Here is a 41,835-nt window from a genome sequence, read left to right on the forward strand (position 1 = left end):
TCGGCCACAAGATCGACCGTGCCGGTGCTGAACTGGTGCGACGGACCATGCGCAGGCTCGGACGCAAAATGCGATCCGGACGAAACCCAGGCGCCCGCAATCAGGTGCTTGCCGTGAGGGGTGAATGCTTTGTGATCCAGCATCGGGGAAAGTCCTTTCTTGCGGATTGGACAACCTGCCGGACGCTCCGGCAGGTCTGGCAGGGATCAGCGACCCGTGCGGGCGCGCCAATCGTCGTATTTCTTCTGGTTCTCGTCCTTGGTGCAGGGATAAAGGCCGATGATGGCCGCACCGCCCTGAACCTGTTCCAGCACGAAATCCTCAAAGGATTCCATGCCGGTGCATTCGTCGGCGATCTCATCGGCCAGATGCGCGGGAATGACCATCACGCCATCCTTGTCGCCCACCATGATGTCGCCGGGAAAGACCGCCGCATCGCCGCAGCTGATCGGCACGTCGATATCCAGTGCCTCGTGCAGGGTCAGGTTCGTCGGCGCGCTGGATTTCGCGAAATAGGCCGGCATGTCCAGCTTGCCGATGCCGTCGGCGTCGCGCATCCCGGCATCGGTCACCACCCCCGCCGCACCGCGCAACGCCAGCCGCGTGATCAGGATCGACCCCGCGGTGGCCGCGCGGGCATCCTTGCGGCCGTCCATGACCAGCACATGACCGGGCGGACAGGTTTCCACCGCCACCCGCTGCGGGTGGTCGGCATTGCGAAAGACGGTGATCGGATTGCGGTCCTCGCGCGCAGGGATATAGCGCAGGGTAAAGGCCGGCCCGACCATGTTTTCATCCTTGGGCGCGACCGGAACCACGCCCTGAATGAACTGGTTGCGCAGGCCGCGCTTGAACAGCGCCGTCGCGATCGAGGCGGTCGAGACCTTTTTCAGCTTGGCGCGGGTGTCATCGGAAAGCATCTGCCTGCCCTTTTCAGTTGATCACGGGCTCGTCCACCGGACGGCCGTATTCGGTTTTCAGGAAATCGAAATCGCAGCCCTTGTCGGCCTGTTCGATATGCTTGCTGAAGATATAGCCGTAACCGCGTTCGTATTTCGGCGGCGGAGCCTGCCATGCCGCGCGGCGTTCGGCCAGTTCGGCATCCGGCACCAGCATGTTCAGGCTGCGGGCCGGGATATCCAGTTCCACCATATCGCCGGTTTTCAGCAGCGCCAGCGGACCGCCGACAAAGGCCTCGGGCGAGGCATGCAGCACGCAGGCGCCAAAGCTGGTGCCCGACATCCGCGCATCGGAAATGCGCACCATGTCGCGCAGCCCCAGCTTCAGCAGCGCCTTGGGCATCGGGATCATGCCCCATTCCGGCATCCCCGGCCCGCCTTGCGGCCCGGCATTGCGCAGCACCAGCACGGTCTCGGGCGTCAGCGGGTAATCCGGATCGTCGATGATCTTCTTCAATTCGGGATAGCTGTCGGCCACCAGCGCCGGGCCGGTATGGCGATGGAATTTCGGATCGCAGGCGGCGGGCTTGATGACCGCGCCATCGGGGCAAAGATTGCCCTTCAGCACCGCCAAGGACCCTTCGTGATAGACCGGGTTAGACAGCGGACGGATCACGTCCTCATTCCAGATCTTCACGTCCTCAAGCCCGGCGGTCAGCGACGCGCCCGTGACCGTGATGGCCGAGGCGTCCAGCTTGTCGCCCAACTGCTTCATCAGCGCGCGGATCCCGCCCGCATAGAAGAAATCCTCCATCAGATAGGTCGTCCCCGAGGGGCGGATATTGGCGATCACCGGCGTCGTGCGTCCGATGCGGTCCAGATCGTCCAGTTCCAGCGGCACACCCGCGCGCCGCGCCATCGCGATGACATGGATGATGGCGTTGGTGGAACAGCCCGTCGCCATCGCCACCGTCACCGCGTTCTTGACGGATACCGGGGTGATGATCTTGTCGGGCGTCAGATCCTCCCAGACCATATCGACGATGCGCCGCCCGCAGGCCGCCGACATGCGCTGATGGTTGGCATCCGCCGCCGGGATCGAGGAGGCGCCGGGCAGCGTCAGCCCCATGCCCTCGGCAATCGCGGTCATGGTCGAGGCCGTGCCCATCGTCATGCAATGGCCGTAAGAGCGGGCGATCCCGCCCTCGATCCCCTGCCATTCCTCCTTAGAAATCGTGCCGGCGCGGCGTTCGTCCCAGTATTTGAAGCCGTCCGTGCCCGATCCCAGATATTTCCCGGCATAATTGCCGCGCAGCATCGGACCTGCGGGCAGAAAGATGAACGGCAGCCCCATGCTGACCGCGCCCATGACCAGACCGGGCGTCGTCTTGTCGCAACCGCCCATCAGCACCGCCCCGTCGATCGGGTGCGAGCGCAGCAGCTCTTCGGTCTCCATCGCCAGCATGTTGCGATAGAGCATCGTGGTGGGCTTGACGAAGTTTTCCGACAGCGACAGCCCGGGCAGTTCCATGGGAAAGCCGCCCGCCTGCAGGATGCCGCGCTTCACCCACTCCACGCGGTCCTTGAAATGCATGTGGCAGGGCTGGGCTTCGGACCACGTGTTGATGATCGCGATGATCGGCTTGCCCTGCCAGTCTTCCGGCGCATAGCCCATCTGCATGGTCCGCGAGCGGTGGCCAAAGCTGCGTTGGTCGTCAGGTAGCATCCAGCGAGCCGAGCGAAGCTGCTCATAGGTTTTCTTAGCTGCCATTTTTCCTCCTCTCCGCGCCAGAATCGGCTTTGGCGCGGCCCTCATTCATACTAATATTTTAGTGTATCATGTATATCAACTATTATATTTGTGTCGTTGTGGACCAAAGCGCCGCGAATTATGATCGGGGGAACAAGGAAATGGTGATGAACAGCTCGCTTGCATCGTCTTTCGGCCTGACCGAACCCGTCAACTCGAACTCCAGCGGCGCGACGGTGCAGCGGGTCTATGACGATTTGCGCAGACGCATCATCTCGATGCAGTTGCCGCCAGACACCACGTTGTCGCGGGCCGAACTGACCGACACCTATCAGGTCAGCCAGACCCCCATCCGCGAGGCGATGCAGCTTCTGAAACAGGAAGGGCTGGTGCGGATCTATCCGCAGTCGAAAACCGTGGTGACACGCATCGACGTGCCGCAGATCCACGAGGCGCATTTCCTGCGCGTCGCCCTGGAAACCGAGGTCGTGCGCAGGCTGGCCGTTCTGGACAATGCCCAGCTTGTCACCCGCGCGCGGTCGATCATCCGCATGCAGGAAGCCGTGGCCGAAGACCCCGACCAGCTTGCGGTATTTCAGGAGCTGGACGAGCTGTTTCACCAGACGCTGTTTGCGGGCGTCAGCCGCAGCGGGCTGCATCTGCTGGTGCGCGAACGCTCGGGACATCTGGACCGCATCCGCCGTCTGCATCTGCCCGAAAAGGGCAAGGCGCAGGGCACGCTTGCGGGCCATGTCGCCATTGTCGACGCGCTGGCTGCGGGGTCCGAGGACGGCGCGGTCAAGGCGATGCGCGACCACCTCAGCCGCACCATCGCCAAGATCGAGGATCTGCGCGGGATCTATCCCGATTACTTCGCCTGAAATGCCGGGCCTGACCGACTGGGCCTGCCCGACAGGGCCTGAATGACTGGGCCTGAATAAGCGGACCAGCGCCACGCAGCCTGGTCAGTTCACCGGGCTCAGCAGCGGCCTGCCGGCAAAGAACGCCTCCAGATTGTCCAGTGCCAGTTGCGCCATGCGGTCGCGGGTTTCCTCGGTGCCGCTGGCATGATGCGGGTAAAACACCGCATTCGGCAGGCAGGTCAGCGCCGGATCGGGGTTCGGCTCATTCAGATAGACATCCAGCCCCGCCGAGCCCAGCCGTCCGTCCCGCAGTGCCGCGATCAGCGCCGCCTCATCGGTGACGGATCCGCGCGCCACGCTGACCAGCGTGCCCTTGGGCCCCAGCGCGTCGATCACCGCGGCAGAGACCAACCCTTCGGTTTCCGGCCCGCCGGGGGTGGCGACGATCAGGATATCGGCCCATGCGGCCATCGCCACCAGATCGTCAAAGAATGCATAATCCACCGGCTTCCGGCTGCGCCCGAAATAGCCGATCTGATGGCCCAGCGCCGCGCAGCGCGTGGCGATGGCCCGGCCGATATTGCCCAGACCCACGATCCCCGTGCGCTTGGCCACGGTCGAGGCAGTCAGCGGAAACATCCCCTGCCGCCCCCAGTCGCCCGACCGCACATAGGCATCGGCCTGCACGAATTGCCGCCGCGCCGCCAAGGCCAGCAGCACCGCCATATTCGCCACATCCTCGACCAGCGCGTCCGAGGTATTGGTCAGTTTGATGCCGCGCCGGGTCATTTCGGGTAGGTCCATCGGCTCGTATCCGGCGCTGGAACAGGCGACCAGTTCCAGCGCGGGCAGACGGTCCAGCAGCAGCTTTTCCAGATGGTAATGCCCGTTCACCACCATCGCCCGACAGACCGGCCCCGCCTGCGCCAGCAGCGCGTCGGGATCTGAGGCAAGGTCAAGGCGGTGCAGGGTATAGTTTTGCTCAAGCACCTGCATCTGCGCATCGCGCAGCGGAACGGCGACCAGAATGTCGGGCTTCATGCGGGCATCAGTCCTTCCTGTCGGGCGTGGCGGCGGGCGGCCTGAACCGCCGGATCGGGGTCAAGGCTGGCCGCCAGCAGATTGCGCGTATAGGTCTCGCGCGGGGCTTCAAAGATCTGCCGCACCGGGCCTTCCTCGACGATCTGGCCGGATTTCATGACGATGACACGATCGGCGAAATCGCGCACCACCGGCAGGTCATGGGCGATGAACAGATAGGACAGGCCCAATTCACGCCTGAGCCCGTCCAGAAGCGCGATCACCTGCGCCTGAATGGACACATCCAGCGCCGACACCGCCTCGTCGCAGACAATCAGCTTCGGCTCCATCGCCAGCGCGCGGGCAATCGCGATCCGCTGCCGTTGCCCGCCTGAAAACTGGTGCGGATAGCGCCCCGCCATATCGGCCTTCAGCCCGACCTTGACCAGCAATTCGGCGACCCGCGCCTTCCACTGGCTTTTCGGCAGGATGCCGGGATGGATGACCCACGCCTCGGATATCAGCTGATAGACGGTCATGCGCGGGTTCAGCGATAGCGTGGGATCCTGAAACACCATCTGCAAATCGCGGCGGCAGTCGAACAGCTCGCGCGGGGTCATGGCCATCAGGTCGCGCCCGTTATAAAGCACGCGCCCGCCATCGGGATCGTCCAGCCGCAGCACGGCGCGGGCCAGCGTGGATTTGCCGCTGCCGCTTTCGCCCACCACCGCGACGGTTTCGCCCGGCATGATCGTCAGGTTCACGCCCTTCAACGCCTGAAACGCGCCATAGCTTTTCTGCAACGCCTGCGCCTGCAACAAGGGCTGCCCCGAGCGGTCGCGTTCATCCGGCATCGCGCCCTTGCCGGGCGCCGCGTCGATCAGCTTGCGCGTATAGGGATGCTGCGGGTGGTGATAGACCTGCGCGGCGTCGCCGGTTTCCACGATGCGGCCGCCATTCATCACCACCACACGGTCGGCGATTTCGGCGACCACGCCCAGATCATGGGTGATCAGCAACAGCCCCATGCCGGTTTCCTGCTGCAATTCCTGCAACAGCTCCAGCACCTGTGCCTGCACGGTGACATCCAGCGCCGTCGTCGGCTCATCGGCGATCAGGATGTCGGGCTTGCAGGCCAAGGCCATGGCGATCATCAGCCGCTGCCGCTGCCCGCCCGAGAATTGATGCGGATATTTCCCCATCGCCTCTTGCGGATCGGGAATGCCCACGCGGTCCAGCAGTTCCAGCGCGCGGGCATTGGCCTTGTCTCTGGCTCCGCCATGGGTCGTCACCATCTCGGCGATCTGCCAGCCGACGGTATAGACCGGGTTCAGGTGTGCCAGCGGATCCTGAAAGATCATCGCGATCTTGGCGCCGTTGACGCGGCGGCGTTCCTCGGCCGTCATGCTCAGCATGTCGCGGCCATTCAGCAGGATCGTCCCCGAGGTGATCTTGCCCGGCGGCATGTCGATCAGGTTCATCACCGCCGAGGCCGATACCGACTTGCCCGAACCGGATTCGCCAAGGATCGCCAATGTCTCGCCCCGGTCCAGATGCCAGCTGACATCCTGAACCGCCTTCACCGTTCCCATGACGGTATGGAATTCCACCGACAGGTCGCGCACTTCCAGCAGATGCTCAGCCATTCTTGCGTCCTCCCATTTCTAGGCGCCAGCGTTGCGTCGGGTCCAGCGCGATGCGCAGCCAGTTCGACAGCAGGTTCAGCGACAGCGTGGTCAGGATGATCGCCAGACCCGGCCAGAAGGACAGCCACCACGCATTCGTCAGATAGGGCCTGCCCTGCGCCACCATCAGACCCCAGGTGATTTCCGGGGCCTGAATGCCGATGCCAAGGAAGGACAGCGACGATTCCGCCAGCATCACGAAGGCGAAATCCAGCGTGGCGATGGTCACCAGCGTCGGCACGACCACCGGCAGGATATGGCGGAACACGATGCGCTTATGCGATGCGCCCATCACCTTGGCGGCCTGCACGAACATCCGCTCGCGGATCTCCAGCGTCTCGGCGCGGGTGGTGCGCAGATAGATCGGGATGCGCGTGATCGCCAGCACCAGCACGATATTCGCGATCGAGGGCTCCAGCATGTAAAGCACGATCACCGCCAGCAGCAGCGAGGGAAAGGACATGATGACATCCCCCAGCCGCATGATCCATTGCGCGGCGCGCTTGCGGGAATAGCCCGCAATCAGCCCCAGCCCGCAGCCGATCAGCGCCGAGAAGAACACCGCCCCGGCAGCGACCATCACGGTGTTCTGGGTCGCCACGATGATGCGCGCCAGCAAGGGCCGCCCCAGCGCATCCGCGCCCAGAAAGAACATCCAGCCACGGTCCAGATCGAAGGGCGGCGCATTGCGCCCGCGCAGGTTCGGGCGTGTGGTGACATCGCCCAGCAGCATCGGCCCAAAGATCGCGCACAGCACGACCAGCACCAGAAACAACGCGGCGAAAAAGGCGAATTTGTCGGCCCACAGCATGGCCAGCCATTGCGCGGCACGGCTTTTCGGCTTGGGCTCATGGATGGTTTGCGTGTCTGTCATGCTCATCGCTCAATACCGGATGCGGGGATCGAGGATCGCATAGGCGATGTCGATCAGCAGGTTCATGATGAAGATCGCCAGCGCCGAGACCATGATCGCCGCCAGCACCACCGCGAAATCGCGCAGCAGGATGCTGTCGATCATCAGCTTGCCGATGCCGGGAAAGCCGAAGATGGTCTCGACCACCACAGCGCCGTTCAGGATCGCGGCGGCCTGATCGCCGATCACGGTGATGACCGGCAGCATGGCATTGCGCAGCCCGTGAACAAAGATGATGGGCCGCGACCGCACGCCCTTGGCCTTGGCCGTCTTCACATAGGCCGAGCCCAGCACGTTGATCATCGACCCGCGCACGACCTGCAGGATCAGGCCGAACGGCCGGATGAACAGCACCGACACCGGCAGGATCCAGTGCCAGACGCTGCCCGTGCCCGATGTCGGCAGCCAGTGCAGGTTCACGGCAAAGACCACGATGGCGACGATGGCGATCCAGAAATCCGGGGCCGAGGCGCCGACCAGCGAAAAGAATGTGGCGATGCGGTCGAAGATGCCGCCCACCTTGAAAGCCGCCAGCGACCCGATGACGATGGCTGCGACCGTCACCAGCGACATGGTGATGACCGCCAGCCACAGCGTCCAGCCAAAGGCCTGCAGCACGACCTCCATCGCCGGGCGGGCCTGACGGATGGACTGGCCGAAATCGCCGCGCAGCAGATCGCCGACATAGCGCCCGAATTGCACGATCAGCGGATCGTTGAAGCCGTGCAGTTCCCGGAACTGGTCGCGCATCTCGATCGTGGCATCCAGCGGCAGGTAAAGATCCGTCGGATCGCCGGTCAGCCGCGACAGGAAAAAGACCAGGATCACCAGCCCGACCAGCGAAATGCCGCTGGCCATCGCCCGCTTTCCGATGAATGAGTTCATAAGCCCACCCCCCTCCCTTGGGTTCTGGACAAGGCGATGCCTGCCCTGGGTTCTGTACCTTGGGGGTCCGGCAGTCTCCTCAGGCCTGACGGACATCGGGCGAATCAACGCCCGCAGAATTGATATATTAGTATGTCTAGGATTTTTGTGAACCGCTAATCGTCATGCCCTCGGCTGCGGCTCTGCCGCCAGCGCCCATTGCCCGCCACCAGCAGGACCGAGGCAAAGATCACCGCGCCGCCGATCCATGTGCTGGCCAGCGCGATTTCGCCAAAGAACAGATAGGCCAGAATGGCCACGACCGGCAGGCGCAGGAAATCCAGCGGCGCAAGGAATGAGGCATCGGCCATGGCGAATGCCCGCGTGATCAGCGTCATGTTCACGGCCCCCAGCACGCCTTGCAGCGCCAGCAGCGCGATCTGATCCGGCGTCGGCGTGACCCAGACCGGCAGCGCCGCCAAAAGGCCCAGCGGCACCATGCTGAGCAGGTTCCACGCCACCAGCCTGTCCGTCGTGTCGCGCTGCGCCATGCGTCGCAGGATCAACTGGATGGCCGCCGTCAGGACCGCCCCGGCCAAGGCAAACAGCAGCCACGGATCAAACCCGCTGGCGCCCGGCCGGATGATGATGGCGATGCCCGCGAAGCCCACCAGAACCGCCAGCACCCTGCCCGCCAGAACCGGCTCGCGCAGAAAGATCCACGCGCCCAGCGTCAGAAAGATCGGCATGGTGAAATTCAACGCCGTCGCATCGGCCAGCGGCGCATGGGCATAGGCCACGAACAGCGCCACAAGCGAGGCAAGCTTCAGCCCCGCGCGCAGCACATGCATCCCGCGATAGGGCGAGGCGCGCAGATCGACCCGCAGAACCATCCATGGCAGCACGGCGATCAGCCCGAACACCGCGCGGAAAAACCCGATCATCAGCGGATGCACCTGCCCCGCCAGACTGCGCACGATGACCGCATCCAGCCCCGCAAGCACGGTTGCAACAGCCATCAGCAGGACGGCCAGCCCCTTTTTGTCTGCGGACATGTCGGCCCCTCCCTCGGCATGTCGTCACCGGGGGTTATGTGCGCTCAGCGGCAAAAGATCCACAACTGAAATACAAGAACATCAGGCTGGCGATGTCTGCGGGCCAACATACGGTGGCGTGGCGCAGGTCAATCCGGCTGCGGCATACTGGCGATGAATTGCGTGGCCAGCGCATCGCAGAACATCCTGGCGCAGATGCCCGCCAGATCCTCGGAGGCGGCGTCCTGTTCCGGGATCTGCCCCATCTGATCCAGCAGCCCGATCACCAGCCGCGCCTGATGGGTCGCGGGAATATCGGTGCGCAGGATGCCGGACCGCTGTTCCTGCATCATGTTCGACACGATCCAGCCCAGAAATTGCTGGCGTGTCACCTGAGATGCGGGAACCTGATAAAAGCCGATCTTGGTCAGATCGCGGTCGCGGCCCAGCAGGTTCAGCGCAAGTTCAAAACTGGCCCGGACCTTGCCATACAGCGCCTCGGGGGCGGTGTCGGGCATCAGCAGGCATTGCTGCGTCGCCTCGCGCAGCGCGGTGCGGAACTCCCGGACCAGCGCCTCATAGGCGGCTTCCTTGCTGGCGAAATAGATATAGAAGGCGGGCTGGCTGACCCCTGCCTCGGCCACGATGTCGCTGACCTTGGTGTCGTGAAAGCCCTTGAGCGCGAAAACCCGGATCGAGGCGCGGCGAAGCCGTTCCTTGGTTGCCTGCCCGCGCGGTCCGCACTGGGATGTCGCCTGTTCCATGACGCCTTCGCAACTGGTCACCGCTGGCATTAGAGGCTTGCCCGCCATCTGGCAAGCTTGGGCTGCTGCGATGTCAGGTGTCGCGCGAAAACTGCAACTCCATCAGGAATTCTGCCGTTTCTCCGGGCGGCAGGATCGCGTGATGGTTGCGCTGTTCGATCGCCGGTCCCTGATCGGGAAAGGGCGCCATGCCGCGCCATGGCTCAAGACACAGGTATCCCGCACCGGGTTTCTGCCACAGCGCGAATTGCGGCAGGTTGCGGCTGCGCATCCGGACATGCGTGGTCGCGCTGCCAAAGCGGACCGCATCGCCCGCGCCTTCGGGAAAGACCATCGCGCCGTCCTGAAACAGCGCCTGATCCAGCACCAGCGCGCCCTTGTCGAAGGGAGTTGGGTAGGGCGTGGGCGCGATCAGCCCATCCGCATTGGGGCGCATCATGACGGGCGCCCCGCCGTTCTCCAGTTCGACCCCATGCGGCTGGCCCGCCATACCCGGCAAAGGCCAGACAAAGGCCGGATGAAAGCCGAACTGAAAGGGCATCGGCGCGCTGTCCAGATTGCTGACGGCCGCGCGGCAGATCAGCGTCCGGTCCTGCACGCGATAGCCGATGCGCAACTGGAAATCGAAGGGATAGGCCGCATGGGTGGCCTCATCCGCCTCAAGCAGAAGTTCGGCCATATCGCCGCCGATCTGCTCCAGCCGGAAATGGCTGTGCCGCGCAAACCCGTGCGAGCCCATGGGAAAGGACCGCCCGCCGATGGTCACGGCGTCATCCGGACTGCGGCCGATCACGGGAAACAGCAACGGAGACCGCCCGGCCCACCAGCGCGCATCCCCTTGCCACAGCCATTCGGCCCCGTCGGCGCGGGTGCGGATGGATTGCAGCTCGGCCCCCAGCCCGGCGATTTCGACCCGCAGGGCGTCGTTCTGGATTACCGTCATGCAGTCCCCTTCTGCGCAGGCCGCTGAGCCTTCATCGCCTTAGTTCAGGCGGCGGTCCAGATGCAGATAGCCTCCGTCGACATGCAGCCACTGCCCTGTGATATGACTGGCACGGTCCGACAGCAGAAAGGCGCAGGTATCGGCGATTTCGCGGGCAGTCGTCATGCGCTTGCCCAAGGGGATGCGGGCGGTGATGGCCTCCAGCTCGGCCTGCGGGTCGGGCATGCTGTCCAGCCAGCGGCGATACAGCGGCGTCATCACCTCGGCCACGACGATGGCATTGACGCGGACCTGATCGGGCAGAAACTCGACCGCCCATTCGCGCGTCAGCCCCAGCTGCGCCGCCTTGGCCGCGACATAGGCCGATGTGCCGCCCTGCCCGGTCAGCGCGGTCTTGGAACTGATATTCACCACCGCACCCCGCTGCGCGCGCAGATCATCCGCGACCGCGCGCAGCATGGTGAAGTAATGCACAAGGTTCTGGTCCAGACTTTTGCGGAACGCGTCGGGCGTGCGGTCCAGCCCCACGCCGTCATTCGCGCCCGCATTGTTCACAAGCCCATGGATCGGGCCGTGGCGTTCGCGGGCCTGCGCGACCGCAACCGCGCAGGCGGCATCGTCGGAAAGCTCGGCCCGGATGAAATCCGCGCCCGTGCGCGCCAGCCAGTCCGCATCCGGCGCGCTGCGCGAGATGATGACGGGGCGCGCGCCTTCCTCGGCCAGCACTTCGGTGATGCCCGCCCCGATCCCCGAGCCGCCGCCGGTCACGATCACCACCCGGCCTTGCAGGTGCAGATCCATCACGCCCCCCGGAAGCGATAGGTTTCAAGGCTGGCCTCGTGCATCTGGATCGAAAATCCCGGCGCCTCGGGCGGCATATAGGCGGCGTCGCGGATGATGCAGGGATCCAGAAAATGTTCGTGCAGATGGTCCACGAATTCGATCACCCGGCCTTCGCGCGTGCCCGCGATGCACAGATAGTCGATCATCGACATGTGCTGGACATATTCGCACAAGCCCACCCCCCCGGCATGAGGGCAGACCTTCAGCCCGTGCTTTGCCGCCATCAGCATCACGGCCAGCACCTCGTTCAGACCGCCCAGACGGCAGGCGTCGATCTGCACCACGTCGATCGCGCCTTCCATGATGAACTGCTTGAACATGATGCGGTTCTGGCACATCTCGCCGGTGGCGACCTGAACCGGCGCCACGCCCGCGCGGATCTTGCGATGGCCCGCGATGTCGTCGGGGCTGGTCGGTTCCTCGATGAACCACGGCTGGGCAAAGGCCAGCTTGCCCACCCAGTCGATGGCCTGATCCACCTCCCAGACCTGATTGGCGTCGATCATCAGGTTCACGTCCGGGCCGATTTCATCGCGGGCGATGGTCAGGCGGCGAATGTCGTCCTCTAGATCGCGGCCGACCTTCATCTTGATGTGGCGAAAACCGGCATCGACCGCCTCGCGGCACAGGCGGCGCAGCTTGGCGTCGTCATAGCCCAGCCAGCCCGCGCTGGTGGTATAGCAGGGATAACCCTCGGCCAGCAGGGTCTTGATGCGGGCGGGTTTCCCGGCGGCCTGCGCGGTCAGGAATTCCAGCGCCCATTCCGGCGTGATGCAATCGGTGAGATAGCGAAAGTCGATGCAGCGCACCAGTTCGGCGGGCGACATGTCGGCGACCAGCTGCCAGACCGGCTTGCCTTCGGATTTCGCCCACAGATCCCAGACCGCATTGACCACAGCGCCCGTCGCCAGATGGATCGCGCCCTTGTCCGGGCCGATCCAGCGCAACTGGCTGTCGCTGGTCATATGCCGCCAGAAGCGGCCCATATCCTGCGCCACCCATCCCAGATCCAGACCCACGACCAAAGGCCGCAGCGCCTCGATCGCGGCAATGCAGATCTCGTTGCCGCGTCCGATGGTAAAGGTCAGGCCGTGGCCCTGATGCGGCCCGTCCGTTTCCAGAATGACATAGGCCGCCGAATAGTCCGGGTCCGGGTTCATCGCGTCCGAGCCGTCCAGCTGCGCACTGGTCGGAAAGCGCACATCCACCGTGCGCAGGCCTGTGATACGGGTCATGCCCCTGCCTTTCGTATTGGGGGGCGCAAAGGCCCCCCGGTCAGTCATCAATCGTAAAGAACGGCGGCGATTTCGGGGGCGTCGATGTTCGACTTGTCATACCAGAAAAAGCCGGTGTCGATGTCCTTGGGCACGGTTTCGCCCTTGGCCACGGCGACGGCCGCCTTGACGGTTTCATAGCCGATGCCCACCGGGTTCTGCGTGATCGCCCCGGCCATGGCGCCCGAACGGATCGCGTCCTTCTGCGCCTTGCCGCTGTCGAAGCCGATGACCACGACCTTCGAGTTCATCTCGCGCGCGCCGTTCAGGACGCCGATGGCCGCGCCTTCATTGGTGCCGAAAATGCCCTTGATGTCGGGATTGGCGGCCAGAATGGCCTTGGTGATCTCGGTCGATTTCAGGTGGTCGCCATCGCCGTATTCGATGGTGACGATCTGCACATCGGGGTGCTTTTCCTTCATCTGATTGACGAAGCCGTCGCGCCGGTCGATCCCCGTGGCCGAGGTCTGGCTGTGGCCCACGACCGCCACATGACCCGCGCCGCCGATCAGTTCGGCCATCTTGTCCGCCGCCATCGCCGAAGCCGCCACGTTGTCGGTGCTGGCCGTGGCCACCGGAATGTCGCTGTCGACGCCACTGTCGAAGGCGATGATCGGAATGCCCGCCGCCTGCGCCTGTTTCAGTTGCGGGATCACCGCCTGACTGTCCAGCGCGGCCAGCGCGATGGCACTGGGCTTCTTGGCCAGCGCCGCCGCCAGCATGTCCATCTGCTTGTCGACCTGCGTTTCGTTATCCGGCCCCTCGAACGTCACATCGACGCCCAGATCGGCCCCGGCCTTGTCGGCGCCCTGTTTGACCGCCTGCCAGAACTGGTGCTGAAACCCTTTCGAGATCAGCGCGACCGACATGCGGTCCTGCGCCATGGCCCCGGTCGTGCCGACCGTCAGCGCCAGCGCGGCAGCCGCGCCGATCAACATTCCCCGTCTTGAAAACATCTTCCCCTCCCAAGGTTGAAACTAGACAGCGGCGCGACGGCGCAGCTGGTCGGCATAGACGGCGACGATGATGATCGCGCCGGTAACGACGGTCTGCCATTCCGGCGCGACCGACATGACGCGCAGGCCGTTGGTCAGGACCGACATGATCAGCGCGCCGATCAGCGTGCCAAGGATCGTGCCCCGCCCCCCGGCCAGCGAGGTGCCCCCGATGACCACGGCGGCAATCGCCTCAAGCTCATATCCCAGCCCCAGCGCGGGCTGGGCCGAGTTCAGGCGGCTGGAGATCAGGATGCCGCCAATCCCCACGATGCCGCCGGCCAGCGCATAGATCGCCATCTTCCAGCGGTCGGTATTGACGCCCGACAGCCGCACGGCTTCCTCGTTCGATCCCAGCGCGAAGGTGTAGCGGCCCAGCACGGTGCGCCCCAGCACCCATGCGATCACGGCGGCGACGATGAACAGGATCAGCACGCCATTGGGCAGCGGAAACTGCGGAATGACCGACCCGATCAGCGAGCCCTGAGAGATGGTCGTGTAACCCTCGGTATCGTTGAAATAGATGGGCTTCGTGCCGGTGACGATCAGCGACAGGCCCTTCAGGATCAGCATCATGCCCAGCGTGGCGATGAAGGGCGGGATCTTGGCCTTGGCCACCAGCGTCCCCGAGATCAGCCCGCACAGCGCCCCGGTCGCGATGCCCGCAGCCACCCCCAGCGGCAAAGGCATGCCCCCCCATGTCAGCACCACCCCCGCCATGACGGCGCAGAAGGTCATCAGCGTGCCGATGGACAGGTCGATCCCGCCGGTGATGATGACCAGCGTCACCCCCACGGCCAGAACGCCGTTGACCGAGGTGGCCTGCAGGATCGACATGATATTGTCGATCCGGAAAAAGGCGGGGCTTGCCAGCGAAAAGCCCACGACCAGCACGATCAGGCTGGCAAAGGCCAGAAGCTTTTGTTGCGCGGCGCCCCGGCGGGCCTGTTTCTCGCTCATCCCTCGGGTTCCTTATTCCGCCGCCAGCGTCTCGCGCCGGGTGGCCAGTTCCATGATGTCTTCCTGCGACGCGCCGCCGGGCAGGATGCCGGTCAGGCGGCCTTCGCACATGACCGCGATGCGGTGCGACAGGCGCAGCACCTCGGGCAGTTCGCTGCTGATGACGATGATCGCCTTGCCCGCGGCGGCCAATTCCCCCAGCAGGCGATAGATCTCGGCCTTGGCGCCCACGTCGATGCCGCGCGTGGGTTCGTCAAAGATCAGGATGTCGCAATCGCGCAGCAGCCATTTCGCGATGACCACCTTTTGCTGGTTGCCGCCCGACAGAAGCCGCACCTCTTGCCGGTCGCCGGGCGTGCGGATCGACAGGGTGTCGATATAGTCGCGGGCGATCCGGCCCAGACGGCTCTCGTCGATCCGGCCCATGCGGTCGGCATAGCGCGGCAGGCTGGCCATGGCGATATTGGCGCGCACATCCATGCCAAGCGCCAGACCGTAATGCTTGCGATCCTCGGACAGATAGCCGATCCCCGCCTGCACCGCGTCCGCCGGGCTGCGGATGGTCACGGGCCGATCGTTGATGCGGATCTCGCCGCTGTCGGCAGGCTCGGCCCCGAAGATCGCGCGGGCCAGTTCGGTGCGCCCCGCGCCCATCAGCCCGGCAAAGCCCAGAATCTCGCCCTTTTTCAGCTGAAAGCTGATCTTGCGCAGCTCGGTGCCGCGCGTCAGGTCGCGCACCTCAAGCGCCGTCTGCGCCCCCGCCAGATCGGGGATGGTCGCGGCGGCCTCGGCCAGTTCGCGCCCCACCATCATCTGGATAATGCGCGAGATCGGCGTCTCGGCCGCTTCGACCGTGCCGACATAGGCCCCGTCGCGCATCACCGTCACCCGGTCCGAGATCTGCCGGATCTCATCCATCTTGTGGCTGATATAGATGATGCCGACACCTTCGTCGCGCAACTTGCGGATGATGGTGAACAGTTCGGCGATCTCGGCATCGTTCAGCGCCGCCGTGGGTTCGTCCATGATCAGCACCCGCGACCGATGGCTCAGCGCCTTGGCGATCTCGACCATCTGCTGGCGGGCGATGGTCAGCCCGCCCACCGGGGCGCGCGGGTCCATGCGGATGTTCATGGCGTGAAACAGCGCCGCCGTATCGGCATTCTGCCGCGCCTCGTCGATGCGGCCAAAGGACAGGCGCGGCTCGCGGCCGATCCAGATGTTCTGCGCCACCGACAGATCCGGCATCAGCGCCAGTTCCTGATGGATGATACCGATCCCCAGCGCCTGCGCGGCGGCGGGGTTCGGCAATGTGGCCGCCGCGCCGTCGATCAGGATCTGGCCTTCATCGGGCTGATAGACGCCCGACAGGATCTTCATCAGCGTGGATTTTCCCGCGCCGTTTTCGCCCATCAAGGCGTGAACCTCGGCCCGGCGCAGGTCGAAATCCACCGATTTCAGAGCGTGGACGCCGGGAAATCGCTTCTGGATGCCCTGCATCCGCACCAGATCGGTCATGGCGTCACCCCATAGAAACGCGCGGCATTGCCGCCCATGATCGCAGCGCGGTCGGCGGCAGACAGATCGCGCAGCAATTCGTCCGTCAGGTCGCGCCATTGCGCAAAACTGCCGGCAAGGTTCAGCACCGGCCAGTCGCTGCCCCAGATCAGACGCTGCGGGCCGAACCAGTCCAGAAGATGCGCCACCAGCGGGCGCAAGGCGGGCAGAGGGTCATGCAGATCGCCGGGCGCAAGTTCGGTCAGCAAACCCGACAGCTTGCAATGGATGCGCGGATCGGCGGCCAGGGCGCGCATCCCCTGCGCCCATGCGCTGTGTTCGTCCGGCTGCGGCTTGGCGGCATGGTCGATGACGATGGCCAGATCCGGGTTCCGCGCCGCGAATTCCGCCAGCACGCCCAGATGACGGCGCGTGACCAAGGCATCGAAGGTCAGGCCAAGGCGCGGCAGTGCCGCCAGCGCCTCGGGCCGGGGCGCGGTCAGCAGCCAATTGGTATCGGCGATGTCCTGCAGCATGGGGCGGATGCCGCGAAAGCGCGGGTTTTCGGCGCGGCTTTCCAGATCGGTCACGGCATGGGCCGCCGTCAGATCGACCCAGCCCACGACACCGACCGGACCGGACAGCGACAAAAGAAAATCCGTCTCGGCCAGCGTGGGGGCGGCCTGAACGGCGATGACCGGGCCATCTCCGGGATGATCCGAGGGGCCGAAATCGCGGCGGATGGCATCCAGACCGGGACCGGACAGCCAGCCGTAATCGCCACGGTCCAGCCGCCAGAAATGGCAATGCGCATCCAGAATCTGCATCGCCGCCCCTCCCAAAGCAACGCGCTCCGCCTGCGGGCGCCCCCTCCTTGGGACTATCGCTGCGGTTCTTATATGAATATGCTATCCACATATGAACATGCCGCGCAAGCGTTTCTTTGGAGGGTTCCCATGGCCGATGACATTCAGGACAGCTCCTTTGATGCGACCGAACGCTATCGCGCGCCGGCCTTGGACAAGGGGCTTGATATCCTTGAGGTCTTGTCCGAACAGGCGCGCGGCCTGACCCGGACCGAGATCGTCAAGGCACTGGGCCTCAGCCCATCTCAGATCTATCGCATGCTGGAACGGCTGGTGGCGCGCGGCTATGTCACCCGAATCGAAGGCGGCGACCGCTATGCGCTGACGATGAAGCTGTTCCTGCTGGGAACGCAGCACCCGCCGGTGCGGCGGTTGGTCGCACAGGCCCAGCCGTTGATGGACGACTTTGCGCGGGCGCTGCGCCAGTCCTGCCATCTGATCGTGCCGGAAGCCGGGGCGGGCGTCGTGATCGCGCAGGCCAGCCCGATGGGACATTGGGAATTCCGCGCGCGGATCGGCGGGCAGGTGCAATTGTTCAGCACCGGGTCGGGAATGACGCTGTTGGCCTTTCAGCACCCCGACCGCGCCCAGCAGACGCTGGGTGGCTGGGGTGTCAGCGATGCCGCAGCAAAGCTGGCGCGGATCGCCGAGCATCTGCAACAGGTGCGCGCCCAGGGCTGGCGCGCCGAGCCGTCGGGCCAACTGGTCGGCGTCACCGATATCAGCGTCCCCCTGCTGGGGCCGGGCGGCGATGCGGTGGCGGTGCTGACCTGCGCCTATATCGAACATCCCGATGAACTGGGCCACGACAGCCGCACCGAGGCGCTGGCCGCCTTGGCGGATGTGGCGCGGCAGCTTTCCCTGTCGATCCAGCAGCCCGGATGATGCGCGCGGGCTTGGCAATAGCCGCGCGACGGGACATAACTCAGGCACAAGCCCGACAGTGACGACATGGCCAAAGAGATCGAACGCAAGTTTCTGGTAGCTAACGATTTATGGCGCATCGAAGTCCAGCGAACCGTGCGATTGCGCGACGGATTGCTGGCCTTTTCCGATGGCCGGAAAGTCCGCATCCGGTTTTACGATGACCGGGCCACCCTGACCGTCAAAGGCCGCCGAAAAGGCATCAGCCGGGACGAGTTCGAATATGACATCCCCTCATGCGATGGTCTGGTCCTGCTGGCGGATCATTGTGACGGCGAGGTGCTGGAAAAAAGCCGTCATCACATCCAGTTCGGCGGGCATGAATGGATCGTGGACGAATATCACGGCATCCTTGCCGGCATGTTGCTGGCTGAAATCGAGATCCCGACCGAATGCACCCGATTCATGCACCCACCATGGCTGGGCCCCGAGGTGACGGGCAAGCAGAAATACCGCCAGACCAACCTGATCAAGGCCTATGCGCAGGCCAGATCGTCGCAGGCCGACGGCTAGGGTCAGGGCGTCAGATCGTCCGGTCGGTCGATGTCGCGCAGCACGGCAGGCGGCAGGTCCAGACGGTTCGCCTTCGGGATGTCGCGCAGCAGGCTGCCCGCGCCCCGGTCGCCCTGCAAGGTCTCAAGCCGGTCGAACCATGTCGCGGGAAACAGCGCGGGCGGCATGGGCTGCCCCGCCGATTGCGCGCAGGCCGCATCATCGCCCGCAAAGGCCAGCAGGCGGTCGATGTCATCGCCGCGCAGGAACGGCATATCGCCCAGCAGCACCAACAGACGCGCGGGGCGGGCTTGGCGCAGATGCCGCAGCCCCAGCAGCAGGCTGTCCGATTGCGGCCCGCCTTCGGGCACGGCCAGCACCTCCATCCCCTGCGCCCGCGCAAGATCTGCAACCTGCGACGTGGACACGACGGCCAGCCGCTGCGCGATGCCGGGCCGGTCGGTCAGGCGAAACGACGCCTCGGCCATGGGGCGGCCCTGCACCAAGGCCAGCAGTTTGTCGGCAGATCCGAACCGGCGCGAGGCCCCGGCCGCCAGCACAAGGGCAGCCGTCGCGCGTTCAGCGTTCAAACCCGGTCCCCGGTCAGGTCCCGCAGCATCAGCGCGATCTGATAGGCGTCATAGGGCTTTTGCACCACGGGCAGATCGCGATAGCCGTCGGTCAGCCCGTCCCGGCCATAGCCGGTCGCGAAAAAGAACGGGATGCCGCGATCCAGCAGCCGGTCGGCAATGGGAAAGGACTGCTTGCCCGCCAGATTCAGGTCCAAAATGGCAAGGTCGAAATCATCGCGCAGCGCGGCATCCAGCGCCGGTTCAAGCCGCATGACCGGGCCGACGGGCTGATGGCCCAGATCGCTGACAATGTCCTGAAGCATCATCGCGATCAGCATTTCGTCTTCAACGATCAGAATGCGTGCCATCGGCCTCACCGCGATAAAGGGGTTTGTCGCTGACCGCCGCGACCGGGCTTTCCAGCACGAAGACCGTTCCGGTGGGCCGGTGGTCGATATGGGCCGCGCCCTGCAATTCCTGCGGCAAGACCTCGAGGATCAGGCGCGAGCCAAAACCCGTGCGGCTGGCGGGGGTGACCGGCGGGCCGCCGGTTTCGGCCCATTCCAGCCGGAAGATGTCGCGGTCATCAACGCGCCAACGGATGCTGACCTGACCCTCGGGCGCGGACAGCGCGCCGTGCTGCGAGGCGTTCGTTCCCAGTTCGTGGACCGCAAGCGCCACCGCCAGCGCGGCACGTGGGCCAAGGCGCAGATCCGGCCCGTCGATGCGGAACGCGTCGCCCCGATCGCGAAACGCGCTGGTGGCGCTGTCGATGATGCTGCGCAGATCCGCGCCGTCCCAGTTTTCCTGCGTCAGCACGTCATGCGCCCGCGACAACGCCAGAATCCGCGCATTGATCGACCGCAATGCCTCATCCTTCGAGGACGCCCCGCGCAGCGTCTGGCCCACGATCGACTGGATCGAGGCCAGCGTGTTTTTGACCCGGTGATTCAGCTCATTGATCAGAAAACGCTGGTGGCTTTCGGCGCGTACCCGTTCCGTCACGTCCGAGCCCTGCACGAAAATATGCGTGACCGCGCCGGAATCGTCGCGGATCGGCTGATACACGAAATCCAGAAACCGCTGCTCCAGCGGCGCGTCGGGCGAGCGGTTCAGAAAGACCGGCTCGGACATGCGCTTGACGGTCTCGCCGGTGGAAAACACATGATCCAGCAGCAGGACATAGCCCTGCCGGGCCACTTCCGGCAGCGCGACATCGACCCGCTGGCCGATGACATCGCGCCCGCCGATCAGCCGGCGGTATTCGGGGTTCATCAGTTCAAAGCGATGATCCGCCCCGCTCAGCATCGCCATGAAGGTCGGCGCCTGCGAAAACATGCTTTGCAGGCGCTGGAATTCCTGACGGTTGCGCCGTTCCGCCAGCACGCGTTCGGTGGTCTCGACGACGATGGCGATGACGCCCGCAGGCTTGCCCTGTTCGTCGGCCACGGGGGAATAGTCCAGATTCATCCAGACCTGTTCCGGATAGCCCTTGCGATACAGCGTCAGTTCCTGATCGCGATAGGCCAGCGTGCCGCCAGCCAGTCCCACCCGCATCACATGATCGTTGAAATCCGCAACCTCGCGCCAGCCCTCGCGCACGTTCGAGCCCAGAATCTGCGGATGGCGATGCCCGGCGAAAACCGAATAGGCATCGTTATAGATCATCACGCCACGCTCTCCCCACAGCATGACAATGGGAACGGGGGAATGCAGCAGCAGCGCGGTGGCGGTTTTCAGGCATTGCGGCCATGTCTCGACCCGGCCAAGCGCGGTCTGCGACCAGTCAAAGTCACGGATCAGACCGGCAACCGCACCGTCGTGACCCAGAAACGCAAATGGCGCGGCAGCATCGCTGGTCACACTGATATCCTATGCGCGAAAGATCGCAGAAACGCATCACATCCGGACCTGCCGCGGGGTCAATCCCGTCCAGATCGCAAGCCCAACTTTCACGCCGCGAATCCGTTCCGCAAGTCTTTGCAGACCGCTGATCTGCGGGCAGTTGCCGCATAACACCACCGCCTGTTAGACTTGGTGCAACAAAAAACACGGAACGAGCAGGACAGGCCATGAAAATCCCCAAGACGCGGCTGGCGTTATGCCTTGCGCTTGCTGCATCGACATTGACGGGCTGCGGCGTCGGATCGCGTCACAGCGAATTGGAATGCATGGAGCGGGCGATGTATTTCGAATCCAACCGCTCCAGCCGGGACGGCATGGTCGCGGTGGGCAGCGTGGTGATGAACCGCGTGCAATCCGGGCAATATCCGCGTTCGGTCTGCGGCGTCGTGGGGCAGAAAAACCAGTTCGCACCCGGCGTGATGCGCAAGAAGATGAACGACCGCTCGGTGCCCATGGTGCGCGAGGCGGCGCGGTCGGTGATGCGCGGAGAACGCCATCCGCTGATCGGCAATGCGATGTTCTTTCACGTCGCCTCGGCCCGCTTTCCCTATGACAACATGCACTATGTCCTGACCACGGGCGGCAATGCGTTTTACGAAAAGCGCAAAAGCCATCTTGTGACGCGCCCGGTCCCGCCACCCGCCATCGAAGGCATCACGCGCCGTTAGGGCGCGGCATGCAGAAGGCCGCTGGCGGGCATCCCCGCCAGCGGCCATGTTGCCCCGCGTCAGACGCGGCTCAGTTCGCGGTGACGACCTGCGGCTGGCCCCGGCTGCGCGACATCACGGCAATGACCGCTGCCGCCCAGATCACCGCCGCAATCCACCACATGACATTGCCGCTGAGCAGGCCAAGGCCGATCAGCCCGCCCTGAATGCAGTAATAGGCCATGGGGATCAGCGTCTTGCGGATGATCGCGCCTTCGCGGTCGGCCAGACCCACCGTTGCCGATGCGGCGACCACGTTATGCACGCAGATCATGTTGCCCGCAGCGCCACCGATGGCCTGCAAGGCAACCACCGTGCCCGCGCCCGCCGCGCCCAGACCGATGCTTTCCCCGGTCGAGAACTGGAACAGCGAAAACATCATGTTGCTGACGGTGTTCGATCCGGCGACAAAGGCCCCCATCGCACCGATCCATGGCGCAAACATCGGCCATGCCTGACCCACGGCGGCAGAGACGCCCTCGGCCAGAATGATCGGCATGCTGGCCAGACTGTCCGAGGCCGAGTTCAGAAACACCTGCACCATCGGAACGGCCAGCAGCAGCGCCGGGGCCGCAGCCATCATCGTCGTTCCCGACGATTTCATCGCCCGGCCAAAATCGCGCCCCTTCATCCCGTGATAGAAGAAGGTGAACAGCGATGCCAGAATCAGGATCGTGCCCGGCAGATACAGCATCTGCGCGCGCGCATTGATCCCCGAGCCGAACAGGTTGTCAAAGGCCAGCGTCATCTCGGGCGAGGTCAGGAAGGCTTTCAGCGGCCCGATGGTCCGCGTCGCGATCAGCAGCAGCACGACCACGATATAGGGCATCCACGCCTTCAGCAGCGGCATGACCGGCTTGTCGGCATGGTGATCCTCGGTGCTGTCCAGCGTGCCGACCCAGCTTGCATCCCATTGCTTGCGGGGCGGGAAGTCAAAGACCTCGGCCGGGATGAACAGGCCGCGTCTGGCGGCGGGCACCACGATCAGCAGGCCGATGATGCCACCCAGCAGCGACGGGAATTCCGGCCCAAGGATATTGGCGATGATCCAGTAGGGCACGGTGAAGGCCAGACCGGCGAACAGCGCGAATTTCCAGATGCGGAAGCCTTCGGCAAAGGATCGGTTGGCGCCAAAGAACCGCGTCAGCATGCCCACAAGGATCAGCGGGATCAGGAAGCCCACAAGCCCGTGGATCGTGGCGACCTTGACCGCGACCTCGAACAGGTAATCGGAAAAGGCCATGGGCGCGATGGTCGTGTCGACGATCTGCTGCCCCGAAAGGCCGGTATTCACCCCCACAAGGATCGGCGTCCCCACGGCTCCGAATGACACCGGCGTGGACTGGATGATCAGCGTGACCATGACCGCAGCCATGGCGGGAAAGCCCACCGCAACCAGCAGCGGCGCGGCGATGGCTGCGGGCGTGCCAAAGCCCGATGCGCCCTCGATCAGCGACCCGAAGAGCCACGCAATGATGATCGCCTGCACCCGCCGGTCGGGCGAGATCGAGGTGAAGCCGTTGCGGATGGATTTGATGCCGCCACTTTCCTCCAAAGTATACAGCAGCAGGATCGCACCAAAGACGATGTAAAGCAGCGTTCCGGCGGTGACGATCCCGTTGACCGTCGCCCCCAGAACCTTGTTCAGTTCGGTCCCCCAGACCAGCAGCGCGGTCGCGACCGTCACCACATAGGCCACAAGCATTGAAAACTTGGCCGAACGCGCCAGAACCACCAGCAGCACAAACACTGTGGCGATGGGCAACGTGGCCAGCAGAAACGTGATTGCTCCAGCCATCTTTCCTCCTCAGATGGGCGGCGGTGCCGCCGGTTGCAGTCAGTCGTGCAAAACGGGGTGCGCATCCCAATGCGCGCATTTCGAGGTCTGCCCGATACCGGGGTTCAAGCTGTTGGTCGGATCTATCGCGCGATAGAATTCCGCCAGTCCGGGCTTGGCGTGATACAGATGGCCGACATTGTGTTCGGCCGGATATTCGGCGCCGCGATCGTCCAGCAGGCGCCACATCTGATGTTCCAGCGCCAGACAGTCATGGCCTTTCTTCACGACGTAATCCTGATGAAAGACGTGACAGAAGAAATGCCCGTAATACAGCTTGCTGACGATCTTTGCGTCCATCTCGGGCGGCAGCGTTTCCACCCAGTCGCGGTCATCCCGGCGCAGGGCGATGTCCAGCGCCACGATATCCTCGACCTCGCGGGCATGGATGGCGCGGTATCGGATGGCCGCGCCCGCCACGGCGAAGCGGTGCAGAAAGGCGGCTTTACCTTCGGCCGGGGTGCATTCGAACATGTCGCCACTGGCCGAGGGGAACAGGCCCGACAGATAGGCCCGCGCCTCGGCCACGCCCGCGCCGCCCATGCGCAGCATCAGATGATGTTCATAGCGGTCGCGAAACGCGTTCATGCGCTGGGGCAGATGGTTCGGAAACAGCCGCGCCACGCCTTGCGCCAGCCGGTCCGACAGCGTGCTGCCCAGCCCCAGCCGTTCCGTGACCGCATCCATCCGCGCCTTGGCGTTGAAAAAGGCGGGCATCCGGTCGGTCCCGGCCTTCTGGATGAACAGGAACGTGTCCTTGCCATAGGTCGCGGCCACGTCATAGGCCTCGCGGTGGATATATTCCCCGGCGATGGGCAGGCTTTCAAACCGGCTCAGCATATGGCGGCGGATCCGGGTCAGCTCGGCCGGATCGTTGGTGCCGATATAGAAGACGGCGGTTTCCGTCTCGGCCTCGAACGTGTCCAGACGCACGGCGAATACCGCAAGCTTGCCCGCGCAGCCCGCGCTTTCATGCAGGCGGCGCGGATCGGCGTTGAACCGGGCCGGCGTGGCGGCGTCCACATCGCGCACATGATCGGCATATTCGCGGTCCGAGGCCCATGCATCGGTCGGCGCAGGTTCGGGCAGATCGCCGCGTTCCACGCGGTCCAGAATGGTTTCGGGGTCGCAGCCCAGATCCACACCCAGATGATTGACCAGCGCCACCGTGCCATCCGGGCCCACCTGCGCAAACAGCGTCATCTCGGTATAGGCCGGGCCGCGCCGGATCAGCGCACCGCCCGAATTGTTGCACACGCCCCCCAGAACCGAGGCGCCGATGCAGCTTGAACCGATCACGGAATGCGGCTCGCGCCCCAAGGGACGCAGGCGCTTTTCCAGCACATCCAGCGTGGCACCGGGCAGGCAGACGACCTGCCGTCCCTGATCGACCAGATGCACGCCCTTCAGCCGCATCACGTTGATCAAGACGATCGGGCGGTCGTAATCGTCCCCCCACGGGGTCGAGCCGCCGGTCAGCCCGGTATTCGCCGCCTGCAGGATCACGGCGCAGCCCGCCGCGATGGCTGCGTTCAGCACGCGCCACATCTCGACCAGCGATCCGGGGCGCACGACCGCCACCACCGCACCGCCGCCATAGCGGAAGCCTTTGGTGAAGCGCCGGGTCGCCCGCGCGGAAGTCAAGACTTGCGCCGCGCCGGTTATGCCGCAAAGCTGTTCCAGCAATGCTTCGCGCATCACCGGGCGTTTTGCGGTTTCCGCATCTGGCATGTCTGTCCCCCGCTGATGCGGCCCCGGCATATGTCGGCCAAACGCGACACCCTTGCCGGACGCATGAATGTAAATTGAAATGACCTCTCCCATCGGCATGGTAAATTATTTTTACCAAACCTGTCAAACGGCAAACGGATTGAACCATTCCGGCACTGTCGCTAGGTTGGGTGTCCGGGCCAATACCCATCCGCGAACGGAAGGCAGCGCTGTGGACAGAACCGTGAACAAGGGCGACAGCGCAGCGCAGGCCACCGCCCGCCATATCGAGGATCTGATCCTTGAAGGGTCGCTGCGATCCGGCGATCTGCTGCTGCCCGAACGCGAAATGGCGCTGCGGCTGGACGTGTCCCGCCCCACCCTGCGACAGGGCCTGAAAATGCTTGAGGATAAAGGGCTTATCCTGACGGATGCCAATGGCGTGCGCCGCATCGCGCGGCTGGCGACCAGCATCACCGATCCGCTGATCGAACTGATGTCCTCGGGCGGTCTGGTGGTGGGCGACTATCTGGAACTGCGTGGCACGCTGGAGGGGCTGGCGGCCAGTCTGGCCGCGACCCGCGCCAATGACATCGACCGCCAGACCCTGTCCGACTGCATGGCGCGGATCGACCAGGCGCATGACAACGGCGATGCCCATGCCGAGGCCGAGGCGGATGCCGACCTGCATCTGGCCGTCTATGAGGCCAGCCACAATATCGTGCTGCTGCAGATCATGCGCGCCCTGTCGGGGATGCTGCGGCAGGGCGTGTTTCACAACCGCGAAAAGCTGTTTGCCCGTGACGAGGTGCGCGATGTGCTGCTGTCCCAGCACCGCGCGATCTATACCGGGGTGATGGCCCGCGATCCGGCCGCCGCCGCCCGCGCGGCCGAGGATCACATGATCTATACCAAGCGCGTGCTGTCCGAGATCGCGGCGGCCGAGGCGCGGCTGGAAATCTCGTTGCGGCGGATCGACGGCGGCAATATCGCACAGCGCGGATAAGCTGGCCCGGTCCTATTGACGGATCGGGTTGCGCGCCATACCGCACGGGCGGCGGGCTTTGACCGACCCCGGCACGAACCCCAGCGACATGACCGCGCAGCTATGAAAGATCGCCGTGAAACCTGATATCCTGTTCCGCGTGGAAGGCCCGGTCTATGCCGACCATCTGGCGCACCACTTCACCATCCACGATGCATGGGATGGCCTGCGGGATCTGCCGGCTGACACCCGGTCGCGCATCCGCGTCGTGGTCACCAACGGTCTGGTCGGGTTGACCGCCGCCGAAATGGACGCCTTGCCCTCGCTTGGCCTGATCTGCACCGTCGGCACCGGATATGAGGCGGTGGACGTGGCCGCGGCCCGCGCGCGCGGCATTTCGGTCACGCATGCGGCGGGGGTGAATGCCGTGGCCGTGGCGGAATACGGCATGGGCATGATCTTGGCGCTTGTGCGCAAGATCTGCGCCTTCAATGCCTCGGTCCGGGACGGAATGTGGCGCGGGGATGTGGGCGTGACGCCGCTGCTGTCCGGCCGGCGCATGGGCATTTTCGGCATGGGCGGCATCGGCCTGCGCATCGCAAAGCTGGCCGAGGCCTTTGGCATGCAGATCGCCTATTGCAACCGCTCGGCCAAGGATGTGCCGTGGGTGCGCCATGACGATCTGCAATCTCTGGCGGCGGCGGTCGATGTTCTGGTGATCGCCGCGCCGGGCGGGCCTTCCACGCAGCACATCGTCTCGGCGCAGGTGCTGGATGCGCTGGGGCCGCAGGGCTATCTGGTCAATCTGGGGCGGGGCTCGATCCTGCACACGCCGACGCTGACCGCCGCCTTGCGCGATGGCCGCATCGCCGGAGCCGCGCTTGACGTGTTCGAGGAAGAACCCGACGTGCCCGCCGATCTGCGCGCGCTGCCCAATGTCGTGCTGTCGCCGCATATCGCGGGGCTTGCGCTTGATGTGCAGCAGCTGAGCGCGGCGCTGATGCAGCGCAATATCGACGCCCATCTGGCAGGCACGGCGCTGATCAGCCCCGTGCCCGAACTGGCCTAGCGCCCGGCAAAGGGCGCGATGGTGACACCGTTTTCCATCAGCGCCGCCCGCAGCCGCTGCGCCATCGTCACCGCGCCGGGCGTGTCGCCATGCACGCACAGCGTGGCCGCGTCCACCGGCAGGCGCTTGCCGCCCGTGGTGGGGATATGGCCGTTCACCACCATCTCAAGCACCTGATCGACGCTTTGATTCGCATCATGGATCACCGCGCCCGGTTCGCTGCGCGGGGTCAGTTCGCCCGCGTCGGTATAGGTGCGGTCGGCATAAATTTCGCAGACCACGCGCAGCCCGGCCTTCTGGGCCGCCTCGAACATGCAGGAATAGGGCAGCGACACGAAGATCGCACCCGGATCGACCGCCACCACCGCGCGGGCGCAAAGCGCGGCAAGCTCGGGATCGGTCGCGGCCATATTGCCCAGCGCACCATGGGTTTTGACATGGGTCATCGGATGGCCCTCGACCTCGGCCATGCCGCGAAAGGCCGCGATCTGATAGATCAGCTGCGCCTCAAGATCCTCGGGACGCTCGCCGGAAATGCGGCGGCGGCCAAAGCCGTAAAGATCGGCGAAGGACGGATGCGCACCCACGGCCACGCCGTTGTCGCGCGCCATCGCGATGGTGCGGCGCATGACCGAAGGATCGCCCGCGTGAAAGCCGCAGGCGATGTTGGCTGTCGAGACAACCTTCAGCATCGCCGCATCGTCGCCCATGGTCCATGCGCCGAAGCTTTCGCCCATGTCGCAATTCAGGTCGAGTGTCCGCATGTCGTTTCCCTGCTGTTCAATTTGACGGCAATTCTGTCCAAATCGCCCGATGATCGATCTTTGCGTCTGCTTCGGACGTGGTTGTCCCGGTTCAAGGGTTCCAAGTGGATACGGCTGGTATACCGACATTTCAAGTTGTCGAAACCGCCGACTTCACGTCGCCACAATAGATGGACGGGACAGGATACCCATGCTGAAATCAACCCATGCACTTGCCGGACTTGTCGCGCTGACGCTGGCCGGACCCGCGCTGGCCCAGACCTCCTGGGACATGTCGGTCGTCTGGCCCGAGGGGAACTTCCACACCAAGAACGCCCAGACCTTCGCGCAGCGCGTGTCCGAGGTCACCGATGGCGAGGTGCAGATCACCGTGCATTCCGGCGGCGCGCTTGGCATCAAGGGCCCCGAGGGCATGGCCGCCGTGCGTGACGGCATCGTGCCCATCGCCGACATCCTGATGAGCCAGCAGGTCGGCGAAAACCCCGCCCTTGGCGTCGAGACGCTGCCCTTTCTTGCGCCGACCATGCAGGATCTGACCCTGCTGCATAAGTTCTATCGCCCGATGATCGAAAAGATCGCGGCAGAGATGAACCAGAAGCTGCTGTATATGACCCCCTGGCCGGGTCAGGCGGTCTATTCGCCGCAGCCGATCAACACGCTGGCCGACATGTCGGGCCTGAAGATCCGCGTGGTGGATGCCAATGGCCACGACTATTTCGCAGCCCTTGGCGCGTCGCCCGTGCAGATGCCGTGGGGCGAGGTCGTGCCGTCGCTGGCCGCAGGCACGATCAATGGCGTGACCACCTCGTCCTCGTCGGGCGTGGATGGCGCGTTCTGGGAATTTCTCAAGAACATGAACACGTTCAACTGGCAGGCCTCGTCGAACATCGTCACGGTCAATCTGGACGAATGGGCCGCGCTTGACCCCGAGGATCAGGCCGCCATCGAAGCGGCCGCCGCCGATCTGGAAGGCCAGTTCTGGCTGAACTCGCGCGCCGAGGACGCAGCCAAGCTGGCCGTCCTGAAGGAACACGGCATCACCGTCACCGCGCCCTCGGATGAGCTGAAGGCCGAGTTGCTGGAAAAGGCCGTGCCACTTTGGGACGCCTATAAGGCGCGCGTGCCGGATGCCGCGCCGGTCATCGACGCCTATCTGTCGGCGCGCGACCAATAAGCGAAACCGCAGGGCCGCCCGGCCCTGCCTTTCCAGACAAGCGGGGCCGTCATGCAAACCGACACCATCCTTCCCGAACGCCTGCGCCTTGCGCCGCTGATCCGCGTGATCGACGGTCTGACGGCAGCCGGAAACCTGATTTCGGCCCTGTGCCTGCTGGCGATCTTCGGGCTGGTCGCCGCCGAGATCGTGATGCGCAACCTGATGGGCATCTCGATTTCATTTTCGTGGGATGTGTCGGCCTATCTGATGGGCGCATGTTTCCTGCTTGCGGCGGCCAGCGCGCTGAAAGGCGGCAGCCATGTGCGCGTGACCGCTTTGACCGAATTGCTGCCGCCGCGCGGCGCATGGGCGCTTGATTTCGCGGCGGCGGTGATCGGACTGGCGGTCACGGTGCTGCTGGTCTGGTCGCTGGGACAGATGGCATGGCTTTCGGGCACGCGCGGTTCGACCTCGCCGGGGGTGGTGCGCATTCCGCTTGTGCTGCCGCAGGGCATCCTGACTGTCGGGGCGGTGCTGCTGTTCTTGCAGATGGTCGCGCAGGTCATGCGGGTCTGGTCCGGCGAACGTCTGACCAATGGCGAGGGGCTTGAGTGATGAGCAAGGTCGCATTCTCACTGCTGGGCCTGATGGGGCTGTTTCTGGGAACGGGCGTCTGGATCGGCCTTGGGCTGATTGCGGCGGCGGTGTCGCTGCTGATGCTGTACCGGCCCACGATGCCCTTTGAAAAGCTGCTGGCGCAACAGACGTTCAACACCCTGTCCTCGCCCGAGCTTCTGGCGCTGCCGCTGTTCATCCTGATGGCCGAGGTGCTGTTTCGCACCCGCATCGCCGAGGCGCTGTTCACCGGCCTGTCGCCGTGGCTGCGTCGGGTTCCGGGGCGGCTGGGGCATCTGACGGTCATGGGCTGCACACTGTTTGCCTCGGTCTGCGGATCGTCGGCGGCAACGACGGCGATGGTGGGCCGCATCACCGCCAAAGAGCTGCTGGATCGCGGATATGACCGCGATCTGGTCATCGGATCGCTGGCCGGGGCGGGCACGCTGGGCTTTCTGATCCCGCCATCGACCATCATGATCATCTATGGCGTCATGGCCGAGGAATCGATCGTGCGCCTGTTCATGGCGGGCATCCTGCCCGGCGCGATGATCGCCGCGGCCTATATGGGTTACATCGCCATCCGCGCATGGCTGAACCCGGATCTGGTCGGAAAGGCGCCGCCGCCGACATCGCTGCGCGAAAAGCTGGCGGCGCTGCGCGATCTGGGGCCGCTGCTGATCCTGATCTTTGTGGTGATCGGCTCGATGTATGGCGGCATCGCCTCGCCGACCGAGGCGGCGGCGGTGGGGGTCGCGGGCGCGATCGGCATCGGGTTCTGGCAGCGCACGCTGAATTTCCCCGGCCTGCTGGCCGCGGCGCGGTCCGCCGCCGACAGTTGCGCGATGATCGGGCTGATCATGCTGGGCGCGATGTTTCTGTCCACGGCCATCGGCTATCTGGGTCTGCCGCGCTATATCGCCAGCACCATCGACGGCTGGGGCCTGTCGCCCTTTGTGCTGATCCTTGTGCTGCTGGTGTTCTATATCATTCTGGGCATGGTGATGGAGGGGCTGGGCATCATCGTCATGACCCTGCCCATCACGCTTCCGCTGATCGAGGCGGCAGGCTATAGCAAACTGTGGTTCGGGATCTTCATGGTAATCGTGATCGAGATGGCCCAGATATCGCCGCCCGTCGGCTTCAACCTGACCGTGATCCAGCGGCTGACCGGCGACAGCATGGGACGCATCACCCGCGCCACGGTGCCGTTCTTCACGATCCTTGCGCTGTTCGTGCTGCTGATCGGGGTGTTTCCGGGCATCATCGACATCGTCCCCAACATGATGGCGGGCCGCTGATCCCATGTCCGCCGCCCCGTCCGAAAGCCTCGCCGCCGAAGCCTATCGCAGGATCATCGACATGATCCTGCGCGGCGCGCTGCCGACGGGGACCGCCTTGCAGGAAGCCCGGCTGGGCCAGCAGCTTGGCATGTCGCGCACCCCCGTGCGCGAGGCCATCGGCCGCATCGAAAGCGAGGGGCTGGCCCTGCGCAAGGGCCGCGTGCTGCATGTCGGGCGACTGACGCGACACGAGGTCGAGGGCATCTTCATCCTGCGCCTTGATCTGGAACCCCTTGCCGCCCGTATGGCCACGGCCCTGCCCCATGCCGCCTTCGACGCGATGGAGGCGCGGGTGCGCGGCCTGATGGACGGCAGCTCGGACGAAGATCTGTGGGCGGTCGACAATGATTTTCACGGCCTGTTGGCCGGGGCCGCGAACAATCGCGCCATGTCCGAAGTCATTGCCGATCTGCGCCGCCGCACCACCATGTTCGACCGCGCGCAAGTCCCCGACCGCTATCAGCGCGGCTGTCAGGAACATCTGGGCATCCTTGAGGCACTGCGTTCGGGCAATGGCGATCTGGCGGCGCAGCGCATGCACGCGCATCTGGAACGCGCGCGCGACGCCATCCTGCGGCGGCTGGACGATCTTCAGGATCAGGCCATGGCAGAGGGACCGCCCGCGTGACCGATCCCGAGACCCATTCCGAGACACATTCCGGGGCGATCCCGCTGTCGCAACATGCCTATCAGCATCTGAAGCGCCGGATCCTGAATGGCGATATCCCCGCCGACACCATCCTCAGCGAACGGACGCTGGCCGAAAGTGCCGGGCTGTCCCGCACGCCCCTGCGCAGCGCGATCACGCGGCTGGAACGCGAAGGCGTCGTCGGGCGCATGTCGAACGGCGCGCTGATGGTGCGCTCGGTCAGCGTCGATCACCTGCTGGAGATCGTCGCCCTGCGCCAGATCCTTGAAGGCACCGCCGCCGCCCGCGCCGCAGGGTTCGGCCCGACCCCGGCCTTGCTGCAGGTGCGGCAGGAAAGTCTGGCCGCGTTGCAGGGTCCATGCCAAAGCTTCGATGAATTCTGGGACATGGACAGCCGCTTTCACGACGCGGTGGCCGAGGCATCGCGCCTTGCGGCCCTGCCCGCGATCCTGTCGGGCCAGCGCGCCATCGCGCGGCGCTGCACCATCACGCGCCAGCACGACCATTTCGATGCGCAACTGCACGAGCATCTGGCCGTGATCGACGCCATTGCCGCCCGCGACCCCGATGCGGCGCGCGCCGCCATGGCCGTGCATTTCGCCCATGTGAAATCGCGCTTTCTGGCGTGGCTGGGGCGCTGAGGGATGGAGGATCTGCGCATCCTGCCCTGCGGCGATCAGGCGCTGACGGTTCAACTGTCCGACCGGATCGACGAAGCCGTCAACGCCCGCGTCATCGCGCTGGCCGCGGCCTTGGACCGCGCCGCCATTCCCGGCATTCTGGAACATGTGCCGACCTATCGCTCGCTTCTGGTGCGCTACGATCCGCTGACGATCCGGGGGCATCAGGTCGAACAGCGGATCCGGGCGCTGCTGGCGGGGCTGACGGCTGGTCAGGATCGCGGGCGGCATTGGCGCGTGCCCGTGCATTACGGCGGCGAGGCCGGGATGGATCTGGCCGAGCTGGCGGCGGAAAAGGGCATGACGCCGCAGGCGCTGATCGACCTGCACAGCGGCGTGCGCTTCCGCGTCTTCATGATCGGCTTTGCGCCCGGCTTTGCCTATCTGGGCGGCCTGCCCAAGGTGCTGCACACGCCGCGCCTGAAGGTGCCACGCCAGCGCATCCCGGCGGGGGCGGTGGGTATTGGCGGACAGCAGGGCAGCATCAGCTCGGTCGCGGGTCCGTCGGGATGGCGGTTTTTGGGCGGCACGCCGGTCAGGCTGTTCGACCCCGCCCGCGATCCGGCCTTTCTGCTGACGGCGGGCGATACCGTGCAATTCGCGCCCATCGGTGCCGATGAATATGCCGACATGGCCGCCCGCGCCGCCAAGGGGCAGACGGTCATCGCCCCGCAGGAGGCCCCATGATCGAGGTCATCACCCCCGGCCCGATGCTGACGGTTCAGGATGCCGGGCGTTTTGGGCTGCGTCATGCGGGCGTGTCCTCGGCCGGGCCGATGGATCGGCCCGCACATGCGCTGGCCAATGTGCTGGTCGGCAATCCGCAGGACGCAGCGGCGCTGGAATTTGCGGGCTTCGGCGGCACGTTCCGCGCCCTGTCGCCCTGCCGCGTGGCCGTTGCGGGCGGCACCATCCCCCTGCGCATCGACGGGACCCAGATGGACGCGAGCCGCGCGCACCGGGTCCATGCCGGCAGCACCATCAGCCTTGGGCCGATGCCCGATGCGGTCTGGGGCTATCTTGCGGTGTCGGGCGGCATCGATGTGCCCATGGTCATGGGGTCGCGGTCGACGCATCTGCGCTCCGGCGTCGGGGGGGGCGTCGGGGGCGGGACGCTGGTGCGCGGTCAGCGCCTGCCGCTTGGCACGTTCGATCCCCGCGCGGCCTGTCTTGCGCCGCTGCGCCCGCTGCCCGATCGCGGCGGCACGGTGATCCGCGCCGTGCCCGGCCCGCAGGACGATCTGTTCGCGCCCGAAACCGTCGCCCGGTTCTTTTCGCAGGACTTCACCGTGGCCCCGCAGCGCGACCGCATGGCGATGACGCTGGCGGGCAAGGCGATCCCCGCCCGCGCGGGCCATGACATCGTGTCGGACGGCACCGTGTCCGGGTCGGTTCAGGTGCCGGGCTCGGGGCAACCTCTGGTCCTGATGGCCGAAAGCCAGACCACCGGCGGCTATCCCAAGATCGCCACCGTCATCGGCGCGGACCTGCCGCGTCTGGCGCAATTGCCAACCGGCGCCACCTTCCGCTTTGCCGCCGTCACCCGTGACGCCGCCGAAGATATCTGGCGCGTGCATTGCCACAGCCTTGCCCGCGCGCTTCACCCCCTGAAGGTGTGCATCGCACGCCGCAGACCCACCCCGAACTAAGAGACCGCCATGAAGTGCCTTATCGTCCAGCCGATCCACCCCGAGGGCCTTGCCCGCCTGCGCGACAACGGCATCCAGCCCGTGCTGCCCCGTTCGGCGGATATGGCTGATGTCGCCGCCGCCATCGGCCAATGCGATGCCGTCATCACCCGCGACAAGGGCCTGACCGCCAGCGCCATTGCCGCAGCGCCCGCGCTGAAGGTGATTTCCGTGCATGGCACCGGCCATGACGCGGTGGACAAGATCGCCGCCGCAGATCGCGGGATCGTCGTGTGCAACGTGCCGGGCGCCAATGCGCGGTCGGTGGCGGAACTGGCGCTGGGGCTGGCGCTGGCCGCCGCGCGCGGCATCTCGGGCGGGGACCGGGCGGAACGCATGGGACAGGGCGGTTTCCGCGAAAGCACGCGGTTCATCGAATTGCAGGGCAAGACCGTGCTGATCGTCGGCTGGGGCGCCATCGGGCGCGAACTGGGCCGCATGCTGGATCTGGCCTTCGGGATGCGCGTGCTGGTGCATTCGCCCCGCGCCTCGGATATCGGCGGCTATACCCGCGTCACACTTGAGGAAGGTCTGGCGCAGGCCGATCTGATCTCGTTGCACACGCCCATGCGCCCCGAGACGCGGCACATGATGAACGCCGCCCGCTTCGCATTGGCCAAGCGCGGGGCCATTCTGGTCAACACCGCCCGGCAGGGGCTGGTCGATGAAGCCGCGCTGGCCGATGCGCTGCGGTCGGGCCAGATCGCAGCGGCGGGGCTGGATACCTATGAACATGGCGCGCCCCTGGGTCCGCTGGCCGAATTGCCGGTGGTCTTTACCCCGCATCTGGGCGCCACCACAGATGAGGCGCTGATCCGCGTCGCCACCCGCGCCGTCGATCACGTCATCGAGGCGCTGCAGGGCCGCCGCCCCGCCACCACGGTCAATGCCGATCTGCTGGATCAGGTCGGCGCATGACCGTCATCCGCGACACCATCGACCGGCTGCTGTCGCGCATCAACGCGATCGGTCTGGACGGCGAAGGCTGGACCCGCCCGTCCTATTCCGAACTGGAAAGCGCCGCCCATGATGTCGTCGCGGATGAGGCGCGGGCGCTTGGCCTTGCCGTGCATCGCGATGCGGCGGGCAATCTGTTCGCCCGCCTGCCCGGCCGCGACCGTTCTGCCCCCGCCATCCATGTCGGATCGCATCTGGATACCGTGGCTCAGGGCGGCGCCTATGACGGGCAGGCAGGCGTCGCCGGCGGGCTGGCCCTGATCGCCGCCCTGCTGGCCGAGGGACGCGTGCCACCTGTCGATATCGTGCTGACCGTCACGCGGGCCGAGGAAAGCGTGTGGTTTCCTGCGTCATATCTGGGCTCGCGCGCGGCGCTGGGACGCTGGAGCCGCGCGGATCTGCAGGTGCGGCGCAGCGATACCGGCCGCACGCTGGCTGACCACATGCGCGACCTTGGCCTTGACCCCGAGGCCGCCTTGCAGATGCCGCCCCCGGCCCCGGCGCGTTTTGTCGAAATCCACATCGAACAGGGGCCGGTCCTGCATGATGCGCAGGAAAGCCATGCCATCGTCACCGGCGTGCGGGGCGGGCTGCGGCATCGCAGCGCGCGCATTCACGGCGTCTGGGCGCATTCCGGCGGCGCGCCGCGCGAAGGCCGGGCCGATGCGGTCTTTGCGCTGGCCGATCTGATCCATGCCATGGATGCGGACTGGGCGCAGATGCTGGCGGCGGGTCAGGATCTGGCCGTGACCTTCGGCATCGTCGATGCGGCCAGCCCCCGGCACGCCATGGCCAAGGTTCCGGGCGAGGCGGGGTTCTGCGTCGATCTGCGCTCGGACCGGACCGAGGCGCTTGAGGCAGCCCATGCCCGCCTGCTGCACCATGTCGCGCGGATCGAAGCCGCCCGGCCCGGCATCCGCTTCGATCTGGGCGCAGAAAGCCGCTCGACCCCGGTTGCGCTGTCACCTGTCTGGCAGGACGCGCTGTCCCGTGCGGCGGGGGGCACGCTGCGCGCCATGCCTTCGGGCGGCGGGCATGATGCGGCGGCATTCGCAGCGGCGGGCTGGGATGCCACGATGATCTTTGTGCGCAACTGGAACGGCAGCCACTGCCCCGAGGAAGGCATGGACCCTGCCGATCTGGCCCTTGCGGTCGGGACGCTGAAACGCGCGGTGCTGGCAGAAGATGCCTAAACAGCGCCCTAGACAGCGGCCCGACGCAATTCCCGCTGCAGTTCCGACACGAATTGCCGCAGCAATTCGGAATGCGGCACGCCCTTGCGCGTCAGCAGCACGGCGCGCACCGACAGTTCGGGCTGCCATGGGCGGATGACCAGACCCGGAGTGGGAAAGACCTGCGCCGACCACGGATCGACGATCGCACAGCCCATCCCATGCGCCGCCAGCAGCGCGGCGGTCTGGCACAGCCGCGATTCAACGCGCGGATGATAGGGCACGCCCTGCTGACGAAACGCATCGCGCACCAGATTGCCCAGCTGCGAATCCTGTTCGATGCCCAGCAGCATCTTGCCCTGCAGATCCCTGGCGGTGATGGCGTCCTGACGCGCCAGCGGGTCGTGTTCCGGCACCAGCGCCACCACGCGCGACTGCATCAGCGGTTGCAGGTTCACCTGCTCCAGCCCGGTATTCAGCAGCGCAAGGCCGATATCGGCGGTGCCGTCCTGCACCGCCTCGATGACATGGGCCATATTGCGCACATCATAGCTGACCGAGATATCGGGCCGGTCATCCAGAAACCGGCTCAGCGCGCGCGGCACCACCGAATTGCCCAGCGGATGCGTGGACAGGATCCGCAAACGCCCGATCATGCCCAGCCGCATTTCCCGCGTCCGCCGCGCCACGCCGCGCATCAGGCCGAAAATCGGGCGGATTTCCTCATACAGCGTATGGGCGTGGTTCGTTGGGATCAGGCGTCTGGCACCGCGTTCGAAAAGGGTCAGCCCAAGGTTGGTTTCCAGCTGCCGCAATCCGGCGGACACGGCAGGCTGCGAGATATGCAGGCTTTCCGCCGCCTCGACCGTGGTGGCCGATCGCATCATGGCGGCAAAGATTTCCAGAAGACGCAGAGAGATTTCCGGCTCGGACCCTGCGTCGCTCATCCTAGACCTCGATCCTGACGCCGGTCTGGTTGGTGATCCGGCCATAATGTTCGATACGCCGGTGCGCCGCGAAGTTGAAGACGGTGGATTTCCCAAAGGCGCATTTGTCGAAATCGCATTCGGCCAGGATCAGCTCATCGCCTTCGCCGGTGGCCCGCGCGATGACGAACCCGTCGGGATCGACGATGATCGAGCCGGCAAACATGTGGTTGCCGTCCTCGAGCCCGCATTTCGCCACCGCCACGGCATAGGTGGAATTCTGATAGGCTCCGGCACAGACCGACAATTCGTGGTGATAGACGCGCCGTTCGATGCCCTCCTCGGCGGACAGGTTGTTCTGGCTGGGGGTGTTATAGCCGATGGTCACCAGTTCGACCCCTTGCAGACCAAGGCTGCGCCATGTTTCGGGCCAGCGCCGGTCATTGCAGATCGCCATGCCCATGATGACGCCCTGATTGCGCACCACGTTGAAGCCGGTATCGCCCGCCAGAAAATAGCGCTTTTCCAGATGCTGATGCGTGCGGGCGGGATCGTGATCCGCATGGCCCGGCAGATGGGTCTTGCGGTAGGTGGACAGGATCTCTCCGCCCGGCGAGACGATGATCGAGGTGTTGAAATGCTGCCCCTCGGGCGTCAGTTCACAATAGCCGAAGGTGAAGCCCATGCCCAGCCGCCGGGCCAGATCGAACAGCGGCTGCGTGGCGGCATTGGGCATTTCGGTTTCAAACCAATGGTCGAATTCGGCGCGGTCTTCGACATAGAAGCGCGGAAAGAACGTGGTCAGCGTCATTTCCGGATAGACGAGGAACTGCACCCCCTGCCGATGCGCCTGTTCCATCAGCGCCATCATGCGTGCGACCACCGTCGCGCGGGGTTCGGCCTTCTGGATGCCGCCGATCTGGGCACCGCCTACGATCATTTTCATGGTCAGTCCTTCTTGCGTGTCAAAGGCTCGGCTGCAAAGGCCGGAACTGGAAAGGCGGGGTCAGCCGGGTTTGCAGCCCCTTGTCGCGCAGGTGCTGTTCGGCCTCGGGCGGGGACAGGATCGTCGCGCCCCGCCCGACGACCACGCCATCGCGCAGGATCGGACGCCCGCCCCCGAAGCTGGAGACCGCCTGACGCCGCGCCAGATCGACCAGCGTGATGTCGCCATCCGCGCCGATGCCCAGATGACCCTTGCCGGGCAGGCCCATCATCCGCGCGGGCTCGGCCGAGGTTTTCACCACGAATTCCCCCAGCGTCAGCGCGTTCAGCGCGACCAGGGCGAGCCCGCGTTCGCACAGATCGTTGCGGGGAATGCCGCCGCCATCGGTTGCCAGCGCGTCGATGGCAAAGCGTCCACTGGCGCGTTTCATGATCGCCAGATTGATGCGCGCCTCGGGCGGATTGACGTAGAAGCTGCAACCGATATCGCTGTCGGCGGCGCGCCACGCGGCCAGGGCGGCCTCGCCGGTGGCCAGCAGGTTCTCGCCGTCCTGCGGCATGTGAACATGCGCCCAGCCGCCAAGGATCGCGTCCTCCATCCCCTGCGAGGTCGCCGCATAACCACCCTTGACCAGATTGCGCTGCGTCGCGACGCTTTCGGGAATGCCATTGGCGCATTTGGCGGAATTGCCGTTGAAGGGCGCCAGATAGCTTTCCGACCAGATGTTGGGATGCGCCTCGATCAGGCGGCAGGCTTCCATCGTTTCGGTCAGGATGTGGTCCTGACTGCCGCGCACATAGGCGTTCACATGCGGCAGATGCAGCGGATGGCCCGCCGCGAGGTCCAGCGCCTGACGCAGTCCGCGCATGTCCTGCGGTGTGTCCAGCGTGCCCGCGTGAAAGGCGACATGCGCGCCATTTTCGGCGCAGACGGCGATGACCCGCGCCGTCGCCTCGGCGGTCAGGGGGAAGTGGCCGCCCAGCACCTTCAGCCCGATCGCACCCTGCGCGCGGGCGCGGGCCAGATGGTCGCGCAGTTCATCCGCCGCAGGGTCGGTCGTGTCGACGGTATGGCCGGGCCGCACATAGTCGATACAGGCCAGCGTCAGCCCCGTGCCATATCGCGCCGCCAGATCCATGACCGAGCCCACCGGCCCCGCCACGTCGAATGCCGTGGTGACGCCCGCGCGGGCCAGCATCCGGTGACCCTCGGCCCCGCCCAGCCATGAGGACAGATGCACATGCGTGTCGATGATGCCGGGCAGGACGTGCAGGCCCGTGGCGTCCACCTGTTCACGCGCGGGACCCAGATCATGGCCCACGGCGGCGATCATGCCGCCGTCGATGGCGATGTCATGAAGCCCGTCAAGGCCGTTCACGGGGTCGATCACATGACCGCCACGCAGGATCACGTCATGCGGCACAGGCATTCTCCATCAGCAGATCATCGGGGCCAAGCGGACGGCATCGGCGCGGTGGCGGCACATGATCGACCGGAAGCACCGCGCTGCAGATCCTTGCGTGCATCTGGCCTTGGCGCGCGGGCCGATCCCGTTGATCCCGCCCGGATACAGAACGGCGACGCGGTGGCCAATGAACAGATGGGCCATGCCGATACGGTCCCGCAGATCCAGCGTCCAAGACCTGCGCCCGATCAAGACATCCCGCCCCCGCCGTCAAGCAAGGAGCACCGGCGACCGCACAGGCGCTGGTTCGTGAAACTGTGAACATCGGCTGTCCCCGTCATCTTCTGCGTCGGCGCTTGAACAAGGTGATCTGCACCGATCCCCCGCCCGCCAGAAAGAGAAAAAGAGCTTATCCAAAAGTTAATTCTATAATCCTGGTTTATATTTTTAGGATCGGCGTCCTGCTGCATGCCGTTGTAACGAGACGCCTTGCGAATAAGCATTCGCCGCGCGGCGCCGGATCCGAGCCACCCGGACAGCACACACGCGCCGCGTGTCTTTTGCGCGCCGCATCTTTGCGCCTGCCGACCGCGATCTGACCACCGGCAATCTGCGCTTATGTCCAGCACATCGGCGGCAGTCATGCTTGAACCATATGCCTTGAGGCATTTTCGGCCCCGTCTTCGGACCAAAAAATTGAAACCGATTCAGCTTTTTCTGGCGTCACCCGGAATCATGTATATACATGAAACTGACTAGTTCATTTTTTCAATTCAGGATATTTCGATGACCACGACTCGCCTGAAGCCGTTGCCTGCTGCTGCCTTGATCTAGGTTATCGACCCGCCCGCGCTGACCGTCGAAGCGATCCTTTTGTCTGCATCCGTGCGCAGGCATATGCCCGATGTGGATCTGATCGCCTATTGCCCGGCGGAAAAGGCCGACAAGCTGCCGCCACAACTGCGGGAATATCTTGCGGCAACGAATACCAGGCTGGAATTGATGCCGACCGAAGGCGTGTTCAGCCCGCATTACAAGCAGGGCAACAAGCTGATCGCCTGCGCCCAGCCGCGCCCGCATGCGTTTACCATCTTCCTCGATACCGACACCGTGCTGTGGCAGAAGTTCGATCTGGCCGAGATGGTGGCGCATGGCGCGGTCTGCGCCGCCCCCGAGGGGCGCTACACATGGGGCAAGCCGGAGGGCCATTGGGAACGCGCCTATTCGGTCTTCGGCATGGCGGTCCCCGAGGAACGCATCAAGCTGGCCCGCACCGGCGCCGTGTCGCCGCCCTATTTCAACGCAGGCGTCGTCACCTTCCCGAATGCCCCGGTTAAGGGCTTTACCAATTTCGCCGATTGCTGGCTTCAGACCGCGCTGGAACTGGACAAGCCCGAACATCCGGTCCCGACGCGCCGCCCGTGGCTGGATCAGATCGCCTTGCCCATCGCCATTGCCCGCGCGGGCCTGAATTTCAAAACGCTGGATGACCGCTTCAACCTGTCGCTGACGCATAACGCCATTGTCGAAGGCATGTGGGAAAAGAAGCGGCTGCGCTTTCAGGGGGAAATCGACCGCATCGACGCCGTGGATGCCCGCATCCTGCATTACCATGTCGTGCCAGCCTTCCGCGGACTGCGCTATGAAGGCTATGCCGACGATCTGGTGCAGGAATTCACCGTGTTCGACAGCGTGGCCGACATGAACTTCACCCGGTTTCTGGACTATGTGCCCAAGGACATGATGAAAGAGTTTCATCAGCTTAATGCTGTCCCGAAGAAAGAGCGCACGCCCGAACAGGCCGCGCGCTGGAAGATCGTGCATGGGCAAAAGCATGAATTTCAGAAGCTGCGCGAGTCGGCTGACAAATTCACCGATGTCTGGCCGGACTCTATCCTGCCCCGGCAGAAACGCGCATCTGCAGCAGGCTGAGACGCCGCGCAACTAGGGGCCGACGCGCCCACCCCGAACCGCGCCCGGCAGCGGCATGACGGGCGGCGTCATGCCGCGCTCATCACCGCCTGCACCGCCTTTTGCCACCGCCTATATTTCTGGTCCCTCAGCTTGTCATCCATCTGCGGCGTGAACTGGCGGTTCAGCTGCCAGCGCTTTGCGAACTGGTCTGGCGGGGGGCAGAGGCCTGCCTGCAGCCCGGCCAGATAG

At 65.1% G+C, this 41,835-nt stretch carries 40 protein-coding genes; 16 read left to right on the forward strand and 24 right to left on the reverse strand.

The window, feature by feature from the left end; translation table 11 throughout:
- Positions 1-206: 206 nt before the first annotated feature.
- Both GL284_RS18130 and araD read right to left on the reverse strand, forming a co-directional pair.
- Positions 207-920, reverse strand: coding sequence for a ribonuclease activity regulator RraA (locus GL284_RS18130; RefSeq protein ID WP_155045930.1), 714 nt, complete (start codon positions 918-920; stop codon positions 207-209).
- Between the two features lie 13 nt (positions 921-933).
- Positions 934-2,670: an L-arabinonate dehydratase gene (gene araD / locus GL284_RS18135; RefSeq protein ID WP_155045931.1), complete on the reverse strand. Its 1,737-nt coding sequence runs from the start codon at positions 2,668-2,670 to the stop codon at positions 934-936.
- A 146-nt stretch (positions 2,671-2,816) separates the two neighbouring features.
- On the opposite strand from araD, the gene GL284_RS18140 reads away from it, so the two are divergent.
- Positions 2,817-3,530, forward strand: a complete 714-nt coding sequence (locus GL284_RS18140; RefSeq protein WP_155045932.1) for a GntR family transcriptional regulator — start codon at positions 2,817-2,819, stop codon at positions 3,528-3,530.
- 84 nt (positions 3,531-3,614) lie between these two features.
- On the opposite strand, the gene GL284_RS18145 is transcribed toward GL284_RS18140, so the two are convergent.
- From GL284_RS18145 to GL284_RS18205, 13 genes are all read right to left on the reverse strand, one after another.
- Positions 3,615-4,553, reverse strand: a complete 939-nt coding sequence (locus tag GL284_RS18145) for a 2-hydroxyacid dehydrogenase (RefSeq protein ID WP_155045933.1) — start codon at positions 4,551-4,553, stop codon at positions 3,615-3,617.
- Positions 4,550-6,178 carry an ABC transporter ATP-binding protein gene (locus GL284_RS18150; RefSeq protein WP_155045934.1) on the reverse strand — a complete coding sequence of 543 codons (1,629 nt, stop codon included), beginning with the start codon at positions 6,176-6,178 and terminating at the stop codon, positions 4,550-4,552. Before GL284_RS18150 ends, GL284_RS18145 begins: the two co-directional genes overlap by 4 nt.
- Positions 6,171-7,091 carry an ABC transporter permease gene (locus GL284_RS18155; protein WP_155045935.1) on the reverse strand — a complete coding sequence of 307 codons (921 nt, stop codon included), beginning with the start codon at positions 7,089-7,091 and terminating at the stop codon, positions 6,171-6,173. Before GL284_RS18155 ends, GL284_RS18150 begins: the two co-directional genes overlap by 8 nt.
- A gap of 9 nt (positions 7,092-7,100) precedes the next feature.
- The gene (locus GL284_RS18160) at positions 7,101-8,015 is read right to left on the reverse strand and encodes an ABC transporter permease (RefSeq protein WP_155045936.1); all 915 of its coding nucleotides are present in this window, start codon (positions 8,013-8,015) and stop codon (positions 7,101-7,103) included.
- Positions 8,016-8,170: 155 nt separating this feature from the next.
- Positions 8,171-9,049: a DMT family transporter gene (locus tag GL284_RS18165; protein WP_155045937.1), complete on the reverse strand. Its 879-nt coding sequence runs from the start codon at positions 9,047-9,049 to the stop codon at positions 8,171-8,173.
- A gap of 128 nt (positions 9,050-9,177) precedes the next feature.
- Positions 9,178-9,792 (reverse strand): TetR/AcrR family transcriptional regulator, encoded by a 615-nt coding sequence (locus tag GL284_RS18170; RefSeq protein WP_196216810.1) that lies wholly within the window; start codon positions 9,790-9,792, stop codon positions 9,178-9,180.
- Positions 9,793-9,865: 73 nt separating this feature from the next.
- Positions 9,866-10,735 carry an aldose 1-epimerase family protein gene (locus tag GL284_RS18175; RefSeq protein WP_155045939.1) on the reverse strand — a complete coding sequence of 290 codons (870 nt, stop codon included), beginning with the start codon at positions 10,733-10,735 and terminating at the stop codon, positions 9,866-9,868.
- A gap of 39 nt (positions 10,736-10,774) precedes the next feature.
- On the reverse strand, positions 10,775-11,536 hold the full coding sequence (locus tag GL284_RS18180; protein ID WP_155045940.1) for an L-fucose dehydrogenase: 762 nt from the start codon (positions 11,534-11,536) through the stop codon (positions 10,775-10,777).
- Entirely contained in the window at positions 11,536-12,813 is a 1,278-nt protein-coding gene (locus GL284_RS18185; RefSeq protein WP_155045941.1) for an L-fuconate dehydratase, read from the reverse strand. The genes GL284_RS18180 and GL284_RS18185 overlap by 1 nt, the downstream gene beginning before the upstream one ends.
- 47 nt (positions 12,814-12,860) lie before the next feature.
- Positions 12,861-13,808, reverse strand: a complete 948-nt coding sequence (locus GL284_RS18190; protein ID WP_155045942.1) for an ABC transporter substrate-binding protein — start codon at positions 13,806-13,808, stop codon at positions 12,861-12,863.
- A 21-nt stretch (positions 13,809-13,829) separates the two neighbouring features.
- Positions 13,830-14,807, reverse strand: a complete 978-nt coding sequence (locus GL284_RS18195; RefSeq protein WP_155045943.1) for an ABC transporter permease — start codon at positions 14,805-14,807, stop codon at positions 13,830-13,832.
- Between the two features lie 12 nt (positions 14,808-14,819).
- Positions 14,820-16,325: a sugar ABC transporter ATP-binding protein gene (locus tag GL284_RS18200; protein ID WP_155045944.1), complete on the reverse strand. Its 1,506-nt coding sequence runs from the start codon at positions 16,323-16,325 to the stop codon at positions 14,820-14,822.
- Positions 16,322-17,131, reverse strand: coding sequence for an amidohydrolase family protein (locus GL284_RS18205; RefSeq protein ID WP_155045945.1), 810 nt, complete (start codon positions 17,129-17,131; stop codon positions 16,322-16,324). Before GL284_RS18205 ends, GL284_RS18200 begins: the two co-directional genes overlap by 4 nt.
- Before the next feature lie 129 nt (positions 17,132-17,260).
- Between GL284_RS18205 and GL284_RS18210 the strand changes: the two genes are divergently transcribed.
- Both GL284_RS18210 and GL284_RS18215 read left to right on the forward strand, forming a co-directional pair.
- Positions 17,261-18,055 carry an IclR family transcriptional regulator gene (locus GL284_RS18210; RefSeq protein ID WP_155045946.1) on the forward strand — a complete coding sequence of 265 codons (795 nt, stop codon included), beginning with the start codon at positions 17,261-17,263 and terminating at the stop codon, positions 18,053-18,055.
- A 66-nt stretch (positions 18,056-18,121) separates the two neighbouring features.
- A complete protein-coding gene (locus GL284_RS18215; protein ID WP_155045947.1) occupies positions 18,122-18,607 on the forward strand; it encodes a CYTH domain-containing protein in 486 nt (161 codons plus the stop codon).
- Positions 18,608-18,609: 2 nt separating this feature from the next.
- On the opposite strand, the gene GL284_RS18220 is transcribed toward GL284_RS18215, so the two are convergent.
- The 3 genes from GL284_RS18220 to GL284_RS18230 are packed head-to-tail and all read right to left on the reverse strand — an operon-like array spanning position 18,610 to position 21,021.
- Positions 18,610-19,176, reverse strand: a complete 567-nt coding sequence (locus GL284_RS18220) for a nucleotidyltransferase family protein (RefSeq protein WP_155045948.1) — start codon at positions 19,174-19,176, stop codon at positions 18,610-18,612.
- Positions 19,173-19,526: a response regulator gene (locus GL284_RS18225; RefSeq protein ID WP_155045949.1), complete on the reverse strand. Its 354-nt coding sequence runs from the start codon at positions 19,524-19,526 to the stop codon at positions 19,173-19,175. Before GL284_RS18225 ends, GL284_RS18220 begins: the two co-directional genes overlap by 4 nt.
- Entirely contained in the window at positions 19,504-21,021 is a 1,518-nt protein-coding gene (locus GL284_RS18230) for an HWE histidine kinase domain-containing protein (protein WP_155045950.1), read from the reverse strand. The genes GL284_RS18225 and GL284_RS18230 overlap by 23 nt, the downstream gene beginning before the upstream one ends.
- 209 nt (positions 21,022-21,230) lie before the next feature.
- On the opposite strand from GL284_RS18230, the gene GL284_RS18235 reads away from it, so the two are divergent.
- Complete coding sequence (locus tag GL284_RS18235; RefSeq protein WP_155045951.1) at positions 21,231-21,731, forward strand: cell wall hydrolase; 501 nt, start codon at positions 21,231-21,233, stop codon at positions 21,729-21,731.
- 70 nt (positions 21,732-21,801) lie between these two features.
- Here the strand turns inward: GL284_RS18235 and GL284_RS18240 are convergent, their stop codons facing one another.
- Positions 21,802-23,568: an L-lactate permease gene (locus GL284_RS18240; protein ID WP_155045952.1), complete on the reverse strand. Its 1,767-nt coding sequence runs from the start codon at positions 23,566-23,568 to the stop codon at positions 21,802-21,804.
- Between the two features lie 39 nt (positions 23,569-23,607).
- Positions 23,608-25,338, reverse strand: coding sequence for a D-lactate dehydrogenase (gene dld, locus GL284_RS18245; RefSeq protein ID WP_155045953.1), 1,731 nt, complete (start codon positions 25,336-25,338; stop codon positions 23,608-23,610).
- Positions 25,339-25,549: 211 nt separating this feature from the next.
- On the opposite strand from dld, the gene GL284_RS18250 reads away from it, so the two are divergent.
- Both GL284_RS18250 and GL284_RS18255 read left to right on the forward strand, forming a co-directional pair.
- Positions 25,550-26,323, forward strand: a complete 774-nt coding sequence (locus GL284_RS18250; protein ID WP_341870502.1) for an FCD domain-containing protein — start codon at positions 25,550-25,552, stop codon at positions 26,321-26,323.
- Positions 26,324-26,438: 115 nt separating this feature from the next.
- Positions 26,439-27,371 (forward strand): NAD(P)-dependent oxidoreductase, encoded by a 933-nt coding sequence (locus tag GL284_RS18255; RefSeq protein WP_155045954.1) that lies wholly within the window; start codon positions 26,439-26,441, stop codon positions 27,369-27,371.
- On the opposite strand, the gene GL284_RS18260 is transcribed toward GL284_RS18255, so the two are convergent.
- Positions 27,368-28,135 (reverse strand): LamB/YcsF family protein, encoded by a 768-nt coding sequence (locus tag GL284_RS18260; protein ID WP_155045955.1) that lies wholly within the window; start codon positions 28,133-28,135, stop codon positions 27,368-27,370. The two genes, GL284_RS18255 and GL284_RS18260, sit on opposite strands and share 4 nt — an antisense overlap.
- Before the next feature lie 190 nt (positions 28,136-28,325).
- Between GL284_RS18260 and GL284_RS18265 the strand changes: the two genes are divergently transcribed.
- Genes GL284_RS18265 through GL284_RS18305 form a run of 9 tightly spaced genes read left to right on the forward strand, consistent with a single transcriptional unit; the run spans position 28,326 to position 36,416 of the window.
- Positions 28,326-29,309: a TRAP transporter substrate-binding protein gene (locus tag GL284_RS18265; protein WP_155045956.1), complete on the forward strand. Its 984-nt coding sequence runs from the start codon at positions 28,326-28,328 to the stop codon at positions 29,307-29,309.
- Between the two features lie 51 nt (positions 29,310-29,360).
- On the forward strand, positions 29,361-29,906 hold the full coding sequence (locus GL284_RS18270; protein WP_155045957.1) for a TRAP transporter small permease subunit: 546 nt from the start codon (positions 29,361-29,363) through the stop codon (positions 29,904-29,906).
- Complete coding sequence (locus GL284_RS18275; RefSeq protein WP_155045958.1) at positions 29,906-31,207, forward strand: TRAP transporter large permease; 1,302 nt, start codon at positions 29,906-29,908, stop codon at positions 31,205-31,207. The genes GL284_RS18270 and GL284_RS18275 overlap by 1 nt, the downstream gene beginning before the upstream one ends.
- A gap of 4 nt (positions 31,208-31,211) precedes the next feature.
- Positions 31,212-31,877 carry a GntR family transcriptional regulator gene (locus GL284_RS18280; RefSeq protein WP_155045959.1) on the forward strand — a complete coding sequence of 222 codons (666 nt, stop codon included), beginning with the start codon at positions 31,212-31,214 and terminating at the stop codon, positions 31,875-31,877.
- A complete protein-coding gene (locus GL284_RS18285; protein ID WP_341870501.1) occupies positions 31,874-32,539 on the forward strand; it encodes a GntR family transcriptional regulator in 666 nt (221 codons plus the stop codon). Before GL284_RS18280 ends, GL284_RS18285 begins: the two co-directional genes overlap by 4 nt.
- Before the next feature lie 3 nt (positions 32,540-32,542).
- Positions 32,543-33,265 (forward strand): 5-oxoprolinase subunit PxpB, encoded by a 723-nt coding sequence (gene pxpB, locus GL284_RS18290; RefSeq protein WP_155045960.1) that lies wholly within the window; start codon positions 32,543-32,545, stop codon positions 33,263-33,265.
- The gene (locus tag GL284_RS18295) at positions 33,262-34,227 is read left to right on the forward strand and encodes a 5-oxoprolinase subunit C family protein (protein WP_155045961.1); all 966 of its coding nucleotides are present in this window, start codon (positions 33,262-33,264) and stop codon (positions 34,225-34,227) included. The genes pxpB and GL284_RS18295 overlap by 4 nt, the downstream gene beginning before the upstream one ends.
- 9 nt (positions 34,228-34,236) lie before the next feature.
- Complete coding sequence (locus GL284_RS18300; RefSeq protein WP_155045962.1) at positions 34,237-35,184, forward strand: NAD(P)-dependent oxidoreductase; 948 nt, start codon at positions 34,237-34,239, stop codon at positions 35,182-35,184.
- Positions 35,181-36,416, forward strand: a complete 1,236-nt coding sequence (locus GL284_RS18305; protein ID WP_155045963.1) for a hydantoinase/carbamoylase family amidase — start codon at positions 35,181-35,183, stop codon at positions 36,414-36,416. Before GL284_RS18300 ends, GL284_RS18305 begins: the two co-directional genes overlap by 4 nt.
- Positions 36,417-36,424: 8 nt before the next feature.
- Here GL284_RS18305 and GL284_RS18310 read toward each other — a convergent pair whose 3' ends face one another.
- Genes GL284_RS18310 through GL284_RS18320 form a run of 3 tightly spaced genes read right to left on the reverse strand, consistent with a single transcriptional unit; the run spans position 36,425 to position 39,696 of the window.
- Complete coding sequence (locus tag GL284_RS18310; RefSeq protein WP_196216809.1) at positions 36,425-37,342, reverse strand: LysR family transcriptional regulator; 918 nt, start codon at positions 37,340-37,342, stop codon at positions 36,425-36,427.
- 1 nt (position 37,343) lies between these two features.
- Positions 37,344-38,267: an N-carbamoyl-D-amino-acid hydrolase gene (locus GL284_RS18315; protein WP_196216808.1), complete on the reverse strand. Its 924-nt coding sequence runs from the start codon at positions 38,265-38,267 to the stop codon at positions 37,344-37,346.
- Positions 38,268-38,286: 19 nt separating this feature from the next.
- On the reverse strand, positions 38,287-39,696 hold the full coding sequence (locus GL284_RS18320; protein ID WP_155045965.1) for an amidohydrolase family protein: 1,410 nt from the start codon (positions 39,694-39,696) through the stop codon (positions 38,287-38,289).
- A gap of 873 nt (positions 39,697-40,569) precedes the next feature.
- Between GL284_RS18320 and GL284_RS18325 the strand changes: the two genes are divergently transcribed.
- Positions 40,570-41,604, forward strand: coding sequence for a hypothetical protein (locus GL284_RS18325; RefSeq protein ID WP_155045966.1), 1,035 nt, complete (start codon positions 40,570-40,572; stop codon positions 41,602-41,604).
- Positions 41,605-41,835 lie beyond the last annotated feature (231 nt).

The sequence above is a fragment of the Paracoccus shanxieyensis genome (genome assembly GCF_009711265.1).
GTDB classification, from domain to species: Bacteria; Pseudomonadota; Alphaproteobacteria; order Rhodobacterales; family Rhodobacteraceae; genus Paracoccus; species Paracoccus shanxieyensis.

Coding starts and splice junctions, on each gene's coding strand:
- GL284_RS18300 (WP_155045962.1), top strand. CDS start 34,237: ATGAAGTGCCTTATCGTCCAGCCGATCCACCCCGAGGGCCTTGCCCGC.
- GL284_RS18320 (WP_155045965.1), bottom strand. CDS start 39,696: ATGCCTGTGCCGCATGACGTGATCCTGCGTGGCGGTCATGTGATCGAC.
- GL284_RS18145 (WP_155045933.1), bottom strand. CDS start 4,553: ATGAAGCCCGACATTCTGGTCGCCGTTCCGCTGCGCGATGCGCAGATG.
- GL284_RS18200 (WP_155045944.1), bottom strand. CDS start 16,325: ATGACCGATCTGGTGCGGATGCAGGGCATCCAGAAGCGATTTCCCGGC.
- GL284_RS18310 (WP_196216809.1), bottom strand. CDS start 37,342: ATGAGCGACGCAGGGTCCGAGCCGGAAATCTCTCTGCGTCTTCTGGAA.
- GL284_RS18240 (WP_155045952.1), bottom strand. CDS start 23,568: ATGGCTGGAGCAATCACGTTTCTGCTGGCCACGTTGCCCATCGCCACA.
- GL284_RS18270 (WP_155045957.1), top strand. CDS start 29,361: ATGCAAACCGACACCATCCTTCCCGAACGCCTGCGCCTTGCGCCGCTG.
- dld (WP_155045953.1), bottom strand. CDS start 25,338: ATGCCAGATGCGGAAACCGCAAAACGCCCGGTGATGCGCGAAGCATTG.
- GL284_RS18305 (WP_155045963.1), top strand. CDS start 35,181: ATGACCGTCATCCGCGACACCATCGACCGGCTGCTGTCGCGCATCAAC.
- GL284_RS18225 (WP_155045949.1), bottom strand. CDS start 19,526: ATGGCACGCATTCTGATCGTTGAAGACGAAATGCTGATCGCGATGATG.
- GL284_RS18170 (WP_196216810.1), bottom strand. CDS start 9,792: ATGGAACAGGCGACATCCCAGTGCGGACCGCGCGGGCAGGCAACCAAG.
- GL284_RS18280 (WP_155045959.1), top strand. CDS start 31,212: ATGTCCGCCGCCCCGTCCGAAAGCCTCGCCGCCGAAGCCTATCGCAGG.
- GL284_RS18325 (WP_155045966.1), top strand. CDS start 40,570: ATGCCCGATGTGGATCTGATCGCCTATTGCCCGGCGGAAAAGGCCGAC.
- GL284_RS18210 (WP_155045946.1), top strand. CDS start 17,261: ATGGCCGATGACATTCAGGACAGCTCCTTTGATGCGACCGAACGCTAT.
- GL284_RS18165 (WP_155045937.1), bottom strand. CDS start 9,049: ATGTCCGCAGACAAAAAGGGGCTGGCCGTCCTGCTGATGGCTGTTGCA.
- GL284_RS18195 (WP_155045943.1), bottom strand. CDS start 14,807: ATGAGCGAGAAACAGGCCCGCCGGGGCGCCGCGCAACAAAAGCTTCTG.
- GL284_RS18235 (WP_155045951.1), top strand. CDS start 21,231: ATGAAAATCCCCAAGACGCGGCTGGCGTTATGCCTTGCGCTTGCTGCA.
- GL284_RS18315 (WP_196216808.1), bottom strand. CDS start 38,267: ATGAAAATGATCGTAGGCGGTGCCCAGATCGGCGGCATCCAGAAGGCC.
- GL284_RS18180 (WP_155045940.1), bottom strand. CDS start 11,536: ATGGATCTGCACCTGCAAGGCCGGGTGGTGATCGTGACCGGCGGCGGC.
- GL284_RS18260 (WP_155045955.1), bottom strand. CDS start 28,135: ATGCGGACACTCGACCTGAATTGCGACATGGGCGAAAGCTTCGGCGCA.
- pxpB (WP_155045960.1), top strand. CDS start 32,543: ATGGAGGATCTGCGCATCCTGCCCTGCGGCGATCAGGCGCTGACGGTT.
- GL284_RS18295 (WP_155045961.1), top strand. CDS start 33,262: ATGATCGAGGTCATCACCCCCGGCCCGATGCTGACGGTTCAGGATGCC.
- GL284_RS18155 (WP_155045935.1), bottom strand. CDS start 7,091: ATGACAGACACGCAAACCATCCATGAGCCCAAGCCGAAAAGCCGTGCC.
- GL284_RS18130 (WP_155045930.1), bottom strand. CDS start 920: ATGCTTTCCGATGACACCCGCGCCAAGCTGAAAAAGGTCTCGACCGCC.
- GL284_RS18160 (WP_155045936.1), bottom strand. CDS start 8,015: ATGAACTCATTCATCGGAAAGCGGGCGATGGCCAGCGGCATTTCGCTG.
- araD (WP_155045931.1), bottom strand. CDS start 2,670: ATGGCAGCTAAGAAAACCTATGAGCAGCTTCGCTCGGCTCGCTGGATG.
- GL284_RS18275 (WP_155045958.1), top strand. CDS start 29,906: ATGAGCAAGGTCGCATTCTCACTGCTGGGCCTGATGGGGCTGTTTCTG.
- GL284_RS18265 (WP_155045956.1), top strand. CDS start 28,326: ATGCTGAAATCAACCCATGCACTTGCCGGACTTGTCGCGCTGACGCTG.
- GL284_RS18150 (WP_155045934.1), bottom strand. CDS start 6,178: ATGGCTGAGCATCTGCTGGAAGTGCGCGACCTGTCGGTGGAATTCCAT.
- GL284_RS18140 (WP_155045932.1), top strand. CDS start 2,817: ATGAACAGCTCGCTTGCATCGTCTTTCGGCCTGACCGAACCCGTCAAC.
- GL284_RS18175 (WP_155045939.1), bottom strand. CDS start 10,735: ATGACGGTAATCCAGAACGACGCCCTGCGGGTCGAAATCGCCGGGCTG.
- GL284_RS18185 (WP_155045941.1), bottom strand. CDS start 12,813: ATGACCCGTATCACAGGCCTGCGCACGGTGGATGTGCGCTTTCCGACC.
- GL284_RS18190 (WP_155045942.1), bottom strand. CDS start 13,808: ATGTTTTCAAGACGGGGAATGTTGATCGGCGCGGCTGCCGCGCTGGCG.
- GL284_RS18205 (WP_155045945.1), bottom strand. CDS start 17,131: ATGCAGATTCTGGATGCGCATTGCCATTTCTGGCGGCTGGACCGTGGC.
- GL284_RS18215 (WP_155045947.1), top strand. CDS start 18,122: ATGGCCAAAGAGATCGAACGCAAGTTTCTGGTAGCTAACGATTTATGG.